48 protein-coding genes and 1 pseudogene (2 of these 49 cut by a window edge) are annotated in these 56,329 nt (G+C 63.5%); 25 read left to right on the top strand and 24 right to left on the bottom strand.

Features of this window, described 5'->3' with window-relative positions; genetic code table 11:
- The 3 genes from ACMGF8_RS23920 to ACMGF8_RS23910 form a co-directional block, all read right to left on the bottom strand.
- Window positions 1–1,564: the 5' portion of a hypothetical protein gene (locus ACMGF8_RS23920; protein ID WP_416757393.1), read on the bottom strand. 461 nt of this gene lie to the left of the window's left edge; 1,564 of the gene's 2,025 nt are visible here — the first part of the coding sequence; it begins with the start codon at window positions 1,562–1,564; the stop codon falls past the left edge of the window.
- 85 nt (window positions 1,565–1,649) lie between these two features.
- Window positions 1,650–3,386: a thiamine pyrophosphate-binding protein gene (locus ACMGF8_RS23915; protein WP_102864892.1), complete on the bottom strand. Its 1,737-nt coding sequence runs from the start codon at window positions 3,384–3,386 to the stop codon at window positions 1,650–1,652.
- Complete coding sequence (locus tag ACMGF8_RS23910) at window positions 3,373–5,130, bottom strand: flavin monoamine oxidase family protein (protein ID WP_102864893.1); 1,758 nt, start codon at window positions 5,128–5,130, stop codon at window positions 3,373–3,375. The genes ACMGF8_RS23915 and ACMGF8_RS23910 overlap by 14 nt, the downstream gene beginning before the upstream one ends.
- A gap of 250 nt (window positions 5,131–5,380) precedes the next feature.
- On the opposite strand from ACMGF8_RS23910, the gene ACMGF8_RS23905 reads away from it, so the two are divergent.
- The 7 genes from ACMGF8_RS23905 to ACMGF8_RS23875 all read left to right on the top strand — a co-directional run bounded on the left by ACMGF8_RS23905 (window position 5,381) and on the right by ACMGF8_RS23875 (window position 12,648).
- Window positions 5,381–6,283 (top strand): LysR family transcriptional regulator, encoded by a 903-nt coding sequence (locus ACMGF8_RS23905; protein ID WP_250330163.1) that lies wholly within the window; start codon window positions 5,381–5,383, stop codon window positions 6,281–6,283.
- 161 nt (window positions 6,284–6,444) lie between these two features.
- On the top strand, window positions 6,445–7,557 hold the full coding sequence (locus ACMGF8_RS23900; protein ID WP_060839957.1) for a tartrate dehydrogenase: 1,113 nt from the start codon (window positions 6,445–6,447) through the stop codon (window positions 7,555–7,557).
- A gap of 5 nt (window positions 7,558–7,562) precedes the next feature.
- Window positions 7,563–9,011 carry an aldehyde dehydrogenase family protein gene (locus tag ACMGF8_RS23895; RefSeq protein ID WP_416757390.1) on the top strand — a complete coding sequence of 483 codons (1,449 nt, stop codon included), beginning with the start codon at window positions 7,563–7,565 and terminating at the stop codon, window positions 9,009–9,011.
- A gap of 45 nt (window positions 9,012–9,056) precedes the next feature.
- Complete coding sequence (locus ACMGF8_RS23890; RefSeq protein ID WP_416757388.1) at window positions 9,057–9,815, top strand: SDR family oxidoreductase; 759 nt, start codon at window positions 9,057–9,059, stop codon at window positions 9,813–9,815.
- Between the two features lie 651 nt (window positions 9,816–10,466).
- The gene (locus tag ACMGF8_RS23885; RefSeq protein WP_102864897.1) at window positions 10,467–11,441 is read left to right on the top strand and encodes a cyclase family protein; all 975 of its coding nucleotides are present in this window, start codon (window positions 10,467–10,469) and stop codon (window positions 11,439–11,441) included.
- Window positions 11,442–11,522: 81 nt separating this feature from the next.
- Window positions 11,523–12,035, top strand: coding sequence for a hypothetical protein (locus ACMGF8_RS23880; RefSeq protein WP_102864898.1), 513 nt, complete (start codon window positions 11,523–11,525; stop codon window positions 12,033–12,035).
- Between the two features lie 82 nt (window positions 12,036–12,117).
- Window positions 12,118–12,648 carry a hypothetical protein gene (locus ACMGF8_RS23875; protein ID WP_305949891.1) on the top strand — a complete coding sequence of 177 codons (531 nt, stop codon included), beginning with the start codon at window positions 12,118–12,120 and terminating at the stop codon, window positions 12,646–12,648.
- Here the strand turns inward: ACMGF8_RS23875 and ACMGF8_RS23870 are convergent.
- On the bottom strand, window positions 12,641–13,213 hold the full coding sequence (locus tag ACMGF8_RS23870; RefSeq protein ID WP_016967597.1) for a LuxR C-terminal-related transcriptional regulator: 573 nt from the start codon (window positions 13,211–13,213) through the stop codon (window positions 12,641–12,643). The genes ACMGF8_RS23875 and ACMGF8_RS23870 overlap by 8 nt on opposite strands.
- 145 nt (window positions 13,214–13,358) lie before the next feature.
- Here ACMGF8_RS23870 and ACMGF8_RS23865 point away from each other — a divergent pair, with 145 nt between their 5' ends.
- From ACMGF8_RS23865 to ACMGF8_RS23855, 3 genes are read left to right on the top strand one after another with little or no spacing between them, the layout of a single operon-like run.
- A complete protein-coding gene (locus ACMGF8_RS23865; RefSeq protein ID WP_102864900.1) occupies window positions 13,359–14,537 on the top strand; it encodes an acetyl-CoA acetyltransferase in 1,179 nt (392 codons plus the stop codon).
- A 2-nt stretch (window positions 14,538–14,539) separates the two neighbouring features.
- Window positions 14,540–16,081 carry a class I adenylate-forming enzyme family protein gene (locus ACMGF8_RS23860; protein WP_207166127.1) on the top strand — a complete coding sequence of 514 codons (1,542 nt, stop codon included), beginning with the start codon at window positions 14,540–14,542 and terminating at the stop codon, window positions 16,079–16,081.
- Between the two features lie 43 nt (window positions 16,082–16,124).
- Window positions 16,125–17,465: an MFS transporter gene (locus ACMGF8_RS23855; protein WP_416757384.1), complete on the top strand. Its 1,341-nt coding sequence runs from the start codon at window positions 16,125–16,127 to the stop codon at window positions 17,463–17,465.
- Between the two features lie 58 nt (window positions 17,466–17,523).
- Here the strand turns inward: ACMGF8_RS23855 and ACMGF8_RS23850 are convergent, their stop codons facing one another.
- The 4 genes from ACMGF8_RS23850 to ACMGF8_RS23835 all read right to left on the bottom strand — a co-directional run bounded on the left by ACMGF8_RS23850 (window position 17,524) and on the right by ACMGF8_RS23835 (window position 22,541).
- Window positions 17,524–18,693, bottom strand: a complete 1,170-nt coding sequence (locus ACMGF8_RS23850; protein WP_115580375.1) for a hypothetical protein — start codon at window positions 18,691–18,693, stop codon at window positions 17,524–17,526.
- 129 nt (window positions 18,694–18,822) lie between these two features.
- Window positions 18,823–20,238, bottom strand: coding sequence for an amino acid permease (locus tag ACMGF8_RS23845; protein ID WP_416757381.1), 1,416 nt, complete (start codon window positions 20,236–20,238; stop codon window positions 18,823–18,825).
- A 155-nt stretch (window positions 20,239–20,393) separates the two neighbouring features.
- Window positions 20,394–21,455, bottom strand: a complete 1,062-nt coding sequence (locus tag ACMGF8_RS23840) for an ornithine cyclodeaminase (protein WP_416757379.1) — start codon at window positions 21,453–21,455, stop codon at window positions 20,394–20,396.
- Window positions 21,456–21,512: 57 nt separating this feature from the next.
- Window positions 21,513–22,541 (bottom strand): histone deacetylase family protein, encoded by a 1,029-nt coding sequence (locus ACMGF8_RS23835; RefSeq protein WP_180988620.1) that lies wholly within the window; start codon window positions 22,539–22,541, stop codon window positions 21,513–21,515.
- Between the two features lie 133 nt (window positions 22,542–22,674).
- On the opposite strand from ACMGF8_RS23835, the gene ACMGF8_RS23830 reads away from it, so the two are divergent.
- A complete protein-coding gene (locus ACMGF8_RS23830) occupies window positions 22,675–23,163 on the top strand; it encodes an Lrp/AsnC family transcriptional regulator (protein WP_170004083.1) in 489 nt (162 codons plus the stop codon).
- A 57-nt stretch (window positions 23,164–23,220) separates the two neighbouring features.
- Here the strand turns inward: ACMGF8_RS23830 and ACMGF8_RS23825 are convergent, their stop codons facing one another.
- On the bottom strand, window positions 23,221–23,547 hold the full coding sequence (locus tag ACMGF8_RS23825) for a hypothetical protein (RefSeq protein WP_416760415.1): 327 nt from the start codon (window positions 23,545–23,547) through the stop codon (window positions 23,221–23,223).
- Here ACMGF8_RS23825 and ACMGF8_RS23820 point away from each other — a divergent pair.
- Window positions 23,517–24,335 carry a serine hydrolase domain-containing protein gene (locus ACMGF8_RS23820; RefSeq protein WP_416757377.1) on the top strand — a complete coding sequence of 273 codons (819 nt, stop codon included), beginning with the start codon at window positions 23,517–23,519 and terminating at the stop codon, window positions 24,333–24,335. The genes ACMGF8_RS23825 and ACMGF8_RS23820 overlap by 31 nt on opposite strands.
- Window positions 24,227–25,336, top strand: a pseudogene (locus tag ACMGF8_RS23815) (serine hydrolase domain-containing protein); the annotation flags it as partial. The gene ACMGF8_RS23820 and the pseudogene ACMGF8_RS23815, both read left to right, overlap by 109 nt.
- Window positions 25,337–25,455: 119 nt before the next feature.
- Here ACMGF8_RS23815 and ACMGF8_RS23810 read toward each other — a convergent pair.
- The 8 genes from ACMGF8_RS23810 to ACMGF8_RS23775 form a co-directional block, all read right to left on the bottom strand.
- Window positions 25,456–26,676, bottom strand: a complete 1,221-nt coding sequence (locus ACMGF8_RS23810) for a PTS sugar transporter subunit IIA (RefSeq protein WP_416757375.1) — start codon at window positions 26,674–26,676, stop codon at window positions 25,456–25,458.
- Between the two features lie 98 nt (window positions 26,677–26,774).
- Window positions 26,775–27,488, bottom strand: a complete 714-nt coding sequence (locus tag ACMGF8_RS23805) for a hypothetical protein (RefSeq protein WP_146036433.1) — start codon at window positions 27,486–27,488, stop codon at window positions 26,775–26,777.
- Between the two features lies 1 nt (window position 27,489).
- Window positions 27,490–32,430: an RHS repeat-associated core domain-containing protein gene (locus ACMGF8_RS23800; protein ID WP_416757372.1), complete on the bottom strand. Its 4,941-nt coding sequence runs from the start codon at window positions 32,428–32,430 to the stop codon at window positions 27,490–27,492.
- A 2-nt stretch (window positions 32,431–32,432) separates the two neighbouring features.
- Entirely contained in the window at window positions 32,433–33,542 is a 1,110-nt protein-coding gene (locus ACMGF8_RS23795) for a DUF2169 family type VI secretion system accessory protein (RefSeq protein WP_207166122.1), read from the bottom strand.
- Window positions 33,542–35,737 carry a type VI secretion system tip protein VgrG gene (locus ACMGF8_RS23790; RefSeq protein WP_416757370.1) on the bottom strand — a complete coding sequence of 732 codons (2,196 nt, stop codon included), beginning with the start codon at window positions 35,735–35,737 and terminating at the stop codon, window positions 33,542–33,544. The genes ACMGF8_RS23795 and ACMGF8_RS23790 overlap by 1 nt, the downstream gene beginning before the upstream one ends.
- A 259-nt stretch (window positions 35,738–35,996) precedes the next feature.
- Window positions 35,997–37,061 carry an NAD(P)/FAD-dependent oxidoreductase gene (locus ACMGF8_RS23785; RefSeq protein WP_416757368.1) on the bottom strand — a complete coding sequence of 355 codons (1,065 nt, stop codon included), beginning with the start codon at window positions 37,059–37,061 and terminating at the stop codon, window positions 35,997–35,999.
- A gap of 139 nt (window positions 37,062–37,200) precedes the next feature.
- The gene (locus tag ACMGF8_RS23780) at window positions 37,201–38,742 is read right to left on the bottom strand and encodes an MFS transporter (protein WP_416757366.1); all 1,542 of its coding nucleotides are present in this window, start codon (window positions 38,740–38,742) and stop codon (window positions 37,201–37,203) included.
- A complete protein-coding gene (locus ACMGF8_RS23775) occupies window positions 38,739–38,999 on the bottom strand; it encodes a hypothetical protein (RefSeq protein WP_207166119.1) in 261 nt (86 codons plus the stop codon). The genes ACMGF8_RS23780 and ACMGF8_RS23775 overlap by 4 nt, the downstream gene beginning before the upstream one ends.
- A gap of 104 nt (window positions 39,000–39,103) precedes the next feature.
- On the opposite strand from ACMGF8_RS23775, the gene ACMGF8_RS23770 reads away from it, so the two are divergent.
- From ACMGF8_RS23770 to ACMGF8_RS23760, 3 genes are all read left to right on the top strand, one after another.
- Entirely contained in the window at window positions 39,104–39,985 is an 882-nt protein-coding gene (locus ACMGF8_RS23770) for a LysR family transcriptional regulator (RefSeq protein ID WP_416757364.1), read from the top strand.
- A 76-nt stretch (window positions 39,986–40,061) separates the two neighbouring features.
- Window positions 40,062–40,439, top strand: coding sequence for a VOC family protein (locus tag ACMGF8_RS23765; RefSeq protein ID WP_102864918.1), 378 nt, complete (start codon window positions 40,062–40,064; stop codon window positions 40,437–40,439).
- A 346-nt stretch (window positions 40,440–40,785) separates the two neighbouring features.
- Complete coding sequence (locus tag ACMGF8_RS23760) at window positions 40,786–42,348, top strand: TerC family protein (protein WP_102864919.1); 1,563 nt, start codon at window positions 40,786–40,788, stop codon at window positions 42,346–42,348.
- Between the two features lie 76 nt (window positions 42,349–42,424).
- On the opposite strand, the gene wecB is transcribed toward ACMGF8_RS23760, so the two are convergent.
- Entirely contained in the window at window positions 42,425–43,576 is a 1,152-nt protein-coding gene (wecB, locus tag ACMGF8_RS23755) for a non-hydrolyzing UDP-N-acetylglucosamine 2-epimerase (RefSeq protein ID WP_207166116.1), read from the bottom strand.
- A gap of 295 nt (window positions 43,577–43,871) precedes the next feature.
- On the opposite strand from wecB, the gene ACMGF8_RS23750 reads away from it, so the two are divergent.
- Window positions 43,872–44,339 (top strand): DUF6368 family protein, encoded by a 468-nt coding sequence (locus tag ACMGF8_RS23750; protein ID WP_102864921.1) that lies wholly within the window; start codon window positions 43,872–43,874, stop codon window positions 44,337–44,339.
- 109 nt (window positions 44,340–44,448) lie between these two features.
- On the opposite strand, the gene ACMGF8_RS23745 is transcribed toward ACMGF8_RS23750, so the two are convergent.
- On the bottom strand, window positions 44,449–45,021 hold the full coding sequence (locus tag ACMGF8_RS23745; RefSeq protein ID WP_207166115.1) for a type 1 glutamine amidotransferase family protein: 573 nt from the start codon (window positions 45,019–45,021) through the stop codon (window positions 44,449–44,451).
- A 354-nt stretch (window positions 45,022–45,375) separates the two neighbouring features.
- Between ACMGF8_RS23745 and ACMGF8_RS23740 the strand changes: the two genes are divergently transcribed.
- From ACMGF8_RS23740 to ACMGF8_RS23725, 4 genes are all read left to right on the top strand, one after another.
- A complete protein-coding gene (locus ACMGF8_RS23740; RefSeq protein WP_102864923.1) occupies window positions 45,376–46,200 on the top strand; it encodes a hypothetical protein in 825 nt (274 codons plus the stop codon).
- 136 nt (window positions 46,201–46,336) lie between these two features.
- Complete coding sequence (locus ACMGF8_RS23735; protein ID WP_146036434.1) at window positions 46,337–47,119, top strand: hypothetical protein; 783 nt, start codon at window positions 46,337–46,339, stop codon at window positions 47,117–47,119.
- A 177-nt stretch (window positions 47,120–47,296) separates the two neighbouring features.
- Window positions 47,297–48,730, top strand: coding sequence for an RtcB family protein (locus ACMGF8_RS23730; RefSeq protein WP_102864925.1), 1,434 nt, complete (start codon window positions 47,297–47,299; stop codon window positions 48,728–48,730).
- Window positions 48,731–48,920: 190 nt separating this feature from the next.
- A complete protein-coding gene (locus ACMGF8_RS23725; RefSeq protein ID WP_146036435.1) occupies window positions 48,921–49,466 on the top strand; it encodes a hypothetical protein in 546 nt (181 codons plus the stop codon).
- Window positions 49,467–49,537: 71 nt separating this feature from the next.
- Here the strand turns inward: ACMGF8_RS23725 and ACMGF8_RS23720 are convergent, their stop codons facing one another.
- The 3 genes from ACMGF8_RS23720 to ACMGF8_RS23710 form a co-directional block, all read right to left on the bottom strand.
- The gene (locus tag ACMGF8_RS23720) at window positions 49,538–49,963 is read right to left on the bottom strand and encodes a type II toxin-antitoxin system HicB family antitoxin (RefSeq protein ID WP_102864927.1); all 426 of its coding nucleotides are present in this window, start codon (window positions 49,961–49,963) and stop codon (window positions 49,538–49,540) included.
- Between the two features lie 50 nt (window positions 49,964–50,013).
- Window positions 50,014–50,193, bottom strand: coding sequence for a type II toxin-antitoxin system HicA family toxin (locus ACMGF8_RS23715; protein ID WP_102864928.1), 180 nt, complete (start codon window positions 50,191–50,193; stop codon window positions 50,014–50,016).
- Between the two features lie 89 nt (window positions 50,194–50,282).
- The gene (locus ACMGF8_RS23710; RefSeq protein ID WP_207166114.1) at window positions 50,283–50,549 is read right to left on the bottom strand and encodes a hypothetical protein; all 267 of its coding nucleotides are present in this window, start codon (window positions 50,547–50,549) and stop codon (window positions 50,283–50,285) included.
- A gap of 432 nt (window positions 50,550–50,981) precedes the next feature.
- Between ACMGF8_RS23710 and ACMGF8_RS23705 the strand changes: the two genes are divergently transcribed.
- The 4 genes from ACMGF8_RS23705 (at window position 50,982) to ACMGF8_RS23690 (ending at window position 54,601) form a co-directional block, all read left to right on the top strand.
- A complete protein-coding gene (locus ACMGF8_RS23705; RefSeq protein WP_102864930.1) occupies window positions 50,982–51,371 on the top strand; it encodes a RidA family protein in 390 nt (129 codons plus the stop codon).
- Between the two features lie 165 nt (window positions 51,372–51,536).
- Complete coding sequence (locus ACMGF8_RS23700; protein WP_102864931.1) at window positions 51,537–52,301, top strand: IclR family transcriptional regulator; 765 nt, start codon at window positions 51,537–51,539, stop codon at window positions 52,299–52,301.
- Between the two features lie 47 nt (window positions 52,302–52,348).
- On the top strand, window positions 52,349–53,566 hold the full coding sequence (locus ACMGF8_RS23695; RefSeq protein WP_102864932.1) for an amino acid deaminase: 1,218 nt from the start codon (window positions 52,349–52,351) through the stop codon (window positions 53,564–53,566).
- A 117-nt stretch (window positions 53,567–53,683) separates the two neighbouring features.
- Complete coding sequence (locus ACMGF8_RS23690) at window positions 53,684–54,601, top strand: sugar kinase (RefSeq protein ID WP_102864933.1); 918 nt, start codon at window positions 53,684–53,686, stop codon at window positions 54,599–54,601.
- An 85-nt stretch (window positions 54,602–54,686) separates the two neighbouring features.
- Here the strand turns inward: ACMGF8_RS23690 and ACMGF8_RS23685 are convergent, their stop codons facing one another.
- Window positions 54,687–54,962: a peptidylprolyl isomerase gene (locus ACMGF8_RS23685; RefSeq protein ID WP_011061856.1), complete on the bottom strand. Its 276-nt coding sequence runs from the start codon at window positions 54,960–54,962 to the stop codon at window positions 54,687–54,689.
- Window positions 54,963–55,013: 51 nt separating this feature from the next.
- A protein-coding gene (locus ACMGF8_RS23680; RefSeq protein WP_102864934.1) for a hybrid sensor histidine kinase/response regulator crosses the window boundary here: on the bottom strand, window positions 55,014–56,329 show its 3' portion. 1,225 nt of this gene lie beyond the right edge of the window; only the last 1,316 of its 2,541 coding nucleotides appear in the window; its start codon lies beyond the right edge, outside the window; its stop codon occupies window positions 55,014–55,016.

The raw sequence follows: 56,329 nt of genomic DNA, 5'->3' as shown, positions 1-56,329 counted from the left end.
GCAGCAGCTGCAGCGCGGAATTGTTGCCATATTGCAGGGCGTCCTTGCCGGTCAGGGGCAGGGGCGAGGCGGCGACCGCCTGCCAGAAACCCTTGAGGGCATCGCGGGCCTGGTCCTGGTTGAGGTTCTGGGCGCTCAGTTGCCGGTACGCCAGGGCATAGGCCTTCATCAGCTGGGTGTAGGGCTTGGTCAAGTCCTGCCAGGGCTTGTCCGTTCCCTGGTTGGCCTCGCGGCAGGTCTGGTTGAGGGTGGCCAGGCCGGCGTCGATCTTCGGCTCGATCCGTGCCAGGGCGTCCCAGTCCTCGAAGCGCACGGCGAAGTAGTAGGGCACCGCGTAGAAGTAGTCGCTCTTGGTCTTGAGCTCTTCGGGGTACTGCTGGCAAAGGAAGGGCACGGCCGCGTAGCGGGTGGTGTTCTCCACCAGTTCCTCGGCCATGTTCATGGATTCGTTCTGCCGGCCTTCGATGGACAGGGTCCAGGTCAGGAAGTGGATGTTGTGCCCCAGGTAGTGCAAGGCATAGGGGCTTTGCGGCTGGACCTGATGGGTGTAGGCGCGGTCCACCGAGACGGCGGTGTAGTTGGCCACGCTGGCCAGGTTGTTGTTGCCGGTGCGCTGGTAGATGTGCGAGGCCATGTGCACCAGATGGCCGATGGCCGGGTTCTGGTCGCGGAAGCGATTGGCCATGGGCAGGCCGCTGTCGGGGAAGGGTGATTCCTCGATGGCGTGGATGTAGAAGTGATTGGCCCCGGTGTGCTGCTGGTCCTGGACCAGCACCCGGTTGAGCACTTGCAGGGCCTCGTAGGCGGCGTCGGTCGGCTTGACCTGATTGGATACGGCCTCGGTGCCGTCCCACCATTTCCACGGGTCGCGGCTGAGCAGGGCGTCGGCGTACAGGGTCGCGGCATCGAGGTCGTCAAAGTAGTCTTCCGACAGTTTTTTCATGGAGTCGGCGTAGCGCTTGTTGCCCTCATCGCCGAGGCTGACCTGGCCGTCCTTTTCGCTATACAGGCTCAGCAGCGCCTTGGCGTAGTCCACCTCGCGCTGCAGCTGACGCTGGCTGAAGGCGGCTTGTGCGGCGCTGTCCTTGAGCCGGGCGCTGGCGTGCTCCAGGGCGATCTGAACCGAGCGGTAGGCCAACTGGTTGCAACCGGTGGTGGCGACACTGTTGATGTTGGAGTTGGCCGACAGCGCGATGCCCCAATAGGGCATGGCCGAGCCTTCGTCGAAGCGGCTGGCCTGATAGAAGGCGCGGATCGCTGCCGAGAAATTGAAACCGTATTGCAGGGCCATGCCCTGGCTGTAGAAGGCCTGGACCTGCTCCGGCTGCTTGAGGCTGACCAGGGGGTAACGGGTGCCGCCCAGGCCCGAGAGCAGTTGGTCGCCCTCGGTGTCCTGGGGGCTGACGCATTTGTGCAGCACTTGCAGGTAGGGCGTGTCCGGCGGCACCGGGGTGAAGCCGCCACTGTGTTCATCGCTGCCGTGGTTCATGGTGTGGGCCAGGGCGCTGGCGCTGGCCAGCAGCAGGCCGGCGGCCAGGGTCGAGCGCAGGAAGGGGACGTCCATGCTGTGTTGCTCCTTGCAGGAATCGCTGGGTGGAGCCGGCTTGCCGAGGCGTGGGCGGGCAAGCCGGCTCCTGCAGCGCGAGGGTTCAGTCGTTGTCGTTGTCGTGGCTGTGACGGGCGACGAACGACGGGCCGTCCGGCTTGGCCAGGCGCTTGATCTGCGGTGCCAGGTCCTGCCGGGGAATCACCACCTGGATCAGCGCCGGGCGGTCCTTGATCTGCAGCAGTTGCGGCAGCAACTGTTCCAGCCCGGCCCGGGTCGAGACCTTGAAACCCTCGGCGCCAAACCCCTTGGCCAGGGCCAGGTAGTCCCAGGTCGGCAGGGTGTCGAACGGGGCGAACTGGCCGCCGGGTTCGAAGGCGTCGATATCGACGAAAGCCTGTTCGATGGCGTAGACCTCGTTGCTCATGACGAACACCAGGGCGTTGATCCGGTTGCGTGCCAGGGTCGACAGCGACTGGCAGATCATCATGAAGCCGCCGTCGCCGGCCACCACGATCGGCCGCCGACCGCTGCCCATGGCCACCCCCAGGGCGCAGCCGGTTTCGTGGCCCAGGGAACCCCAGATGGCATCGGCGACAAAGCTGTCCCGAGGCAGGCCGTTGATGTTGCTGGCGGCATACAGGGCCGAGCTTTCACCGAGGATCAGGCTGCTGCCCGGCCACAGGTTCTGTTGCCGGGCAAAACCGTCGAGGATCTCCAGGAACAGGTCATAACCCAGTGCATCGTCGGGTGCGCCCTGTTGCAGTTGCGGCGGGCGCGCGGGTTCCGGAGCGTGGTTGCGCAGGGGGTAGTCGCTGTCCAGGCCCAGGGCCCCCAGCAGCCGTTGCACGTACTCCGGCAGCGGTACGTGGGGGTAGTACTGCAGGCCGGTGCGGGCCAGTTGGCTGTTGACCAGGATGATCCGGCTGAAGTCCTGGTTCAGCAGTTGCAGGTAGTCGTCGGTGAAGATCACCCCCAGGGCGAGGATGCAGTCCACGTCCTGCATGAAGGCCTGGGTCCACAGGCGCGAAGCGGTGCCGGCGTAGGTGCCGATGAACTGCGGGTGACTTTCGTCGACCACGGTCTTGGCTTCCAGGCTGGTGGTGAAGGGCAGGCCGCTGGCCTCGATCAGGCGCATTACCTGCTCCTGCAGGCCGTAGCGGGCCACCTCGATGCCGAGCATGATCAGCGGCGAGCGGGCGCTGCCCAGGCGCAGCAGGCTGGCCTCGATGGCGGCGCGCATCGAGTCCTCGTCGCAGCGGGCGGGCAGCGGTTGCAGTTCGCCCTGAGGGCGCGGGCAAGGTTCGCCCCAGACGTTCTGCCAGGCTTCCAGGTAGATCGGCCGGCGCTCGCTGATGGCCTTGACCAGCGCCTCGTCGATCAGCGCCGGGGCGCGCAGGCTGTCGTCAAGAATCAGGCTGGCCACGGTCACCGGCTCGAAGACCTTGCGGCCCACGTCCAGATCACCGGTGGAGTGGTGGAACAGCACGTCCTGGGACCAGATCAGGTCGCGGTTCTGCGCCGACGGGCTGGCGCTGATCAGCACCAGCGGATTGCGTTCGACATAGGCGCCGGCAATGGCATTCAGGGCACTGAAGGTGCCGACGCTGTATTGCAGCGATACCGCGCCGATCCCGGTGTAACGGGCATAGCCGTCGGCCGCGTAGGCGGCGGCCATCTCGTTGACTTCGCCCACCGCGTCGATGCCGTCGAAGTCGTCTAGGGCCGACATGAAGTGCGAGACGTAGTCCCCCGGCACCTGGAACACCTTGGTCAGGCCCAGTTGCTGCAGGCGGGTCAGCAGGTAGTCGGCGACGCTGAAGGGGTCATTGCTGGCCATGGGCGATCCCCTCGTAGGCGAACTGGGTGACGCCGTCCAGGGTCTTGGCGCAGTTCTGGCAGGGCAGCGGCTGGTCGCCGGGCAGGGTGCAGCCGTCCGGGGTCGGCACCGGCAGCAGGGCATAGTCCTTGGGCAGCCAGTTGGGGCGCTTGAGGCCAAAGAAATCCTGCAGGGTCGACTCGGCCACGGTCAGCGCGCCTTCCACCCAGCCCTGGCCCATGGAGTAGGCCTCGCCGACGATATGGATCTGCTGGTCGGCCACCGGCTTGCGCATGCGGCACAGGATCTGGTCGATCCGGTAGTTGGCCTTCCATTCGTGCCAGCCGCCGCCATAGGGATCGGCATCCCAGGCATGGTAGACCGCCGAGTAGGGGCGTGGCAGCTCCACCTGGTCATGCAGTTGAGTGACTTGCATCTGCGCCACCCGGACCATTTCGTCGCTGACCTGGAACTCGCTTTTGGGCACCACTGCTGCGGCTTGCAACTGCCCGGCGAGGCTGGCCGGCACATGGCCGACAAAGGGTGCACCGCCTTCGAGGCCTTTCCAGAAGGGCACGGTGCCGATGTCGTTGTAGGAGGCCATCAACAGCGAGTTGAGATTCGGCTGGCCGCCGGGCTGTTCGCACTCGGTACCCATGTAGTAGACCTGGCGCACCGGCAGGTCGGTGACCGAGCGCCCGGCCACCAGCCCGAGGCTGCGCCACCAGGGCTGTTCGTAGGCCAGAAACAGCTTGAACGCCGACTGCATCAGCACCGAGCCGAGGTTCTCCTTGAGCCAGGGATCGTCGAACAGCGGCGCATCGATCAGCTCCAGGGCACGACGGGGCATGGCCAGGATGATCTGCTTCGCCTTGACCACCTGGCTGCCGTCGATGTCCCGCGTGCTGCCCTGTTCGGTGACGGTGCTCTGGAAATGCAGGCGATAGGGGAAGTCGCGGTCCTTGGCGTAGCTGATCTGCACCAGGCGCTGGTTCATCTGCACCCGTTGCGCACCGGGCAAGATTCCCGGCAGCTTGCGGAACTTGGCCTCCAGGGTCAGGGGCAGGCTCTGGAAACCCTTGGTCAGGGTGAGGAACTCGGTGTCGTCGCTGTATTCGGTGGCGGGCAACTGGGTGACCGCGCTGGCGTTGGCGACGTTGGCGTCGTAGCCGCCGGCGTCCTTCATGAACTGGTAGCCCTCATTGCTCATGACCCGGTACAGCAGGTCCCAGAAGCCGTAGCGCCAGATTTCCTTGCCGAACACCTTGACCTGCATCTGCTGGCACAGGCTGAGCTGGTCGAAGCCCGGGTAGACGTAGTTCATCACCTTGACTTGCAGGTCCTCGGGGCCGAAGCCGCGCTCGGACCAGGCCAGGTCGTAGGGGATCTTGTGTGGCGCTTCCTTGAAGTCGCGATAACGAAAGCGCTTGCCCCGCAGGTAGAACAGGTTGTTCAGCGAGCCCACCGGGGGCGGCGCGCCCATGGGGAATTTCTGGCTTGGCAAGCGCAACTGCTTGACCAGGCTGTCCACCAGCACATGGCCGGTGGGGCCGGGGATATAGCGCATGCCGCCGACTTCCGCGACCACGTTGGGCAGCCCCGGCAGGTTGATGCTGAACAGCCGGCCGCCGATCCGGTCGCCGTATTCGAACAGGCCGATACGCAGTTTTTCACCTTGTTCATGCTGCAGGCGCCAGGCGCTGTAGGTGCCGGACACACCCCCACCGACCACCGCGACATCGAGTTCGAGTTCTTGAGGTTTCATGCTGAAGTCCTTTTCGCTGGGAGGCGGACAGGGAGGTCCGTCGCGACCAGTATTGTCCAGTTTTGGCGAAATGCCAGTTTGCCATTAGTGCATGTTTCGGCCCGTGTGTACGGGGCTTTTACGATGATTGTCGGACAATATGCGGGCCTGCTGGCGGGGCGCTCTGGGAGGGGCTTGAAGCGTCGCAGCAGCGTTGGACAGGGCGGCGCCAACTGCGTAGTTTTCACACACTGCGCACAAGGACTCCGCCATGTCTCCGGACCTGACTTCCATCGAGCTGTTTCTCAAGGCCCTGACCCTGGGCAACCTGTCCCGGGCCGCCGAGCAGTCGCACCTGTCGCTGTCGGCCGCCAGCCGGCGTCTGTCGCTGCTGGAGCAACACTTCAAGGTGGCGCTGCTGACCCGCACCTCCACCGGGGTGCAACCGACGGCGGCGGGGCAGGCGCTGGCCGAACATGCCCGCAGCCTCCTGCGGGCGGTGGATGTGATGCATGCTGACCTGGCCGACTTTGCCAAGGGCGCCACCGGCCGGGTCAGCCTGTACGCCAACAGCTCGGCGATGAGCCAGGAACTGCCCCGGCAATTGACCCAGTGGAGCGAGCTGCATCCGGGGATTCGCGTGGACATTCGCGAAGAGCGCAGCCGCGAGATTCTTCTGGCGGTGCGCGACGGCATCGCGGATGTGGGCATCGTCACCACCTTGCCCCAGGCCCGGGACCTGCACTTCAAGCCCTATTGCCGTGACCGCCTGTGCCTGATCGTGCCCCAGGCTCATCCGTTCAAGATGAGCCATGCGCGCTTCCAGGACTTACTGGGCTACGACTTCGTCGGCCTGGAAGACAACGCCGCCATCACCCCATTGATCACCGAGGCTGCGGCCGCGGTGAGCATGCCCTTGCGCCTGCGGGTGCAGGTGCGCAGCTTCGAGGCGGTGTGCCGGCTGATCGCCGCCGGTCAGGGCGTGGGGGTGCTGCCCCAGGGCGCGGTGCAGATCTTTCGCAAGGAGATGGCCTTGCGTTTTATCGAAATCGACGACCCCTGGGCCGATCGTCAGATGTTCCTCTGCCGACGCCGGGAGCAACCGTCCCTGGCCAGCCGCGAGCTGTTCGACTACCTGGCTGACTGCGATCGCAGCGCGGCGCCGCCGCCCTAGTCGCGGCCCCCTGGCTGCCTGGCGCCGCGAGCCTTCGAATTTTGCGAAGGTGGTTTCCACAATGAGCAATTCCCCTGGGCGCTTCCCCATGCCCAGAATGGGCTCGCCCGTACGCTTGACCTGCCTCGATAACAACAACACGTCAGACCAGGAGAGACGGCTTGTCCAGGATCAATCCCGCTGTAAAACCTCCCCATCGCATCGCGGTGATCGCCGGCGACGGCATCGGCCGCGAGGTGGTTCCCGAAGGCTTGCGCGTGCTGGAAGCCGTCAGCCGGCGCTTCGGCATCGCCTTGCAGTTCGATCATTTCAATTGGTGCAGCGAGCACTACCAGGCCCACGGCAGCATGATGCCCGAGGACTGGGCCGAGCAGATCGGCGACCACGAGGCGATCTTCTTCGGCGCCGTGGGCGCGCCGGATATCGTCCCTGACCATATTGCAGTCTGGGATTCGCTGCTGAAGATCCGCCGCCAGTTCGATCAATACGTGAATATCCGTCCGGTGCGGCTGATGCCCGGGGTGCCGTGCCCGCTGGCCGGGCGGGTGCCGGGGGATATTGATTTCATCGTGGTGCGGGAAAACACCGAAGGCGAATACTCCAGCGTCGGCGGGCGGATGTGGGAGGGCACCCCGCGGGAGATTGCCTTGCAGGAGTCGGTGTTCTCCCGTCACGGCGTGGACCGGGTGGTGAAGTACGCCTTCGAGCTGGCCAGCCGCCGGCCCCGGCGCAACCTGGTGGCGGCCACCAAGTCCAATGGCATCGCCATCACCATGCCGTTCTGGGACGAGCGGGTGGAGGCGCTGGCCAAGGCCTACCCCGAGGTCGACACGCGCAAGTTCCACATCGACATCCTCTGCGCGCATTTCGTCCAGCACCCGGACTGGTTCGATGTGGTGGTGGCTTCCAATCTGTTCGGCGACATCCTCTCCGACCTGGGCCCGGCCTGCACCGGCACCATCGGCATCGCGCCCTCGGCCAACCTCAACCCGGAGCGTCTGTACCCTTCGCTGTTCGAGCCGGTACATGGCTCGGCGCCGGATATCGCCGGGCTGGGGGTGGCCAACCCGATTGGTCAGATCTGGTCGGCGGCGCTGATGATCGAGCACCTGGGGCAGGGGGATGAGCTTTACCAGCGAGCCGCGGCGGCGATTGTCCAGAGCATCGAGACGGTGCTCGCCGAAGGCCCGCGCACCCGGGAAATGGGTGGCAACGCCAGCACCGTGGAAGTCGGGCGGGCGATTGCCGAGTGTCTGGCTGGCAACAGGAGCTGATGAAAATGAGCCTCGAACACTACATCGACAACCAATGGCAAGCCTCGTCCTGGGCCGAGGACATTCCGGTACTCGACCCCAGCACCGGCATCGCCTACGCGCGTATCGCCCGCGGCACCGCCGAGGACATCGACCTGGCGGTGCAGGCCGCGCAACGGGCCCTGGGTGACAACTTCGACGGGCCCTGGGGCAGCCTTTGCGCCCTGGAGCGTGGGCGCCTGCTGGCGCGCCTGGGCCAGGTGGTGCTGGAGCACCACGAAGAGCTGGCGCAGATCGAGGCCCGGGACACCGGCAAGGCGCTGAAGGTGGCCCGGGCCGACGCCACGGCCCTGGCGCGCTACTTCGAGTACTACGCCGGGGCCGCCGACAAGCTGCACGGCGACACCTTGCCCTACCAGGCCGGCTACACCGTGCTCACGGTGCGCGAGCCCCATGGCGTCACCGGGCACATCATTCCCTGGAACTACCCGATGCAGATCTTCGGCCGCAGCGTCGGCGCCGCCCTGGCGGCGGGCAACGCCTGCGTGGTCAAGCCTGCCGAGGACGCCAGCCTGTCGCTGCTGCGGCTGGCGGAACTGGCGGCCCAGGTGGGGTTTCCGGCGGGCACGATCAACGTGGTCAGCGGCTACGGCCACGAAGCCGGCGCGGCGCTGTGCGCTCATCCCGGCATTGCGCATATCTCCTTTACCGGTTCCACCGGCACCGGCGCCCGGGTGGCCAAGGCGGCGGCCGAACGGCATTGCCCGGTGACCCTGGAGTTGGGGGGCAAGTCGCCGCAGATCGTGTTTGCCGACGCCGATGTGGAGCGCGCGCTGCCGGTGCTGATCAACGCCATCGTGCAGAACTGCGGGCAGACCTGTTCCGCCGGCAGCCGCCTGCTGGTGCAGCGCAGCCTCTATGAACCGCTGCTGGAGCGCCTGGCCCAGTGCTTTGGCCAACTGCGCGCCGGGCCCTCGGAGCTGGACCTGGACATGGGCCCGCTGATCAATCAGAAGCAGCTGCGCCAGGTGCGCGAATTCGTCCGCGAAGCCGAGGCCGCCGGCATCCCGGTGGCGGCGCGCGGGCAGGTGGTGGCCGAGGCCGGCAGCGGCGGCTACTTCCACGAGGCGGTGCTGTTTCGCGATGTGCCGCCAGACAGCCGCCTGGCCCGGGAGGAGGTGTTCGGCCCGGTGCTGGCGGTGCTGCCCTTCGAAGACGAGGCCGAAGCCATTCGCCTGGCCAACGACAGCGCCTTCGGCCTGGTGGCCGGGGTCTGGACCCGGGACGGTGCGCGGCAGTTGCGCATGGCCCACAAGCTGCGCTGCGGTCAGGTGTTCATCAACAACTACGGCGCCGGTGGCGGTGTCGAACTGCCCTTCGGCGGGGTCAAGGCCAGTGGGTATGGCCGGGAGAAGGGCTTCGAGGCACTGCTGGGTTTCACCACCTTGAAGACCATCGCCATTCGCCACGACTGACGGCCGCCACGGCGGTCCATAACAACAAAAACAGGAGTCACTTCCATGCGTCTAGCCAACAAGACTGCCATCGTCACCGGCGCCGGTTCCGGCTTTGGTGAAGGCATCGCCAAGACCTTCGCCCAGCAGGGCGCCCGGGTCATCGTCGCCGACATGAACGCCACGGGCGGCCAGCGGGTGGTGGACGAGATCCGCGCCGCCGGCGGCCAGGCCCACTTCATCGAGGTCAACGTGGCCCAGGACGCCAGCGTTGGCGCCTTGCTGCGCAACACCCTGGAGCAATACGGCGGCCTGGACATCGTGGTCAACAACGCCGGCACCACCCACCGCAACCGGCCGATGCTGGAAGTCGATGAGGCCGAGTTCGACCGGGTGTTTGCGGTCAACGTGAAAAGCATCTTCCTCAGCGCCAAGCACTTCGTGCCGCATTTTCGCGGCCAGGGCGGCGGGGTGTTCATCAACATTGCCTCCACCGCGGCGATCCGGCCGCGCCCGGGGCTGGTCTGGTACAACGGCAGCAAGGGCGCGGTGGTAGTGATGAGCAAGACCATGGCCGCCGAGCTCGGGCCGGACAACATCCGTGTCAACTGCGTCAACCCGGTGGTCGGCGCCACGGCCCTGCTCAGTGAGTTCATGGGCGTGCCGGACACCCCGGAAAACCGCCAGAAATTCATGGCCACCATTCCCCTGGGGCGCTTCTCCACCCCCCAGGACGTGGCCAACGCCTGCCTGTACCTGGCCTCCGACGAAGCGGCGTTCATCACCGGCACCTGCCTGGAAGTGGATGGTGGACGTTGCGTCTGATGATCTGTAAAACCCTCCAGGCCCGCGGGTAATCCGTGCTTTGTGTAGCCGCTGCCGCAGGCTGCGAACGGCCCGCAGGGCCGCACAGTTCCAGCGGGCGCCTGGGCTTGACGGTTGATCGCCAGGCAAGGCCCTGCGGGCCTTTTCGCAGCCTCGCCGAGGCTCGGCAGCGGCTACAGCCAGTGCAAATCCGGGCTGGTGTAGCCGCTGCCGCAGGCTGCGAACGGCCCGCAGGGCCGCACAGTTCCAGCGGGCGCCTGGGCTTGACGGTTGATCGCCAGGCAAGGCCCTGCGGGCCTTTTCGCAGCCTCGCCGAGGCTCGGCAGCGGCTACAGCCAGTGTGAATCCGGGCTGGTGTAGCCGCTGCCGCAGGCTGCGAACGGCCCGCAGGGCCGCACAGTTCCAGCGGGCGCCTGGGGTTGACGGTTGATCGCCAGGCAAGGCCCTGCGGGCCTTTTCGCAGCCTCGCCGTGGCTCGGCAGCGGCTACAGCCAGTGTCAATCCGGGCTGGTGTAGCCGCTGCCGCAGGCTGCGAACGGCCCGCAGGGCCGCACAGTTCCAGAGGGCGCCTGGGCTTGACGGTTGATCACCCAAGCAAGGCCCCGCGGGCCTTTTCGCCCGCTTCAACCCAATCAATGGAGTGCATTCGACATGTGTGGGATCGATAACGACAAGAACCACCCCAATACCAAGCAGCTGCTTGAAGGCCTGCCAAAGAACTGGGGCAAGTGGGGCCCGGACGACGAGGTCGGCGCCCTCAACTACCTGCAACAGGCCGAGGTGCTGCGCGGCGTCGCCGCGGTGCGCCAGGGCAAGACCTTCACCCTGCAGGTGCAGATCGGCCACCCCGGCGGCGACCCGATGTGGCCGGCGCGCAACCCCTCGATGCGCTTCAACACCCTGGACCGCAGCCACTATCAGGCCGGCAAGCAGCCGTCCATGACCGGCGGTGCCGAGTACTGCGACGACGTGATCTTCATGCAACTGCAGGGCTCGACCCAGTACGACGCCCTGGGCCACGCCTGGTACGACAACCAGTTGTGGAACGGCTACGACGCCAGCAGCACCGTCGGCGGCATGGCCAAGGCCAGCGTGCTGCCGATTGCCGAGCGCGGCGTGGTGGGCCGCGCAGTGCTGATCGACATGGCCCGGCACCGCGGCAAGAAGTACCTGGGCCGCGGCGAGACCTTCAATCACCTGGACCTGCTGGCCGCCGCCAAGGCCCAGGGCGTGGCCATCGAGAAGCGCGACATCCTGATCATCCGCACCGGCTCCATGGGCGCCTTCTACGAGTACGGCAAGACCGAGTTCTTCAAGGACCTGGTGGAGCCCGGGCTGACCTACAGCCGCGAACTGGTGGACTGGTTCAACCAGATGGAGATCCCCAACCTGGTCACCGACACCATCGCCAACGAAGTGATCACCGACCCGGTGTCCGGGGTGCAGATCCCGCTGCACTGCGCGCTGATGCGCAACCTGGGGATCGCCTTCACCGAGATCGTGCTGCTCGAAGACCTGGCCGAGGATTGCGCCGCCGACGGCCAGTGGACCTTCCTCTACACCGCTGCGCCGTTGAAGATCGTCGGCGGCAGCGGGGCACCGGTGAACCCCATCGTCATCAAGTAGGCGGCGCTTGCTGGTGGAGAGGCGGGCGCAGGGTTTATCCTGCGCGCCCTCACCAAGACCGATAGGGATCATCGACCGATCATGCATGACGATTCGCACTCGCCGGACTGCAGCTGCTGCCTGGATCACGCCAATGCCCATCAGGGCGTACTCGATACCCTGGAGTTGATGGCCGACCACCCCGAGGCCAGCGAGGACGACATCGTCCAACTGCTTCAGGCGCGTGGCTACTCGGCCATCGCTGCGGAAAAACTCAACGCCTTCGTGCCATCGGCCCTGGCCTGGATCGTGCTCAAGCGCCTGGGGGTGAAACACCTGCCCAACCACTTCATCGCCCTGGATGAGGAGGGTGAGGAGGTCCGGGTTCCGGTGGCCGACCAGCACTACTTCACCGCCGCGCTGACCCTGGCCTACAACACCTTCGAAAACGGCTGGAGCGAGGTGCTGCCGCGCAAGACCTACGAAATGGTGGCTGGCCGCAGCGCCGAAATGGCCATGGCCAACGAGGCGCTGTATGCCGGGGAGTCCCTGCAGGGGTCCACCCTGGAGCCCGTGCAACTGCTGCGTCTGGATGCCCGGGCGGCGCTTGAGTAAGCGCCCGGACACTGGCGGGCCGCAGGTCATGGGGTTACCCTGCGGCTGTTTTTTTTGAGACCGATATGGACCTTCGCCTCCCGTGACCGATACCTGCCCGCCCAACGGCGCGCATTGCGCCGAATACCCCGACCACCAGACCGCCCACCAGGCCGTGGTCGAAGCCCTGCAAGTGATGGGCGCCCACCCCAAGGCCAGCGAAGACGAGATCGTGCAGATGCTCCAGGCCCGTGGCTACTCGGCCATCGTCGCCGAGAAGCTCAACGCCTTCGTGCCCTCGGCCCTGAGCTGGCCGCTGCTCAAGCGCCTGGGGGTGGAGACCTTCGTCGGTCACTTCGTCGCCTACGACGACAATGACCAGGAGGTGCAGATCCCGGTTTCCAGCCAGCACTATTTCACCGCCGCGCTGATGCTGGCCTACAACACGCTCGAAGCCGGCTGGAGCGAGGAGTTGCCCCACGGCACCTTTGTCAGCGTGACGCAACACAGCGCCGAGATGAACGCGGCGAACAAGGTGCTGAACCAGGGCGGCAGCCTGGAGGGCGGGACGATCGGGCCCTTGAAGTTGCTGCGGCTGAGCGCCAGCGAGGTGCTGGGGCAAGCCCCTAGCTGATGTAGATGATCTTCGACACCAGCTCGGCGCTGTTCTTGGCCTGCAGCTTCTTCATCAGGCGGGCGCGGTGCACCTCCACCGTGCGGTGGGAAATCGCCAGTTTGCGCGCCACTTCCTTACAGGTCAGGCCGTTGACGATGTGCAGCGATATCTCGCGCTCGCGTGGGGTCAGGCGCACGGTTGGCGCCAGTTGCCGGTCCAGGCGTTCGAAGTGCCAGATCATCAGCCCGAACGGATCGTCCGGGGTCAGGGAAAAGCCGTGGGCCCGGGCCCAGAACACCTCGCCATTGCGGTGCTGCATGAAGCGTTCGTCGGTATAGGACGCGCCCTGGCCGTTGCGCAGCCAGTGTTCGCTGCGTTCGCCAATGCTCTGGTAATCGGCCTGGGAGGGGTACAGCAACAGGGTCAGGTGATCCAGCAGCTGTTCGCGCTCATAGCCGAACAGGCGCAGGAAGGCCTGGTTGCAATCGAGCATGCGCCGATGCCCGGTGATCAACTGCGGTGCGGGGGAAACCTGGAAGGCCAGGCGCTCTAGGTCCTGGAGCTGCTGGGCATATACGGTCATGGGGCATCCTGCCTCGTGGAAGTCGGTGCGCCGCTCTGGCGAGCGGGGTACTACTTACTGCTGTACGTAGTTGCCCCAACTAGCGTCTGATTTCGGCGCTCGCCATTGTAGGGAATGCCCGCTTCAAGCACAGAAGAAAATCACCATGACCCATGCTTCCGTATCCATTGTTGCTGCTGCCCACACGTCTTTCGGCCGTCTGCAGGGCTCGACCCTCGAGGACCTGATTGTCCAGGTCACTCGTGAAGCCCTGGCGGATGCCGCGATTGACGCCGCCGAGATCGACGCCCTGTTCCTCGGACACTTCAACTCAGGCCTGGTGCCGGACGGTTTTCCGGCCTCGCTGATGCTGCAGGCCGATCCGCAATTGCGCTTCAAACCGGCCACCCGCTGCGAGAACGCCTGCGCCTCGGGCTCGGCGGCGATTCAGGCCGGGGTCAACGCGATCCGCAGCGGCGCCGCTGAACTGGTGCTGGTGGTGGGGGCGGAAAAGATGACCGGCAACTCCACCGCCGAGGTCACCCAAGCCCTGGCCGGAGCCGGTTACCAGAATGATCCGCAGGAGGCCGGCCTGAGCTTTGCGCAGCTGTTTGCCCGGGTCGCGCAGCAGTACACCGAGCGCTACCACAGCCCGCTGGCCTCGATGGCGGCGATTGCGGTGAAGAACCACAGCAATGCCATGGCCAACCCGCTGGCGCAGATGCATCGGCCGATGGACTTCGAGCATTGCAACAATGTGTCCCAGAGCAATCCGCTGATTGCGCCGTCGCTGCGCCTCACCGACTGCTCGCTGATCAGCGACGGCGCGGCGGCCATTGTCCTGGCGTCACCGCAGCGCGCCCGCTCGTTCCGGCGCGAGGTGGCGATCCGCTCCCTGAGCCAGGTCAATGACCTGCTGCCGATGGCCAGTCGCGACATCCTCGCCTTCGACGGCCCGCAGCGGGCCATCCACGGCGCCTTGCGCGAGGCCGGGGTAAGCCTGGGGGACATGAACTTCGCCGAGGTCCACGACTGCTTCACCATCGCCGAGCTGTTGATCTACGAGGCCATGGGCCTGGCGCCCAAGGGCGAAGGCCATCGGGCGCTGGACGAGGGCATCGTGCGCCAGGGCGGTCGTTTGCCGGTCAACCTGTCCGGTGGGCTCAAGGCCAAGGGCCACCCGGTGGGCGCCACCGGGGTCTCGATGCATGCCCTGGGCTTTCGCCAATTGATCGGCGAGCCCATTGGTCTGGGCGTGCCCCGTGCCGAGTTCGGCTTGCTGTTCAACATGGGCGGGATGGCGGTAGCCAACTACGCGTCGGTCCTGCAAGCGGTCAGGACCTGAGCATGAACATCGCTCATTGGCTGCTGGATGCGGCTCAACGCTGGCCCCAGCGTCCAGCGCTGTTCGCGGGCTGCCGCCAGGTGGCCGACTATCAGGACTTCGCAACCCGGGTCCGGGCTCGGGCCCTGCACCTGCGTCAAGGTCACGGCATCGCCCCGGGGGAGCGGGTGGCGTTGCTGATGAAGAACAGTTGCGACTACCTGGAACTGCTCTACGCCATCTGGTGGAGCGGGGCGGTGGCGGTGCCGGTCAACAGCAAGCTGCATCCGCGGGAGGCGGCCTGGATTGTCGGCAACGCCGGGGCTCGGGCGATCTATACCGACAGCGGGCGGACTTTCGAGCTTAAGGACTTGCCGGACAACTGCCGCGAGTTGCCCGGTTACGCCAGCCCCGCGCCGGCGCCAGCCCCGGGCCACGAGCTGCTGGAGCCCTGTCCGCGCAGGGACGATGATCTGGCCTGGCTGTTCTACACCTCGGGCACCACCGGCCGTTCCAAGGGGGTGATGCTGTCCCATGGCAACCTGATGGCCATGTCGCTGTGCTACCCGCTGGATGTGGACCCGGTGCAGGCCACTGATGCGGTGGTCTATGCCGCGCCGATGTCGCACGGGGCCGGGCTCTACAACTTCATTCACGTGCGCTGCGGGGCCCGGCATGTGGTGCCGGAGTCACGGGGGTTCGACGCGCAGGAGCTGTTCGGGTTGGCGCAGGAACTGGGGCAGGTCAGCCTGTTTGCCGCCCCGACCATGGTCAAGCGCATGGTCGAGCAGGCCCGGCAGCAAGGCTATGACGGCGCGGGGATCAAGACCCTTGTCTACGGTGGGGCCCCCATGTACCTGGCGGACCTGGGCCAGGCCCTGGAGACCTTCGGCCCGCGGTTGGTGCAGATCTACGGCCAGGGCGAGTGCCCGATGACCATCAGCGCCCTGTCCCGGGAGCTGATCGCCGACCGCGAGCATCCCGACTGGCCCGCAATCGCGGCCTCGGTGGGGCGGCCGCAGTCCTGTGTGGAGGTGCGGATAGTCGATGCCGATGGACAGCGCCTGGGCCCCGGCGAACCCGGGGAAATCGCTGTGCGCGGGGCCCCGGTGATGCACGGCTACTGGGACAACCCGTCAGCCACTCAGGCGGCCCTGGTGGACGGCTGGTTGCTCACCGGCGATATCGGCTTTCTCGACAGTCGCGGGATGCTGACCCTCACGGACCGCTCCAAGGATGTGATCATTTCCGGCGGCAGCAATATCTACCCACGGGAAGTGGAAGAGGTGCTGATGCAGCATCCCGGGGTGTTCGAGGTCTGCGTGGTGGGGCAGGCGGATGCCGAGTGGGGCGAATCGGTGGTGGCTTTCGTGGTGCTGCGCTGCCCTGGCGGCCTCGATGCTCAGGCACTCAACCAATGGTTCGTGACCCGCATGGCCTCGTTCAAGAAGCCCAGGAAATACCTGTTTTGCCGCGAGCTGCCCAAGAACAGCTACGGCAAGATTCTCAAGACCCGCTTGCGCCAGTGGTTGCAGGACCCCACAGGGTCCATCGCCGACCTCTGAAAGATTTTTTCCATGGACAGCAATACGACAGGAGTCTCCCAACATGGACATGACCTCTTGCAATCCCCAGCGCCAGCGGCGCCGGGCCTTTATCGGCGCGACCTCGGGCCACTTGATCGAGTGGTACGACTACGGCGTCTATGGGTTCCTGGCGCTGTACATCGGCAAGGCGTTCTTCGTCTCCGATGACCCCACCAGCAGCCTCTTGGCGAGCTTTGCGGCCTTTGCCCTGAGCTTTTTCATCCGTCCCCTGGGCGGGCTGTTCTTCGGCCCCCTGGCGGACAAGATCGGTCGGCGCAAGACCCTGATCACCGTACTGATGCTGATGGCCGGTTCCACCTGCCTGCTGGGCCTGCTGCCGACCTACGCCAGCATCGGCATCGCCGCGCCGATCCTCCTGGTGCTGATCCGCTGCGTGCAGGGGTTTTCCGCCGGAGGCGAGATCGGCACCATCACCAGCTTCATTTCCGAATACGCCGGGCCCGGGCGCCGGGGCTTTGCCACCTGCTGGCTGATGGTCACCGCGGTGCTAGGCCTGTTGCTGGGCGGCGCCGTGGCCAATGGCATGACCTGGGCCCTGGGGGCCGAGTTGATGCAGGACTGGGGCTGGCGAATTCCGTTCCTGATCGCCGGACCCCTGGGGTTCATCTCGCTGTACATCCGCCTGAAGCTCGAAGACAGCCCGGAGTTCCTGGCCCTGGTGCACGCCGGAGAGACCTCCAAGGCACCGCTGCGGGAGGTCTGGCAGTGGAAGCGCTCGATTGCCCTGGTGTTCTTCATCATCACCCTGCACAGCTCGATCTTTTACCTGGTGCTGACCTTCGCCTCGACCTATATGTCCAACACCCTCAAGTTCGACAGCGGCACTACCTTGCTTTACGTGTTCGTCGCCAGCCTCTCGGCGGCCCTGGTCATGCCCCTGGGCGGCGCCTTCACCGACCGCTACGGACGCAAGCCGTTCCTGATGGTGATCGGCACCCTGGCCACCCTGGCCATGTACTGGTTCTTCAAGACCGCGCCCAACGCCACCCCGGCCATGCTGTTCTGGCCGCTGATGGCGGTGGCGATCCTGTTCGGACTCTACGCCTCCTCGACCTACGCCCTGATGAGCGAACTGCTGCCGACCCGCATCCGCTCCACCGGGATTGCCGTGGCCTACAACATTCCCGTGGCAGTGTTCGGTGGCAGTGCACCGTTGATCTCCACCTGGCTGATCAAGCTCACCGGCGACATCACCTCGCCCTGGTATTTCTACGTGGCCACCGGGGTGGTGTCGTTGATTGCCCTGGTGGTGCTGCGCAAGGAGGACTTTGTCGCCTGCGCTCCCGGCTCGCACACCCCAGGCAGCCTGGCACCCCCGTTGCTGGTCAACCCGGCGCCCTGAGCCAGCAGGCCGTCTGCGGCCTGGGGGTTCAGCAGGTGGGGGGCAGCTGGTGCGGGATTCAGGAGCCCTGGGGTTTCCAGCATGCCGCCGGTGGCGCGGCACCGGCACAGGCGCGGTTTTGGCCATACAGCGGTTTTGCCGGCTTGCGGGTTACCGCGCTGTTGCGGGTCCTGATGCAGGTGCGGGTATAGCGGTGCATCTGGTTCAGCGCCAGGTTGCGCAGCCCCTTGGGGCAGATCAACAGGGCCTCGCCGAAAGAGAAGAGTTGAAAGCCCTGAACTTCCAGGCGCTGCTTCGAGGTCAGGCGGGTGTTCCACATCAGTGGGTCCAGGTCATGCAGTTCGAGGTCATCGTGCAGCACGAATCGTTCGACTCCGTCCTGACGCACATCCAGGCTGCCGGCGGCCTTGTAGGTGATCTGGCTCATGGCCCCGGGCAGCACCAGAAGAAAGGCTGCGGCCAGGAGCAGGGTGCACATCAGGGCATAGAAGACCCGTTTGTAGGGACTACCGGCCTTGCAGTAGAAGAACACGATGGGCAGCAAGGAGAAGAGCAGCCCCAGGAAGTTCAACAAGGCTGGTAAGTGTGGCGAGTCATTGGACACTTCGTTGCTGTAGGCATTGATGATCAGCAGGCTGGTGAAGATCCCCGAGATCACCGTGCCCAGCAGGCAGAGTGTCAGGGTCACGAACAGGCCACCCCAGGTGCCCCTGCCCGCAACGGGGTGTTTCTCCAGACTGCTGTGGATCACGCGTTTGAACGCGGGGCGTGACATCACCAGCCCTGTCACCAGTACCACCACCGCCACCAGTATCAGCGACGCCAGTGCCTCACCCAGATGCACGTAGTAGCTGAGCACGATCAGAGTCAGGAAGCCTGCCAGGACCGGCAAGGTCAGCCATACCACCACATCGTTCATGTGTTCTGGAGTGTTGCGAAACACATCGTTTGCCAGCCCGAACAGCAGGGTGGTGACCGTAAGCAGCAGCAAGTAGATCAGCATGAGAAACAGCACCATGACCAGCCAGACCACCAGCGCCGATCTGGCATCGATGGAGGCCATGAACAGGTCGGTGCGGCCGATGGCCCGGGTGTACATGTACAGGCTGAACAGCCCCAGCGCGGCGGCGCTCAGGCCGATGACGGTGCCGATCTGGCTCCAGTAGTTGAGGACGCGTTTGAGGTTTTTCCTGAACACCTCTTCAAAGGTGGGTCCTGCGACTTGCATGTGGGCACTCCCTGGCAACGGCGATGGCGGCGGGAGTAGAACAAGACGAGGGGGCTCTGTCGATGCTTTTGCACGCAGGACCGGGCTCCGACAGTGCCGCTCCCTGGCCCAGTCTTTCAGGCTCGCGCCTCAGCGATATTGCGCCGCCGCTTGCAGCGGTGTCCGCCCCTTGCGCCCGGCCGTCAGGCGATAGGCAATGGCCAGCCAGACGAACCACGCCGGCATCACGCACAGGGCCATGCGGGTATCCGGGCGCAGGGCCAGCAAGGCCAGGACGAACAGCAGGAACGCCAGGGCGAACCAGGCCATGGGCACGCCGCCGGGCATCTTGTACTGGGAACCGGCGTGCAGTTCAGGGTGCTTTTTGCGGTAGGCGATGTAGGACGCGAGGATGGTCGACCAGGTGAAGATCACCAGGATCGCCGACACCGTCGACACCAGGGTGAAGGCGGTCATCACCTCCGGAACCACGTACAGCAACAGCACCCCCAGCAGCATCAGCAGGTTGGTGAAGGCCAGGCTGATCACCGGAACGCTATGCCCTGACAGGCGTTTGAACAAGCGTGGTGCGTTGCCCTGGTCCGCCAGGCCGAAGAGCATGCGACTGGCGGAGAACACGCCGCTGTTGGCCGAGGAAGCCGCGGAGGTCAGCACCACGAAATTGACGATGCCCGCCGCAGCCGGAAAGCCGGCGATCAGGAACAACTCCACGAACGGGCTCTTGCTCGGCGACACCTGCTGCCAGGAGGTCACGGCGATGATGCATGCCAGGGCCAGCACATAGAACAGGATGATGCGCAGCGGAATCGCGTTGATGGCCCGGGGCAGGGTCCGGCGCGGGTCGCGGGTCTCCGCCGCTGCGGTGCCGATCAGCTCGGTGCCGGCAAAGGAGAAGATCGCCATCTGGAAACCGGCGAAGAAGCCCAGCAGGCCGTTGGGAAAGGCGGCCTGGCGGTCCAGCAGGTGGTTCAGGGAGGCGCTCACCCCGGACGGCGAGACAAAGGCGGTGGCGATCAGCACCAGGCTCACCGCGATCAGGGTGACCACGGCGATGATCTTGATGATGGCGAACCAGAACTCCACCTCGCCGAACAGTTTCACCGTCAGCACGTTGAGGGCGAACAGGGTCAGCATCATGGCGATGGCGGGAACCCAGGCCGGCACATCGGGGAACCAGTACTGGAAGAAGCCGCCCACCACCACGGCATCGCCCACCACCGCGACACTCCAGCTCAGCCAGTAGGACCAGCCGAGGAAGAACGCCGCCTGGGGCCCCAGGTAGGCACCGGCGAAATCGGCAAAGCTCTTGAAGTTCAGGTTCGACAGCAGCAGCTCGCCCATGGCGCGCATCACCAGGTACACGAACAGGCCGATGATCATGTAGATCAGGATGATCGAGGTGCCGGACATGGCGATGATCTTGCCCGAGCCCATGAACAGCCCGGTGCCGATGGCGCCGCCCATGGCCATGAGCTGGATATGACGGTTATGCAGGGTGCGTTGCAGCGTCGGGTGCTCGGAGGCCCCGAAGGTATCTGGATTCATCACAAAACCTCTTGATTTTATAGTTGTCGAGTTTTGGCAGTGGAAGGTCGTTGGGGGCTGCGGTCTGTGATTGTTGTGGTGCAGCCGGGTCAGGTATTGCCCGTGAACAGGGGCACGAGGCCGGTTCCCTGTTCATGGGCCACAGGAGCGCTCTTTCAGCCGGCGGTGATCCGTCGTGGTGCCGTCGCCAGGGAGGCGGGGCGCTGTTGCAGCAACTGGTACAGGTCCTTGATATTGGCCGGCGTGGGCACCAGCTGAATCTGCTCGCCGATGCCGTGCTGGCGTGCCAGGTCATGCAGGTAGCGCAGGGACGCGAAGTCTTCCAGGGCGAAACCCACCGAGTCGAACACCGTGACCTGGGCCTCATGCTCGCGGCCCGGCGCCAGGCCCTGGGCAATGCGGAAGTACTCGGTGACCGGGAACTGCGCCGGCATCTGCTGGATATCGCCCTCGATGCGGGTCTGGGGTTCGAACTCGACGATCACCCGGGCGTTGCGCAGGATGTCCGCGTGCAGCTCGGTCTTGCCCGGGCAATCGCCGCCCACGGCGTTGATGTGCATGCCTGGCTCGATCAGTTCGGGGGTGAGGATGGTGGCGTAGGCCTTGTCCGCGGTGACCGTGGTCACGATGTCCGCGCCCTTGACCGCATCGGCCACCGAGTCGGCGATGCGCACCTCGAGCCCTGGCCAGGCCTGCAGGTTGTGCTTGAGCTTGTGGGACGCTTCAACGTCGATGTCGAAGATCCGCAGCTCGCTGATGCCGAGCATTTCATGGAAGGCGATGGCCTGGAATTCACTCTGGGCGCCGTTGCCGATGAGTGCCATGCGGCGGGCGTCCTTGCGGGCCAGGGATTGCGCCACCAGCGCTGAAGTGGCGGCGGTGCGCACCGCGGTGGTCAGGGTCAGTTCGCTGAGCAGCACCGGGTAGCCGCTGTCGACCTGGGCCAGCACACCGAAAGCCATCACCGTCAGCAGGTGCCGGGCGGGATTGCCGGGGTGGCCATTGACGTACTTGAACGCGTACTGCTGGCCATCGTCGGCGGGCATCAGCTCGATGACGCCAGTGGCGGAGTGATTGGCGGTGCGCGGGGATTTCTCGAAGGCTTGCCAGCGCTGGTAGTCGGCCTGGATGTAGCCGGCCATTTCCCGGATCGCCCGGCCTATGCCCAGGCGCGAATACAGGTCCGCTGCGTGATCCACATCGATGAACAAGGTCATGTCTTTTCCCTCTCGGTCAGAACGTTGAAAACTGCTGGGCAGTGCGACGCTGGTGCATTAGCGGTTGGCATGGCCGTGGAGCACATTGACCGCGTTGATGCCGATCTCATCCACCATGTAGCCGCCCTCCATGACGAACAACGTGGGTACGCCCACGCCGGCGATGACCTGGCCCATGCCGAGGAAATCCTCGCTTTCCAGAAGGAAGTGGCTGATGGGATCGTCCTTGAAGGTGTCGACGCCCAGGGACACCACCAGCAGCTCCGGGGAGAACTCGCGAAGCCGGGCGCAGGCCTGGATCAGTGCTTCCCGGTAACGCTGCCAGGTGGTGCCTCGGGGCAGGGGGACGTTCAGGTTGCAGCCTTCGCCGGCGCCGGCCCCACGCTCCGCGGCGAACCCCGAGTAGTAGGGGTAGGAGACCGCCGGATCGCCGTGCAGCGAGACGAACAGGACGTCATCACGCTCGTAGAAAATGTTCTGGGTGCCGTTGCCGTGGTGGAAGTCCACGTCCAGCACCGCTACGCGTTTCGCGCCCCGGGTCACGGCGTGTTGCGCGGCAATGGCGGCGTTGTTCAGGTAGCAGTAGCCCCCCATGTATTCCCGTGCCGCGTGATGGCCCGGCGGACGGCACAGGGCAAAGGCACTGTCCTGGCCTTCGTCGATCAGCGCCAGGCCGGTGAGGGCAATATCGGCGCTGGTGCGCACGGCATTCCAGGTGGTGGCGGTGATGGGCGAGCCGGCATCCATGGCGAAGAAGCCCAGCTTGCCGTCGATGAACTCCGGCACCTGCTGGTTGGCCAGGTCGCGTACCGGCCACACCAGGGGCAGGGCGTCGTGGCTGCGGCCGGTGGCGCGCCATTCGCTCCAGGCGCTTTCCAGGAAGGTCACGTAGCGTTCGCTGTGGGCGGCGACGTAGCAGGAACGGTCGAAACGGCGGGGGACGATGATGTCGCCAAGCCCCACGTGCCTGACCCGGTCGCGGACCGTATCGGCCCGGCTGGGTTGCTCGAAGGAGGGCTTGAGCACCCCATCCTTCAACTCGGTGCCGTGGTGCAGGCGGTGGGATTCGCTGAAGACGGTAAGCATGCTGAACGCATCCATTGTTGTTGTCCGGTGCAAATAGTTTGTTCCGGCATGGCTGCGACTTCTTTGCTTTTTGTTCTGATGGAATTAGAGTTTTGGGTAATATTTTTCCATTGAGTGGCTACTTGTGAAAAAAATGACTCGAAGGGTGTCCCTGGACGAAACCGACCTGGCAATCCTCGCCCTGTTGCAGCAGGACGCGAGCATTTCCAACGCCGAACTCAGCGAGCGCCTGTCCCTGAGCCTCACCCCCTGCTGGCGCCGGCGCAAACGCATGGAAGAGGAGGGGGTGATCAAGGATTACCAGGCCAACCTCGATCGGCGCCTGCTGGGGCTGGACATCATGGCCTTCGTGCATGTGCGTTTTGCCACCCACTCTGACCAGACTCCGGATGACTTCGAGGCGGTGATCATGCGGTTGCCCGAGGTCCAGGCCTGCCACAAGATCACCGGTGACGCCGACTACCTGTTGCAGGTGCTGGCCCAGGACCTGGACAGCTACAGCGATTTTGTCGAGCAGGTGCTCAGGCGCCAGCCGGGCATCGCCTCGATCCAGTCGAGCCTGGCGCTGCGGGAGATCAAGGCCACCAGTCGCCTGGCAATTGCCCCGGCACCGGCCCGTTGAGTCGAACCCCGGTTACTGGAATTCTCCGCTGATCAGGTGGCCGTCTTCTAGGCGACTTCACGGCTGTCGGGCTTTGTGCGCCGCCTGCAAGGTCCGGCGCACGCCTTCGGCATAGGACGTCTTGGCGATGGGCCCGATCAAGCCTGGCAGGGCCGGGGAAACCTTGAAACGGCCGCTTTCGAAATCCTCGAAAGAGAACAGCGAGGCGTTCAGGCCAGCGGCCAGCACTGCCTCGTACTCGTCCAGGTAGTGCTCGTCCGGGCGTTTGGGGTCGAACGGGTCGCTGGGATACAGCAGGTGCTTGGCAGGTTCCATCAAGTGAAAGTGGGGCTGGGTCGAGGGACGCGGTGAGGATGGCGTTCGAACGGTGGATGATAACGGCATTTTTGCAGGCTTTGTTCCTGGGCCTGCAGCGCCTCACATCCCTGCACGTTTATTCACAGAAAATCACTGACTGCAGACAGATTCCAACGTTTGCCATGAGGATACTGGTGCGCCTTGCGAGGAGCCTCCCAAGGAGCCTGAAGGATCGACGTGACCAGAGGAAAACCCCCATGCGTTCCATGCTTGCAACCTTGCTGATCAGCACCTTGGGCGCGATGCCCCTGGCCCATGCCACCGAGCCTCTGGCGTTTCACGAGGTGTTCGACGACATCAAGCCTGACCAGCCCGGTTGCGCCGCCGGGGTGATGCGCGGCGCCAAAACGATCTGGAGCGCAGGGTACGGCGCTGCCGACCTGGCCACGGGCCGGGCGATCCAGGCCGATACCCTGTTCAACCTGGCCTCGGTGTCCAAGCAGTTCACCGGTTTTGCCATCCTTGAGCTCGAAGCCCAAGGTCGCCTGGATCTGAATGACTCGATCCGGCGCTTTGTGCCGGAGCTGCCGGCCTATGCCGAGGGCATCCAGATCCGTCATCTGCTGCACCACACCTCGGGCCTGCAGGACTACATGCTGCTGGCGGAGTTGGCGGGGATTCCCCTGACCCAGCGCTTCACCCAGCAACAGGCCCTGGATCTGCTGTTCAAGCAGAACGCCCTGATGTTTCCCCCGGCAGCGAATTCAGCTACAGCAACAGCGGTTATGTACTGCTGTCGAGCATCGCCGAGCGAGCCGCCGGCATGCCCCTCAAGGACTACAGTCGAGCCCATCTGTTCGAGCCCCTGGGCATGAGTCGCTCGAGCATTGTCGATCAGTACCCGGTGCAGTTGCCGAACCTGGCCCAGGGCTATGAACAGGGCGAGCCGTCCAAGGGCCCCGAAGCCGTGGACGCCCGCTGGGAACAGACCGGCGACGGTCAGGTGCACAGCACTGTGGCAGACCTGATGCTGTGGTTGCGCAACCTGTCCACGGGGCGGGTCGGGGGCACGGCGCTGGTGGAGAAGATGCGCCAGACCGAGCCCTTCAACGACGGTGACCCGGGCTATTACGGCATGGGCCTGGCCAACCGCAGTTATCGGGGCCTGCAAGAGGTGTCCCACAGCGGCAGTTGGGCCGGTTTCAGCACCGATGTGGCCTGGTACCCGAAGCTGGATGTGGCCACTGTGGTCCTGTGCAACAGCACGGAAGGGGAGGCGTCGGAGCGCGGGCATCGCTTGCTGGATGTCCTGCTGGGCCCGTCCTGGTTGCCCCGGGACACGGGCATTCCGGCGCCGCCGCCAAGCATCAAGGCGGTGCCCAAGGCGTTCTTGAATACGTTGGTGGCCGGCACCTACCTGGATGATCGCGGTCATCAGTTCCAGCTGCAACGCACCGGCAAGGGGTTTGTCCTGGACACCTTTCATGAGGTCCTGCCGTTGCTCCGCCAGAGCGATCAACTGATGGTGGCGGACAACGACGGCATCCCGATCTATCTCGCGGCGGCACCGGGGGCACGGATCGTCGGCAACAACCCGGCCTCGACCTACGTCCTGGCCCCGGCTTGGAAACCCGAGGATATTCGTCGTTATGTCGGCCTCTACGCGCTGCAAACCAGCCCCGGACAGCTCAAGGTCTACCCCCGGCAAGGCAAGCTCTACGTACGTATCGGCCAGCACAGCTATCCTTTGCAGCCGCTGACGACGGAGCGCTTTCGCGCCGGTGAACTGGGGGTGATCAGCTTTGCCGAGGAGGGTGCCGTGTTGACCAGCAGCGTGGCGCGCAATCTGCGCTTCAGGAAGGTGACGGGGCAATAGCCTCGGGCCGCATGTTGGTAACGGACAGTCGGGGCCTTCTTGCAGCCTTTTGAGGCGAGCATTTTAGACCTGGAAGCCCCACCACCTGCCCGGCACCTCGGACCAGGACCTTTGGGGGACTACCAGTGGTCAACCAGTTGCTTGACCTGCGACGCATCGTGGCACCGCAGCAGCGCTTGGCGAAAGCGTGGATTGGAGAACAACCGGGCAGTGTCCGCCAGCAGTTCCAGGTGTTGCTGATCGGCGGGGGCGGGCACCAGCAGCACGAGGATATCGCTCACCGGCTGCTGGTCGGGGGCGGCAAAGGCCATGGCGGTCTGCGGCCGCAGGTACAGCGCATGGATGCTGTCGAGCTCGGCGAGCCGCGCATGGGGCACGGCCACACCGTCGCCGATGGCGGTACTGGCGGCCAGTTCCCGGCGCCACAGACTGGCCGTGACCCAATCGCCGGGCAGTTGCCGAGTCTCTTGAAGATGCTGGCCAACCTGATCGAACAGGCGCTGTTTGTTCGAGATATTGACGTCGAGGAGGATGTCCTCGACCTGCAGATAGCGGGCAAGCTTGCTCATGGGCTTCTCCGGTCGTTTCAGGCTTGGCTCAAGGAGAATTGAAGCGCATTTGCCTGGCTGGGTCAGTGGCGGCCGGGCAGTCTTTACGAACTCTTTAGGTGGGGGCTGGCGGGTGGCAAGGGAGTGGCCGAGGAGGGTGGAGTTCTTGTGGGGGATCTGTTCAAAGACGATGGCGCCGTTGGTGTAGATGGGCGCGGCTTTGCGCGGTTGTTCACCGCTCCACAGGTATTCCTCGCCGATGATGTGTTGTTCGCTGTGGGCGTAGTGTGTGCCGCGTTTGTTGCTGCGGCTGAAGTTGAACTTGCGCGTGCGACGGCCGAAGGCGTCGTAGTTGTAGCGCCAGTGTTCGTTGTTGGGGGTGTAGAGGTCGGTGAGGCGATTGTCGCTGTTCCAGCGGTATTGCCAGCGCTGGGGGCGGAAGCCGTGGCGGTCGACGATTTTTTCGGCCAGGCGGCCGCAGGCGTCGTAGCGGTAGCGGTTGGCCCCGGACTTGACCACGCGCCCGCCTTTTTGCTCGGCCTTGACGCCCATGCCCTTTGCGCTGTGGATCTGCCCTTCGCTGAGCAGATTCAGGGCGTTGTCGTAGAGCCATTGCTGCGGCTGGCCCTGGCCCAGGTGGGCGGCGATCAGTTGCTGGTTGGCGTTGTAGCGGTACTGGCTCTGGCCCCAGCGGTTGTCGTCAATCTGGATCGGGTTGAAGGCTTTGTCGTAGCGGTAGTGGCGTTCGACAAAGGAGTTTGCGGCCGCGCCGGCCTTTTGCTCGGTCAGCAAGCTGAGGCGGTTGTAGTGCTGGTGCAGGTTGAAGCCAGCCGTGCTGCTGCACTGGGTGTCTCATACTTTTAAATTGATAATTATAAATTTATTTAGGCTCACAAATAAAAATCCAACAATTCGATTATTGATTTTTCAATAATCCTCCGCCTGCGATTGCACCTTATAGCTTTAAGGTGAGGTAATATTTCTTTGCTTAACTCCAAAACCAATGACTCCATGCTCTGATTCAGTTCGTCAAGTCTATTGTCTGACATGATTGCTAAATATTTTTCCATCAGGCAATACTCTGCATGATTCGGCTCTTTGATCAGATCTAAGTTTTCGTCAACTGACCCACAAAGGTAACGGATTGGGTTTTTTAATCGATATCCGCAATATTTATTTTCTGAAAAGATAAAGCTAAAGTCTTTTTTTATATGTATGTGAGTGACGCTTGAAGAGGGAGTGAAATTTAGACAGGTCAGTTCTTTTTTTTCTGCATTAAAGTTTCTTAGCTTTGTAGGTTCTAATAAAAAATGTTTTGGGTTTTTAAGTTTTATTTCACCCCAGCAAGATGAGTGTTCACTTAAATTATTTTTTGTATTTTTATTGGGGACGGAAAGTTCGGAATTTACGAGGTCGCCATAAATATTAAACAAAAAAAACTCTGAGTTTTCAGATATCCAATGTTCAGAGCCAATGCCTGGTTTTCCATTTGAGAGAGAGATGACTGATGAGTTTCCCCCGAAAGCATACTTTATTGTGAAATTCTCATAAATGGTATGAGGTAAGGGGTAAGTTTTAATCTGCATGCATGAAATATTAAGCATATTATATCTTCGTTGCTGGAGGTAGAAAGCCACCATTAGGTTTGGGGATGCTTCCTGATGCAATCATTTCAGACGTTATCGGTATTCCGGGATCAGAAGGCGCGCCTCCATAAATGGCTGCTCCGCTTTCACCACGCGGACCTCCTTGACCATAACTAGTAATTACGTTGCCCTGAGCCCCACCCTTACCATGAGTTACAACAATGTTCCCGTCTTTATGGAAGACTAAATTTCCATTTTTGGCTTGATATACGTTTTCTGGATTACTAAGAATATCCAACTCAGTATCATGTCCCAACCTCCCGTGATAGTCTTTTCCTCGTCGAATTTTCCCATTTGAGGCATTTTCTTTGATTTTCGCTGCGGCTTCTTTTGGGCATGTTGCCAGCCCCAGCGGATCAATCCAACTATTCGGATTATCCACATACCCCTGCGGCCGAGTCCCACCCCCCAGCCCCAGCGGGTCCGGACTCAAATACTGCGCAGTCTCCGGATCGTAGTACCGGTGCCGATTGTAGTGCAGGCCACTCTCTTCGTCGTAGTACTGACCCGGAAAGCGAATCGGGCAGGTGGTCTTGTTGATCGGCACCACATTGCTGCTGGCGAACTCGTCATTCGCGGCTTGCCACAGTCGCGCTTGCCCCCAGACGCTGGGGCTGTTGCTCCAGCCCAGTTGGCCGCTTTCGTCCAGTAGCTCTCTGGGCGTGCCGAGGTGGTCGGTGACGATGTACCAGAGTTTTTCGCCTTGCTGTTGCGCCAGCGGGGTGATGCCGCCCGGGGCGTAGCTCCAGCGGGTGGCGTGTTCGAAGGCGACGGTGCCGTCGGCGTAGATGGGCGCGGCTTCGAGCAGTTGTTCGCCGCTCCACAGGTATTCCTCGCCGATGATGTGTTGTTCGCTGTGGGCGTAGTGTGTGCCGCGTTTGTTGCTGCGGCTGAAGTTGAACTTGCGCGTGCGGCGACCAAAGGCGTCGTACTCGTAGCGCCAGTGTTCGTTGTTGGGGGTGTAGAGGTCGGTGAGGCGATTGTCGCTGTTCCAGCGGTATTGCCAGCGCTGGGGGCGGAAGCCGTGGCGGTCGACGATTTTTTCGGCCAGGCGGCCGCAGGCGTCGTAGCGGTAGCGGTTGGCCCCGGACTTGACCACGCGCCCGCCTTTTTGCTCGGCCTTGACGCCCATGCCCTTTGCGCTGTGGATCTGCCCTTCGCTGAGCAGATTCAGGGCGTTGTCGTAGAGCCATTGCTGCGGCTGGCCCTGGCCCAGGTGGGCGGCGATCAGTTGCTGGTTGGCGTTGTAGCGGTATTGGCTCTGGCCCCAGCGGTTGTCGTCGATCTGGATCGGGTTGAAGGCTTTGTCGTAGCGGTAGTGGCGTTCGACAAAGGAGGTCGCTGCTGCGCCGGCCTTTTGCTCGGTCAGCAGGCTGAGGCTGTTGTAGTGCTGGTGCAGGTTGAAGCCGACGGCGCTAGTGCGCTGGATGTCGCGGCCCAGGGCGTCGCGGCTGATCTGCAGCGGTGCATGGCCGGCGATCAGCAGTTGCGCCAGGCCGCCATTGCGGTCGTGCTGCCACTGCACCTGGGGCAGGGCAGCGAAGGCTTCCTGGGCGTTGGCCTGTTCGGCGATGGCACCGGCTTGCTGGCCGATGGGCAGGCCGCTGGCGGGGTCGTACTGGTGTTCGATCAGGCGGCCATTGATGCGTTCGCTGAGCAGGCGGCCCACGGCGTCGCGTTGGTATTCGATACGGGCGCCCGGGCTGTTGACGCCGATCAGGTGTCCGACGTCGTTGTAGTTGAACTCGGTCTGTTCGCTCAGTTCGCCGTTGGCCCGGTAGTGAGCGATGCTCAGCAGGCGCGCACTGGCGATGTCGTAGTGGTAGGCCACGCGGGCGCCGTCGGCGCAGTGTTTTTCGCTGAGCCAACCGACGGCGTTGTAGCAATAGCGGGTGAGGGTGCCGGCGAAGTCGCGTTCGGCGATCAAGCGCCCGGCCTTGTCGTAGGCGTATTGATACACGTCGCCGACGCCATTGGTCAGGCGGGTCAAGCGGGTGAGTCTGTCGTAGTCCAGGGTCAGGCTTTGCCCGCCGGGGTAGGTGAGCTTCTCCAGCAGGTCGAAGGCGCCGTAGGCGTAGCGGGTGCGATGGCCTTCGCCGTCGATGAAGCGGGCCAGTCGGTGTTCGCTGTCGTAATCCCAGTGTTGTTCGGTGCCATCAGCCAGGGTCACGGCGCTGAGGGAGCCACGGGGATGGGCGTGCTGGCTGTGGTAGGCATAACGGGTGATATGCCCCAATGCGTCTTGCTGTTGGAGAGGGCGGCCCAGGGTGTCCAGCTGTACGCGGCTGATCTGGCCGTCCGGTTGCTGGATTTCGCTCAGGCGCTGTTTGCGGTCGTAGCGGTAAAGGGTCTGGGTGCCCTCCGGCCAGGTCTGGCTCAGCAACTCGCCATGGGCCCCGTGTTGGTAAGTGGTGGTACGCCCGTCGGGGTCTTTGACGCTGCTGAGGTTGCCCTGGGCGTCGTACGCCATTTGCCAGGTGACACCGTCGGCGGCGACGTAGCGCGTCAGCAGGCCTTGGGCGTTGTAGTCAAAGGTGTGCCGGGTGCCGTCCGGGTTGATTTGGGTCAGCAGCTCGCCGAAGTCGCTGTAGCGGTAGGTGGTGGTGCGACCCAGAGGGTCGGTGGTGGCGACCTTGTTGGTGTATTCGTCCCACTCGGTGAGCCATTCATGGCCCAGCGCATCGATTTTGCGCACCACCAGGAAGTCGCTGTTGTAGTAGTGCCGGCTGCATCCGCCTTCAGCGTCGTGGTAGTCCGTGCAGCGGTTGGCCTCGTGGTACTCGAAGCGATCGGTGTAGTGCCCGCTGTCGGCATGGGTGCGAATGACTCGCCCTTTGGCGTCGTAGGCAATGTGGAAATGGGTTTTGTCGGTGTCGTGCCACTGGGTCATGTGCCCGGCGTTGTTGTAGGCGTGATAAAGGGTGCCGAATTGATGGCTGGCGCAGTCGGTCAGCATGTTGTGTTGCGCATAGCGGCAACTGAGCAAGCGGCGCGGGTGTTGTTCGCCGTCGTGCAGGGTGATGCCTGTCAGCAGGCCTGTGCTGCTGAGCTCGATGTGCAACTGATAGCCGTCGCTGTGCTCGATACGCTGCAACCGCTGCTGTGGATCGTAGATAAAGCGGATGCGGTTGCCGTTGCCGTCTTCGATAGCGGTCAGGGGGCGAGTGTGGTTCGGGCTGTGGGCAAAGCTCAGGGTCTGCTGGGTCGCGCGGTCATACAGGCGCAAGGTGCCGGAACGTTGGCCGCTGAGCAGGTAGCGACCGTTGCGCCGGTTGTGGGCCTGGACTTCGTCGTCCGGCGCCTCGTAGTCCAGGGTGCTGCCATCGACGGTGTGATAGGTAATGCGCAGGCGATCGAGCACCAGGTGCTGGGACCAGTCGTCGGCCCATTTAAACCCCAGTAACCCATGAAAACTGGCCCGCGAGCGATACAGGCGCGAGAGTTTCAGCGGGATGCTGCCGGGGATCTCCAGCACCGGCCAGGTTTGCAGGTAGTCACCGGTGGCGACATCCACCGGTTCGCCTTCCAGGCTGCATTTGCTGGTTTCGCAGTTCTTGCCGCTATCGGAGGTTCTTCCGGTTTTTACCTCTTCTGCGCTGCCGTGCGCGGCGCCCTGGGGGCGGACATGAACGCCGTCGCCGCCGTGGGCCACGGTTTCTGTGCGGTTGGCGTTCTTCAGTGCCTTGGCCGCCTTAGCCGCCTCTGCCGCTTTGCCTGCCTTGAACAGCGTCCAGGGCAAGGTCAGGATCTCCACGCCCGCCCGGGTCACGGCCTCGATGTGATTGCCCTTGGACCAGGCATCGGTGACCGGTTTGACCAAGGCAGAACCCACGGCTTTGGCACCGTTGCTGATGCTTGTTCCGACAGTCCCAGGGGTGATATTGCCCAGGCGCATGTTCTCCGCGAGGATCTGCGCATCCAAGGCACGGCCGCGCAGACCATCGGCGGTGTAGTTGCTCTGCAGGTTCTTGGCTTGCAGCTTGGCCCCGGTGTAGGCCAGTTCACCCAAGCCCATGACGGTGTCTTTGGCAAACCCGGTCACGCCACGGGTGACTTGCGCATCGGCGTCCGCCACCGCCGGAAAGTAATGGGCAATCAGCGGACCCATGGGCGTCGAGCCCAGCACCGCCCCTTGCTTGATGCTGGCGATGCCTTCATCGGCGCTTTTGTTCCAGCCGTCAAAATCGATGTACTTATCCAGCCCATCGATGTCGAGCTGCTGCTTCAGGGCTTCGCGCTCGGCCTCCAGTGCTTGCAGGCGTTCGCTGGTGCGTTCTCCGGGAGGGGCCAGGTCACTCGTCTCGCTGGCAACCGCAGTGGCCGACTGGGCCGTCGTCACAATCTTGCCCAGGGTGCCGCCTACACCGGCGGCGTTGCAGTTGACCAGGCAGGCGCTGTCATGCCGGGCCAGCGGCAGGCCATTGACCTTGACGTTGCCGTGGCCCTCCAGCAGCTTGACGTTGCCCGCGCCCAGCGAGGTACCGGCCACCACGTGGGCGCCGGCATCGGCCTGGACCTGATTGAAGAGGTCCCCCAGCCGATAGACCTTGGTGCCACGGGCCTTGACGTCGCTGGAAGCCAGCAGCGGTTTGTCCAATGTCGCGAACGAGTCGAAAGCCACCACCACCGGTCCGACCCAGCAGAAGTCCGGCACACTGCACACGGCTTGCCATTCACTGCTGTCATGGGCGACGTGGCGCTTGCTGCCCCCTTTGGCGGTGGCGGCCGCGTCCCTATCCACCGGCGCCGACTCGGCGGCTACCGCTTGAGTGGCGGCGGCTTTTTGCGCGTCCAGCTCAGCTTTCAGCTGCTGCAACTCACTGAGCCTGCGCTCATCCATCAAGCGTTGTTCCGCTGCCGCATCATCGGCGCTGTCGGAGATTGTCAATCTGTCCGTCATGTTCAAGCCTTCCCTGGCAACGCGGCGGTGCCTACCAGCGCCATGGTTATCTGGCTGATACCCGCCGTCACGGGCAGGCGCCAGAGCAGCACGGCCTGGCGCTGGTCCAGGTCAAGGCGCAGGGTGTCGAGCACCGGCACGCTGACGAAGGGCTCAGCGTCCGTGCTTTCACACACCACCAGTGGTGCAACTCCGGGCAACCGCATGAGGTAGTCGCCTTCGCTCAGGCAGCCCTTGAGCCGCACGCTCTCATCACCGGTCAGATAGGGCACGGCCACCTGATCGGCCGGGGCGCTCTGGTAAAAGCGTGGGTCGAAGTCGTCCGGCAACAGGGGATAGCGTTCAGCGAGCCATTGCGCGTCCAGCGTGCCTTGCAAGTCCACGCGCGGCTGCCACCAGCGCGCCAGCGCGGTCAGGCCCACGGGCTGCAAACGCTGCGAGGGGGCTTTGTAGGGATGTGCTGGGTCTTCAATCTGAGGGGCGGGCAGGCTGTCCAACTGCGCGATCTGTGCTTCGATGCGTTGGCGCACCGAAGCCTCCAGGGTGTTCAATTCAGCCGCGCTCGGCAGCCAGCCACAACCGGCGGTGTTGCTGGGGTAGCTGACGCTGGGAATCGGTGTCTGCCCGGGTGACGGCTCGGGGTCGTAGAAGCAGCCGCCAAACGCCAGGCGGTAATCCAGCGTGACCTTTTCCACCTTATCGGGGGCACCGAGCGTCCAGCCCATCAGCCCTTTGTGCACGGTGCGCGGACCATGGACCTGCAAGCTCTTGCGCACCGCTCCGACCTGCACCTCGACCGGCCAGTTCGTGCGCCACTGCCCCTCAGCGCTGTGCACGCTGCCTTGCAGCAGCACATCGGTGCCGGGCTTGCCCAACAGCAGATCGCCTTCTTCGGCGATCACCGCTTGCAAGGGAAAAGTGGCTATCGGTCCATCGAAGCGATCGCCGAGGACAATCGCGCTCTGATCTGCACTCAAGGGCATGGCCAAGCCCTGCGCAAAATCAAAGGTGCCGCGAATCACCAGGATGTCCGTGGGCACGCCCGCCGGGGTAGTTTTTTCATACAGCAGGTGTGGCAGCCCGGTGTGGTTCTCGATGTGGATGACGCCCATCACCAGCTACCGTCGATCAAGAGCGGCATGGCATCGGTCACATCCAGGCCTTTGAGCTGGGTGGTTTCGGCGTCCACCGGCAGGTTCGGCGCCGGTTGTGCGGTGCCGCTGTTGAGGTGCACGTCTGCGGGGGCATCGGCGTTGACCGTGTTGCCTGCCACCAGATGAATGTCCGGTCCGTCGAGGTAGATCCCGGCATCGGTGATCACCACTTTCGAGCGTCCGACCTGCAAGGTGATGCTTTCACCGTCCAGCTTGATGCTCGATCCTGGTCCGCTGGCCTCCGGCGCAGGCTCCTCACCCGCAGGCGGTGCGGCACTTTGCACGCTGCCATCGCCGACCTTGAGGCTGTAGGACGTGCCCACCACCGTGCTCTGGCTACGGCCCACCTGGGTGCTCTGGTTGATCCCCACCAGGGTGTTCATGTGCAGGCCGACGTTCTGGCTGTAGACCGTGCCGATGTTCATCATCTTGGCCAGCCCGACGTTTTGCAGAGAGGCCAGGTTGATGGTCTCGGTCTTGAAGCAGTCGACATTGATCGACCAGTTGCGCTTGATGCGATCACGTTCGTGGCGGTCGATGGTCTTGGTGCGATCACGTCCGACCCAGTGGGTTTCGTCGTGTTCGACTTCGATGTTCTGATCCCTCTCCGCGTGGACGTAGATCTCTTCGGCGCCCTTTTTGTCCTCGATGCGCAACTCGTTGGAGCCATTGCCGCCCAGGCTGCTGCGGGTCTTGAACACGCTGCGGGTCTTGTTCGCCGGCAACGGATAAGGCACGGGCGTGTGCTGGTTCGGTACGCAGCCGGTCACCAGGGGCTGTTCGGGATCACCGCCGATAAAGCTCACCAGCACTTCCATGCCGATCCGCGGGATGATCACGTGGCCAAAGCCTTCACCGGCCCAACTGGTGGCCACCCGCACCCAGCAGCTGGAGAACTCGTTGCGCTCGCCTTCGCGGTCCCAATGAAACTGAATCTTTATCCGTGAGAATTCGTCACACCAGATTTCCTCACCGGCAGGGCCGGTCACCAGCGCGGTCTGGCTGCTCAGGCGAGGCTTGGGGGCGGGTTCTTTTGGCCGAAAGAAGGTGTCCCAGGGGATGGCGCTGAAGCGGTTGCGGTAACCCTGGGTAAAGCCACCGTGGCGGTCGTCGCTGGTGACCGACTCTTCCAGCACCTGCGGTTGTCGACCCTCATGCTCAACGCTGACCAGCAGCCACATCTGGTTGTATTCACCGCGCGGATGCTCGCTAAGGGTGACCAGATGGCCGCAGCGAAAGCTCGACAGATCACTCTGCCCCTTGGCCAGCTGGTAATCGGCGCGATGGCCTTCAAGGGCGATCTGGCTCAGTTGCTGGCCCACCGCGCCTGCGCTGTAGCGGCCCGGATAGCGATAGTCCTCAAGGATTGGTAGCGCCTCGCTCTGTGCGCAGCTGTGCAGGGTGCTGGGCACCGGATCGAGCGGGGCGCCGCTTGAGGCGCTGCGCGGGTCGGGCTTTTTCAGGTTGTAGTCGCGGCGCACCACCTGGCTGGTGCGGGTGCTGAAACGCACCGCGAAATGGCTGACCACCGGGTCTTCGGCGGCCAGGCCACTGCCTTGCTGATAGCGCGCGGTGGCGAGGATCGGGTAGTCGGTCTGGTTGTCGGAAAATACCAGCAGGTGCTGGTCGAGGCTGTGTTCGTGGTGCCAATGAATGCCGTCTTCGAAGCACAGGCGTTGCACAAACTGGAAATCCGTCTCCCCGTATTGCACGCAATACACCCTGGGTACTGAAGGCTTGGGAGCAATGTTGAAGCGGTATTGGTCGGCGAGGATGCCGTGTTCCTTGAGCACCTTGGCAATGATCTGCGGCACCGTCAGGTTCTGGTAGACCCTTTGGTTGTGGCGGTGCTGCAACTGATAAAGGTGAGGACGCAGGATCAGGTGATAGCGGGTCATGCGCTTGCCGCTGTCGCCGATTTCGATGTCGTCGATCAGGCCGTGGATGCCTTCACCCTTGAGGCCGAACTGCAGGAACGCCGGTTGGTTGAGCAGGCTTTCCAGATCGACGTTGGGGTTGTCCGAAACCAGCTCGATATGGATCGCATACAGCTCGCTGATGGCTTCGCGACCCTTGAAGGCCAGTACCTTGAAATCGTGGCGAACGGCAGGGATGGACAGCACGAAATGCGCAGTGTCGGCCGGCGCGAACATAGGCTCATCCTTAAGCGTGAGAGAGGCCAGACCCGCGCCGTACCTGGCCCGGGTGCAAAGTGGCGCTCAACCTAGCAAAGGGTGCGCAAAAACTAATATGGGATGAGTCTGGAAAGTCGCTTGAAATTTCCGGACCTGACTTTGCTGTCCGCAACCAGGAGTCAGGGATGGTTGAGCCACTCAGGTCATGACCCGGCTCAAGCTCACGGGTGGCTTGATTCGAAGAACGGACACCCGATGACGAGCCCGCTGAACCCCGTCAGCCCAGACGTGCCGGGCGGCACGAGGCAAGCTCGGCAGAGCATTGGCCCAGCAGCAACTCCTGGCTGACCAGGCGGCCGACGGTGGGCGCCAGGGTCACCCCGGCATGCATCACCGCCAGGTACAGGCCCAGGTACTGCTGGCTCGGGCCAATGATCGGCAACTGATCACAGGGCATTGGGCGTTGACCGACCTCAACGCTGCGCAGGGTTATCTTCTCGGCGCCGCGGAACAGTCGGCGGATCGTGGCCATGGCTTGCTGCGCTATGGCCTCGGGCCCTTGAGGACCGCTGTCGTCGATGTAGTCTTCCGCCGCCAGCAGGCTGCCGTCCGCCGCTTCGCGAATCTCCAGCAGGCTGTTGGAAACCAGGGTCTTGACCAGGCCGCGCGGGGCATCGAAGCGGATCAGGATCGACGGCGAGGCCTGCACCGGCAGCTGGATTCCCAGGGGCGCCAACAGGGCAGGGGTGGCGCAGCCCGTTGCCAGGACGATGTGCTCGGCTAGGTAAGGCCCGGCCGCAGTGGTGATGCCGAGCACGCGCCGGCCCTCCACCAGCAACCCCTGTACCGGCGTCTGGGTCAGCACCCGGGCGCCGTGGGCCCGGGCCCCTGCGAGCAGCGTCTGGGTGGTGGCTACCGGGTCGAGGCTGCCTTCGCCGGGGGCGTATCGGGCTCGTTGCGGTAGTTCCTGCAGATTGGGTTCAAGCGCCCCGATCCGGTCACGGTCGATCCAATGGGCGGACGACATCGGCCCCTGGGTATCGGTGTCTGTCGAGTCCGGGCCGGTTTCGGCATAAGTCAGTGCTCCGGTCCATTGAATCTGTAACTGGGGCAACTCCTGCTGCAGGCGTCGATAGTCCGCCAGCGCCAGGGAGCGCAGCGGCCGAGCGGCTGCCGGGAACTCGCCGTGGGGGTTGATCCAGGCAAAGGAGTGGCGGGTGACCCCGGAGCCGGGACTGGCTTGCTCGACCACCGTGACCTGCGCGCCCTGTCTGGCCAGGTGGTAGGCGATGGATGCACCGACAATGCCGGCACCGACCACAATCACGTTTGTAGGCTTCACACTGACCTCGTCTGCTGAAGGCCGTACCTTAGCCGGCCATTTGTTGTTCAAGCCATGTGTTTATTGTTCTGAAATTGCAAGCAGCGGGCCGCTGCCCATCTGGGCGGCGGCCCAGAGAGCCGATCGGCATCCCCATGCCTCATTGGGTTTTCAGCACCAGGCCTTGGGCTTGGGGCAGGGGGTTGCGCATCAACCGGCCCACCACCAGGGCCCCAAGCAGGGCGAGAATGCCTGCCACCGTCAGTACCAGCCCGAAGCCGCCGACAAAGGCTTGCTGGGCCAGGGGTTCAATCAGGGCGCGGGTGCTTTCCGGCAGGCTCGCCAAGGCACCCTGCATATCCCCGGCCACCACCCGCGAGGCGATGTCCGGCGCCTGGACCAGCCAAGGCCCGGGCACCTGGCTGAGGCTGCCTTGCAGTCGTTGCAGGGTATGGCTGGCCAACAGCGCACCGAACACGCCGATGGCCAGCATGATGGCGCTGAAGCGCATGGTGGTGCTCATGCCCGAGGCCATGCCGGTGCGTTCCCGGGGCACGCAGGCCATGATGTTTTTCTGCGTGTCGCCGTTGAGCACGCCGGCCCCGGCACCAGTCACGGCAATCGCCGCCGCGAAGCTCAGGTAGCCCCCGGCATGCACCGCCCAGGCACTGAGCAGGTTGCCGCAGCCCACCAGGGTCAGCCCGGCGGCCATCAGGGCGGCAGGGCTGTAGCGCCCGGCGAGACGGGCACCGATGCGTGGGCAGATCAGCATGGTCAGGGCAAAGGGCAGCATGCCCAGGCCTGAGGCAATGGCGGAGAAGCCCAGACCGTTCTGCAGGTAGAAGGGCAGCAGGGTCATCATCACCTGGGCACAGCCGGCGTAGGCGAACATGCCCAGCAGGGCGCCGATGAACCGCGGATGGCGAAACAGTTGCAGGTCGACCATGGGCCGGCGTTGCAGGCGCTCGATCAGCACGAACAGCCCCAGCAGCGCCACTCCGGCCAACAGGCGGGTGGAGGTGGCTGGGTGGCTCCAGCCGATGCGGTTGGCTTCGATCAGGCCCCAGATCAGGCACAGCAGGCTGGCGCTGAAGGCCAGGCTGCCCCAGGGGTCCAGGCGCGCCGCCTGGGTATCCCGGGATTCCGGTACGTTGCGCAGCACGCTCCACAGCAGCAGGGCGCCTACCGGCAGGTTGAAGTAGAAGATCCAGCGCCAGCCGAAGTACTCGGTGATCAAGCCGCCGACCGTGGGCGCGGCGGTCATGGCCATGCCCATGCAGGCTCCCCAGAAGGCCCAGGCCTTGGCCCGTTCCGCTTCGTCATGGAAGGTATGGCCGATGGAGGCCAGGGCCGAGGTTAGAAGCAGCGCCGCGCCCACGCCCTTGAGGGCCCGAGCGAGGTCCAGCAGCAGGGCGTTGGGGGCGGCGCCGCAGCCCAGGGAGGCGAGGATGAACAGGCCCAGGCCGCAGAGCAGGGTCCTCTTGCGTCCGAAGCGGTCCGCCAGGCTGCCCGCCGGCAGCAGCAGGGCGGCGAAGGCCAGCATGTAGGCACTGACCACCCATTCGATATCGGCGAAGTTGGCCCCCAGGTCGCGGGCAATGCTCGGCAGGGCCACGGCGACGATGTTGGTGTCCAGGACGATCAGCGAGCAGACCCCGGAAGCAGTCAGCAGGGTCAGGCGGGGATTGATCAGGCGGCTCATGACGCTGTCCGCCGACTGAGGATGGACAGTGCTTTCAGTTCGATGCTCGCCACCACCGGTACCCCGTCATCGAGGATGACCACTGCACAGGAGCAGCCTCTGGCCTGGGTGGTTTGCTGGCCGGCCTTGAGGGGGATTGGGGGGCTGTTCAAAGGCAGGATTGCTTTGTGGGCAACGTTGGCTTGGATCTCTGCGGCCACGGCGCTCTGCAGGCAGCAGCAGGCGATCATTGCCAGAATCAGGGGTTTGACGCGCATGGCAAAGGCTCTCTACTGTGAAGGTCCGCTCAGCTTATCCCGGCCTTTGTGGGTCTTTGTTAGCTGCTGGCGGTCAGTTCGTTACCTTTGAGCTAATGCCCTTTATGGAAATTCGTCACTTTCGCTACTTCCTGGCGGTGGCCCGGCAGCGCAATTTTACCCGCGCGGCCGAGCAACTGGGGATTGCCCCGCCGACCTTGAGCCGACAGATCCAGGACATGGAGAAGACCCTCGGTACGCGGCTGTTTGTGCGACAGCAGCGCGAGGTCAGTCTGACCGAGGCCGGTGCCACTTTGCTCCTGGAGGCCGAAGCCACGGTGCGCCAGTTCGAGTTCGCCCAGCGCAACGCCCAGCGTGCCGGGCGCGGAGAGATCGGCCATATCGAGCTGGGCTATGTGGCCTCGGCGGTGTATTCCGGGTTGTTGCAGAAGCAGGTGCAGAGCTTCAGCCGCGACTGCCCGGACGTCAGCCTGAATGTGCGCGAGTGTCCGATGGCAACCCTGCCGGCGCGGATTGCCGACGGACGTCTGGACGTCGGCTACATTCGTTCGCCCATGACCCTGCCCGACGGCGTGGAGGCCATTCGCCTGGACGCCGAGGGGTTTGTCCTGGCGCTGTCCGCCGAGTCCTGGCTGTGCCGGCTGCCGCAGATCGCCTCCGAGCACCTGCTCAATGAAACCTTCATCCTTCCTGAGCAGATCAGCGGCACCTTGCAAGTGGCGGCCCAGGGGGCCTATGCCCCCAAGCTCGGTGCCCAGCCCGGCGGCCTGGTGGCGGTGCTGGCCCTGGTTTCCCTGGGGCAGGGCGTGGCGGTGGTGCCCGAATCGGTGGTGGGGCATTTGAGCCTGCCCCATGTGGTGTACCGGCCGATCGGCGGCAGTTCGGCGTCGTCCTGGCTGTCGCTGATTTACCGGCGTTTCGAGCAGGCGCCGGCGGTAGTGCGCTACATCGACCAGGTCAAGCGCGAGTACCGGCGTTCGGCCTGATACGGCATGTTCAGCACTGCGCCCGGCGAGCATAATCCGCCGGGCTATTTCTCTTCCTTCAGGAGCTGCGTCCTTGATGATCGACCACCTTGACCACCTGGTACTGACTACCATCGATCCTCTGGCCGCCGAGGACTTTTACGTTCGGGTGCTAGGTATGCAACTGCAAACCTTTGCCGGCGGGCGCAAGGCCTTCAAGTACGGCCAGCAGAAGATCAACCTGCATGTACGTGGCCAGGAGTTCGAACCCAAGGCCCACCTGCCGGTACCGGGAGCGCTGGACCTGTGCTTTATCGCCAGCGTGCCCCTGGAGCAGGTGATTGCCCATCTGCGCCGAGTCAACTGGCCGATCATCGAAGGCCCGGTGGCGCGCACCGGAGCCACGGGACCGATCCGCTCGGTGTACCTGCGGGACCCGGACTTGAACCTCATCGAGATTGCCGAGCGGGTGTAGGCGGTTTGAGGGGGTGTCCCGGCTAAACTTTTGTAATGATTTCCCGCTGGGGAAAAGTGCCGCTGCCCCTGTAACCTCCAAGTCCGTTTTTTCACTCAGGACTTGCATGAACACGCTCTCGGAGCCCCCCAGTCGGCGCTCTTTCTTCGCTTTGCCCCATGACTTCTCGCGCCATCCGGCCCCATTGAGACGCAGACGCTCAGGCAGTCATTCTCCCGGCCGTACATCCCCGGCCTTTGCCACTCCCCGTACTGACCAGCCCGTCACCCAGGTTGCACCTGTCCTGCACCTTGGTGCTTCGTCGCGCCTGGCCGTTTGAATTTTCTGGAGAACTTGAGTCGTCGTTATGGAATGGATCGCAGACCCCACGGCCTGGCTTGGCCTTTTGACCCTGATTGTCCTGGAGCTGGTGCTGGGCATCGACAACCTGGTGTTTATCGCCATCCTCGCGGACAAGCTGCCGCCGGAGCAGCGTGACCGCGCCCGCTTGATCGGCCTGTCCCTGGCACTGCTGATGCGTCTGGGCCTGCTGGCCAGCATTTCCTGGATGGTGACCCTGACCCAGCCGCTGTTCGAGGTGTTCGACAAGAGCTTTTCCGGCCGCGACCTGATCATGCTGTTCGGTGGTGTGTTCCTGTTGTTCAAGGCCACCATGGAGTTGCATGAGCGCCTGGAGGGGCATGTCAGCCAGCGGGCCGGCAGTGCAACCTACGCCTTGTTCTGGCCGATCGTGGCGCAGATTGTGGTGCTCGATGCGGTGTTCTCCCTGGACGCGGTAATTACCGCCGTGGGCATGGTGGAGCATCTGTCGGTGATGATGATCGCGGTGGTGGTTTCCATCGGTGTGATGATCGTCGCCAGCAAGCCGCTGACCCGTTTCGTCAACGAACACCCGACAGTGATCATGCTGTGCCTGGGCTTTTTGATGATGATCGGCTTCAGCCTGACCGCCGAAGGCCTGGGCTTCCATATTCCCAAGGGCTACCTGTACGCGGCCATCGGCTTCTCGATTCTGATCGAGGTGTTCAACCAGATCGCCCGGGCCCGCCGCAAGAAGTCCATGCAGGGCCTGCGCCCGATGCGTGAGCGCACGGCCTATGCGGTGATGCGCCTGCTGGGTGGCCGCAAGCTGGCAGCGGAAGAAGTGGGTGAGGAAATTGCCGATTTGCTGGAAGACGGTGATGCGCCGAGCAGCGAGCTGTTCGACCGCCGCGAACGGGTGATGATCAGCGGCGTACTGCAGTTGGCGGAGCGGCCGATCCGTACGCTGATGACGGTGCGCGCCGAGGTCGACTCCATCGACCTCACGGACAGCCCGGAGAGCATCCGGACCAAGTTGATGCACTCGTCCTATTCGCGCCTGCCGCTGATTCGCGACGGTGCGGTGGATGAGCCGCTGGGCTTCGTGCACAAGAAGGAATTGCTCAAGGAATACCTGGCCGGCAACGAGCCGAACCTTGAGCACCTGGCGCGCAAGACCATCAACCTGCTGGACAGTTTTTCGATCCTCAACGCCCTGGAACAGATGCGCAAGGCGTCGACCCACATCGCCTTCGTGATCAACGAGTTTGGCGACTTCATGGGCATCCTGACCATGACCGACATTCTCGAATCCATTGCCGGCGAGCTGCCGGATGCCAGCGAGGTCGAAGGGCCGGATGTGGTGGAAGACGAGGGTAGGTTCCTGGTCAATGGCGCCCTGAACCTGCCCCAGGTGCGCCAGCGTACCGGCTTTGGCGCCGAGCCTACCGAGGACTACCAGACCCTGGCCGGGCTGGTGATGAGCCTGCTGGACCGTCTGCCGGTCAAGGGCGACCGCCTGGAATGGGAGGGTTGGAATATTCAGGTGATGGCGGTGGAAGAGCGCCGCGTGACCCAGGTCCAGCTGTCTCGGCAGGTGCCTGCCTGACGGGAGAAGTCCTGGAGTTGGCGCTGCAAGGTGCTATGCCGTTGCGCGGCTTGAGCGCAGAGGTTCAGGCCCAGGTTCATGCCCTGTCACGCAGGGCTTTTGCCTCCAGCCAGGTGTATAGGTGGCGAGCGATGCGTTCACTGGCATGGCCGTCGCCATAGGGGCTGTGTACTCGGCTCATGCGGGCATAGAGCTCGGCATCGTCCAGCAGTTCGCTGGCATGGTGCACGATGCGTTCGCGGTCGGTGCCCACCAGCAACGCGGTACCGCCCTCCAGCACCGCCGGCCTTTCGGTGACGTCCCGCAGTACCAGTAGCGGCTTGCCGATGGCCGGTGCTTCTTCCTGGATGCCGCCGGAGTCGCTGAGGATGAGGTGCGAGCGCCCCATCAGCCAGACGAAATGCTGATAGTCCTGAGGCGCTATCAGGTAGATGTTGGGCGTGTCCGAGAGCACGCCATGGACCGCGCTCTGCACCTGTGGATTGAGGTGCACGGGGTACACGAACTGCACGTCCGGGTAGCGCCGGGCCAAGGTCGCCACGGCTTCGCAGATATTGCGCAAACCGTCGCCGAAGTTCTCCCGGCGATGGCCGGTTATCAGCACCATGCGCCGCTGGTGTTCCAGCACCGCCAGGGGCGAATCGGCGGCGGGGCGCCACTGGGTCTGTTGCTGGTGATGCCGCATCCACAGCAGCGCATCGACCACCGTGTTGCCGGTGACCTCGATGGTGTCGGCGGGCACGTTTTCCCGCAGCAGGTTGGTCCGGGCCTCGGCGGTCGGAGCGAAGTGCAGGTCGGCGATAATCCCGGTCAGGCGCCGGTTGGCTTCCTCGGGCCAGGGCGCCCTGAGGTTGCCGGTACGCAGCCCGGCTTCGACATGGCCGATGGGCAACTGGCGGTGGAAAGCGGCGAGGGCGGCGATAAAGCTGGTGGTGGTATCGCCATGCACCAGGACGATGTCCGGTTGCAGGCGTTCGAAGGCGGTATCCAGATGGATCAGCAGTTGCTGCGAGAGGCCGTTGAGGGACTGGCCCTGGGTCATCACTTCCAGGTCTTTGTCGACTTGCAGCTCGAAGGAGTCCAGTACCTGTTTGAGCATGTCCCGGTGCTGACCGGTGGAGCAAATGTGCAGTTGCAGACCTGGCCAGTGTTTTAGCACCCTGGCCAGTGGCGCCATCTTGATTGCTTCTGGGCGTGTACCGAAAACCATCACGACTTTAAAAGGCATGTTCCCCTCCTTGGGTGCGATGCGATCGGAACGAAGGTTGAATCAAAGCAGCGGGAACTGCGCTTGTCCAGCCAGGGCGTGTGGGACACATGCCTGGAGTTGGTGCTGGCGGCCAATGGCTCCAGGCGTTGAGTCGCATCAATGTGGCACAGGTTTTTGTACACGTCTGTTGCTGTCTGTATGCTCTCGGTCCGGCGAATGAAGTGATCTGCTCCGGGGCATCGGAGCGGATGCAATCCACCCTGTCTTGCCGCTCCCTATCATGCGGAGGCGGTCCGCTGGAGAAAATCAATCAATGTCCGGGCCGACTGTCAGGGTGCTGTTGCCGCGCAAGATCGATGGCTTGGTCGAAAGCCTGGTGCGCGCCTGCTTGGCCGAGGTTGCAGATCACCCCTGGGCGGGTAGGGGGGCGTTTTTTGTTGAAGGCAGTCCCATGCTCTGCGCGCTGGGGGCCGATTATCCAGAGGAGCTGGCGGAATATGCCGGGCTGGCCGGGGAGCTTGGATGGCTCCCTGAAGGCATCCTGAGCCTGGCGGCCATGGATAAAGATCAGTTGGATCACCAACGACTAGGACAGGCGGCGCTGGCGTTGGTCCGTCGTCTGGATGGCGTGGTGGCCTTCTGCGCCAGTATCCATACCTACACTCGGGATGCCGAATTTCTGGCGGGGCTGGCGATCATCGAGCATGAGGGTGAGAGCATTTTCAGCGCCGCGGACTTTGCGGCTTGGTTGGGCCACCGGGATTTTCGACTGGTGAAATAGTCCACGGCCCCACTGCCACTTCCCCACCACCCGTCCTGGGCGCTGGCTTGACAGCGAAGGCGGCCGTGAGATCGCTTTCGCCGGCAAGCCGGCTCCTGCAAGGGAGAGGTCAGATCTTCTGCTGGTGCTCGGCGGCATGCATGCCGAGGTAGGCGGTCAGGTTGTCGTCGCTGATGCCCAGGGTGCCGAGAATCTGCGCCATGAAGCTCACCGGGGCGCTGCCCGGGGCGGTGATCACGCGCTGGTCCGCCACGGCGTGTGGCACATCCTCATAGTGCGCGGCGCCGGCATAACCCACCGCCAGCAGGTTGGCCGCCGAATTGGAGGTGTGCTTCACCGCGTCCAGCACCCCGGCCCGAGCCAATTCGCGGGTGCCGTCGCAAATGCCGGCGATCACAAGGTGGCGTGCCTGGGCGGCGCGCAGCAGGTCGCCGATGTCCGGCGCCTTGTCGCTTTGCCAGACGCTCCCGCCGCAAACCATCAGCAGATCCACTTCATCCAGACGAATGTCTTCCAGCGCCAGGTCCGGGGTTACCCGCAGGCCGCCCATGGAGGTCACGATAGCGCCCTTGGGGGAAGCGTAACGGCAGTCGAAGCCATAGTAGCCACGGCCGGTGGCGTTGATCAGGGCGGTTTCCCAGTCGGCGAAGTTGTCGCAGATGATAGTGATGGCGCGGGTCATGGAGCTTCCTTGCTTGGGGCGATGAGCGGGTGGGGAGCGCCAGGGTAACCCGTTTTTGCCGGGTGCCTGGAGAAGCTTTTACAGCTCTGGCGACAATCGCCGGCAATTGTCGTTGGCCTTCAACCAGCGAGCTGCCTTAGGCTCTGTACGAAAAGTTTTGAGACGAAGGTCAGGCAAGGCGAAAACGGTCGAGGAAGCGGAGTTTACGGGGTGTAAATGAGCATTCCGAGACCGTTTTCAACGCAGCATCACCGAGTATCAAGGCTTTTCGTACAAAGCCTAGGATCCAGCACCTTGATTTCATTGAGCGCAGTGCAGGGCGGTTCGTCAGTGAACCCATCAAAGGAACTGAACATGTACAACTTTCTGAACGGAACCCCGGCTCAGTGCGGGTTGTTGACCGGCCTTCTTCTGGCGCTGTCCGGTTGCCAATCGGACTTGCCTGGTACCCCGCTGTCCAAGGACGAGCAGCAACGACAGCTGGAGACGCAGTTCTATGCCAACGCGGTGCAGCAGGTGCTGTACCGCGAAAGCCTCAGGGCCAATGCCGAACAACTGATGGGCAGCGTGGAGCTGGTCATGCAGTTCGATCGGCAGAATCAGGTCATCGGTTGTGCGGCGCAGAGCAGCCCCTTGCCTGAAGCGCGGGCCTATCCCTACAACCCGAAACTGGGCGAGATGCTCGAGGGCGTCTGCTGGAACACCGTGTTCCCTCTGGCGCCCGCCGCCGCCTTTGAGCCTGATGGCGTGCTGGAGGTCAAAGGGACGTTGATGTTCCCTCGCTTGACCCTGGAAGGCGAGCAATTGAAGGAGTTTGCCTTCGATACCGCTCAATACGCCAAAGGCCATTTCTTCTGGACGCACACCCTGGCCCAGTTGCCGGTGGACAGCGTCGGAGTGGCCAGTTTTGAGGTCAAGGCCGATCCCCGGGGCCGGGTGCAGGAATGCTGGGTGAACCTGCGGGCGGTGCGCTACCGACCCGAGTCATTCAAGCCCGACAATCAATTGCGCAATCGCGTCACCCAACTGTGTGAGCAGTTGGACCTGCGGCAGATGCCGGGTTTTGCGGCCGAGCAGGGCCAGGCGCGGCCGATCCATGCCAGCGTGTTTTACACGCCGTGGAAAGGCGGGCCGAACAAGGCCGCGCAGCGTGTGCAGGCAAGCGGCGCTGAACCTTGAGTCTGGCTGGTGCGCATTGGTGATGCAGATTTTACTAAAGCTTCGGCTATTGGTTCGTTCAGTGATTGAGCCGACCCTTTCCGGGGCGCGGGGCGTGGCCCTTGCGCCCGGTCATTGATCAATGAGTTCCCTATTCATGTCATTAGCATTCTTGCGCACCTCGACCCTGGCCTTGCTGACTCCGGCCGTGCTGACCCTGGGCGCCTGCCAGAGCAAGACTCCGGAGCAGAGCGCCGCCCAGGCCCTGGAAACCCAGAAAAGCCTGGAATTCTCTGTCGCCATCAGCGAAGTGCTGAGGCGCAACATCATGGCCGCCAACCTTCAGGGCCTGAGCGGCGCGGTGGAGTTGCGGATCAAGCTCAATCGGCAGAACGAAGTGCTCGACTGCACGGTACGCCCCGGCAGCGGTGATGTTTCCCAGGTCCTGGCCACCCCAACCCTGCTGCACCTGGCCCGACAGGTGTGCTGGAACACCCTGTTTCCTGCCGCCGCGCCTGAGGCCTTTGGCGATGGGAACGTCATCAAGGCGATTGCCAACCTGGAGTTTCCGCACCCCAGCCAATTGCCCAAGCGTGAGCGTCAGGCGTATCGGCTGAGTTCCAGCCTCTATCAGCAAAGCCGGTTCTTCTGGGAGCAGGCCGTCGTCGGGTCGGGCATCGACAGCATCGGCGTGGCCAGTTTCCACTACAGCGCCAATGCCCAGGGGCAGGTCCGGGAATGTCTGGTAAACCTGGAGCACAGCGCGTTCCGGCCGGAAGCGTTCAAGGCCGACGCCACCCTGCGCCAACGCTTGACCCAGCGCTGCCAGCAGCTGGATCTGCGGCAGATGCCGGGCTTTGTCAGTCAGCCCGACGGCCTGAGCCGCGGTGAGGTGCTGGTGGAATACATGCCGTGGCGCGGCGGCCCGGCACCGCACTGACGCCACGCCGTCCGGCAGGCACCTCCCCAGGTGCCTGGGCAAAGAATTTCCCCCGGGCTATTTACATCCACGCCGTCATTCCCCATTATCCGCGCCGTCTAAGTTTCGCTGCTGACCAGACAATTCCAGCCACCAAAAGGGTGGTTGTTTTGTTGCGTCCAAGAAAAGCAGTTGAAAATGACCAAGACTCCTCTGAAAAGAATTCAGCACAAGCTCGCCCGTTCCGGGGTGGCCATCGAACGCCTGAATTCCAATTCCCTCTCCATCTCTTCGATCAATGACGCCGGGCTCAAGGTGGATCTGTTGCTGCCCGAAAGCTTTGCCATCGAAGAAAAAGCCGTCCTGCAACTGATGGATTTCGCCAAGGTGGCTCACCCCCATGGCGGCGAAGTGAAGTGCGCCTGCGCCACGCCGGACTTCCACACCGGCAGCCCGATCCCGGTGGGCAGCGTGATTGTCACCAGTCACGACATGGTGGTGCCGCAGGCCATCGGCACCGACATCAATTGCGGCATGCGCCTGCACAAGCTGGGGCTGAACTACGAGCAGTTCATGGCGCAGAAAGCCAAGTGGACCGCCCTGGTACGCGGCGATCTGCTGGAGGGCACGCGCAACATTCCCACCAGTCCAATGGCCATGACCGCGCTGTTTCAGGCCGGGCTCGGGGATTTCTGGGCCCAGGTGCAGCAGCAGGACCCGATCGGGTTGTTTGCCGGGGCGGACTTCGCCCAGCTGCAACGTGAGCTGTCGGGTTTGCATGAGTCGTCGTTCGCTCGCGGCAGCGCCGACTACGCGCCAGAAGCCTTGCAGGATCGCTCGCGCAAAATCCTCCGCGACCCGGGCCTGGGTTCCCTGGGCGGCGGCAACCACTTTGTCGAGATCCAGGTGGTCACCGAACTGGTGGATCGTCAGGCCTGCTTTGCTCAGGGCCTGTCGGTGGGGCAGGTGGTGATGATGATCCACACCGGCTCGCGCGACGTGGGCTTCTATGTCGGGCGGCGCTGGATGGACAAGGCCAAGGCCCTGTGGCCGGCGGGGATCAAGCACCCTGATTCGAAGATCTTCGCCCTGTTTGGCGAGATGGCCGACGAGTACCTGCTGGCCATGCACAGCGCTGCCCACTACGCCGACGCCAACCGCGCGTTGATCGCCGAGATGGTGCGCCAGCGCACCCGGCAAGTGTTTGGTGCGGGCATCGAAGCGCCGCTGATTGTCGATGTGCCGCACAACATCGTGCTGCGCGAAGAGGGCGGCAATGTGCATCGCAAAGGCGCGACACCGGCCTATGCCGGGCAGCCGCTGCTGATTCCGGGGAGCATGGGGCATGACTCCTACCTGCTCACCGGGCTGGGCAATGAGCGCTGGCTGCGTTCGGCCAGCCACGGCGCCGGGCGCTCGATGTCGCGCAGCGAGATCGTGTTCAAGGCCAAGAAGGACAAGGCGTTCCTCGGCTTGCAGGGCGTGGAGTGCATCACCACCAAGGAGGAGCGGATGATCGAAGAGGCGCCAGGGGCCTACAAGGAAATCGGCCAGGTGATCCAGTCCCAGGTGGAAGAGGGCACGGTGTCGGTGATGGCGCGGTTTTCGCCGATTCTGACCTTCAAGGCGTAAGCGCGCTGGGCGGGTGCGGGCGGGGATGGTTTTCGGGTTTGCCGTGCAACGGTGCGGCCGATACATTGTCGCCCCTCCCGGCCTGTTCGCTCCGAGCGGTGCCGTTGCAGTTGTCTGCGGTCGCAAAAGCCCAGGATGCGGTAGCCGCTGGGGTGTTTGCCTGTTTGTGATCAACCTTCGGTGCTTAAGCATGAATCAAGATGAAAACCTGAAGCACGATGCGCTAGCGCCATTGACCGCTGCCAGCGAGTTTGTCGTCGACAAGCAGCCCCTTGCCGAACTGCTTGCCGTGCTTGCCCAGTGTGGCGAGGTGGTGTCCTGCTTCTTCAAGCCTGATCCCGCCATCAAGGTGTTGGGTGAGAGGCCGCGACTGGCCGAGTTTCTCGAGCGTTTCAGCGGCCTCGCCAGCTCGACGGCCATCGGGCAGATCGAGCCTGAATTCGGGCCCTGTTCCATGCTCAATCGATACGAGTTCGAGGGCTCGTTACTGGCGGCGCTGCTGCGGGGCGGGTGTCATTCGTCCAGCCGTGGAGGGTCCGTGGCCAATGCCCGCCAGGTGGTGTTCGAAGCGCTGGATGCTGTGTTTCCGGCGCCGTTTTCCGAGCTGGTGGTGTATCGGTTCGATAGTCCTGATTGGTGTGAGTTGACCAGGGGGGCGGCTATTTCTTCTGCCTATGTCGCCTGCCAGGGGGCGCGGAATCTGTGGTGGGTGTTGTGCGTGGCTGATGTTGATTGAGGCCCGGTGCGGCTAACCCGGCCTCCTGCCGGGTTGCCCACGGATCAATGCCTGCGTTCGGCCATTTTGGGCTATGCCGCCTCCACTGATACTGCAAGACGTTTACCTAGGGCTGCCAGGGCATTTTCCAGCTGTTCCATTTTGGAGCTGTGTAGAAAGTCCACTAGGCGATCTCCCTGGGCCTGGTGGATTCCGAGCAGTCGGCATAGATCGGCCTTGCGCATGTCCCGCTCCATCATCGTGTTCCACAGCGCTATCTTGGCCACGGTCACCATTGGCAAATGAATGACCTGTTCCCCTGGTAGCGGCGCGGAGGCCGGGGGAATGGCGCGGCGCTGGTCGACGTAAAGGGACAGAGTGGTTTCGAGCGCGTCGATGGCCTGGTTGATGGCGTGCTCAGGATCATCGCCAAAGCTATTGAGTTCGGGCAGATCGCGGCAGAAGACCGCCAGTCCCGGTGCACGGTCTTGCTCGAAGCGAAGGGCGTAGTCGTACATGGTCACTCCTCGGAGGCGATATTTCAGCATGCAGAGAATGGATGTGAGTCCTAGAGCCCCAATTGCCTGATGATTGCCTTGCGGGTGGGTTCGGGCATTTCCTTGCTGCCGTGATCCGCGAAGGTGGTCTGGTTGCCGTTTGGGGCCTTAACTTTGAAGTGGCTGCCTTTACCGGCCTCGAAGACCACGCCTTGAGCTTTCAACCATCGTCTGAATTCGCTGAATTTCATCACCTCGCCTCATGGCTTGGATTTCTGCACGGTACAACATTCATATTTTTGTACAACACTTGTGTGTTGTTTTTTGCGAAACCTGACCATTACTCCCGGGGCAGATCCATTGCCCGTTGCTCAACTGCATGCAACACATCGCAGCCGTCCTGTAACAACAGTGTCGCCTCGCTGGAGAAGCGCTTCAGGTCGAGGTGATCGGCATTGCGGCTGGTCATGTCGGTAACGCTGTCCAGCATGCCCCGGGCGGCGCGGATGCGCAGGCCGGCGTAGGTCAGCAGGTCGAGCAACGGCGCTTGTGGGTTGATCAAGGCGACGGGGTGGTCGGTGGTGCAAGTGAAAGGTTGGAGATCCATCGCAGTGACGCTCCATGAAGGAATACTGAAGTGTGCTCATGGAGATTCGGACGGCCAAATCCGGTCGCGGACTGCTGCGACGCAACGGAATGTAGAAGGTGGCGAGCAGCATCACCAGGCATTCGGGCGTGCCTTCAGCAAATACAGAAATGCCTGACATTGGCTGATGGCCGTTTCTCATTTCTCCATTCCTCGTTCCGGAAAGTTTTTCCATCCCCCCTGTTATCTCCTTTGTGCTCCATGGCACACTCTGGCGCCTGTTCCGCTATTTGATATTTTATTCTGTTATAGCGGAATTTATTTGTTCCACGCCTGTGCGTTTCCAGGCCATCGCGGGTTGCTGCGGCAGAGTTTGCGCAGAAGTCCGCGGCGAGTCGGGTGACGCTCGGGCAGGGCGGCCAGATGGTCAATCTTCAACCAGGAGAATCGCTCATGAGCATCACCCGTTACGGCACCGGCAGCACCGCAGGCGGTGGCCAGCCGCGTCCTTTCGCTCGCGCCGTCGAAGCCGATGGCTGGCTGCATGTGTCCGGCCAGGTGCCGGCGCTGGATGGCGAGATCATTCACGGTGGGATCGTCGAGCAGACGCATCAGACCATGCGCAATCTAGTGGCCATTCTCGAAGAGGCCGGGTACGGCCTGGAGGATGTGGTGCGGGTTGGCGTGTGGCTGGAAGATCCGCGGGATTTCTGGAGTTTCAACAAGGTGTTCGGCGAGTACTTCAAGCCCGAACACGCGCCGGCCCGGGCCTGTGTGCAGGCCAGCATGATGGTGGACTGCAAGGTCGAGATCGATTGTGTGGCCTATAAGAAGAAGCCTTGAGTGCGCTTCTGTAGCCGCTGTCGAGCCTGGGCGAGGCTGCGATCGACCGCAACGCGGGCGCAGGGTGGATGAGATCGCTGCGGCCCCGGCGACGGCGTGTCGCTCAGGGCGTTCGCAGCCTGCGGCAGCGGCTACAGGGATTGTGTTTTGCATAGGGGTGGGTAGATGAGTGAAGACAGCATCAAGCGCCGGGCCAAGGGCCTGGATCGGGCCTTCGATATTCTCGATTTCCTCAAGGAGATCGGCCAGCCGCTGCGACCCAACGATATCGCCAAGGGCATTGGCAGTCCCAAGTCCACGGTCTATGAGCTGGTGGCGTCCTTGCTGGAGCGGCGGGTGCTGGAGCCGGTAGGCAAGGACGGTCATGTGTACCTGGGCCGCCAGCTGTATTTTCTCGGGCAGGCTCATTTGCGCCATTTCGATCTGAGCCGCGAGGCTGATCAGGCGTTGCAGGAAATTGTCAGCCAGACCCGGGAAACCGCTCAGATGTGCCTGCTCAACGGGCGCAAATACACCGTGGCGCTGATGAAGGAGGGCGAGCGGAATTTCCGCATTACCTCGGACATTGGCGAGAACGCGCCGATCCCCTGGACCGCCTCCGGGCGGTTGCTGCTGGGGCATATGAGCGATGAGCAGATCGTCGAGATGATCGATGACCAGGACTTCATGCTGCCTAATGGTGAGCGGCTGCCGCTGGCGACCTTCCTCAAGGAAATCCGTCAGGCCACCGAGGAGGGGTTCTTTTCCTTCGACAGCGTCGCCGACACCTTCACCCATTGTTTTGCCGCGCCGGTGCGCGATGAGCGCGGGGTGTGCATCTGCACCCTGTGCATCGTCGCGCCGAGGGCCGATGCGCAGAGCCATTACCAGGAATACCGCCGGGTGCTGATCGACAGCGCCAACCGCCTGGCCCGGCGTATCAACGATTGATGACAGTGTCGCGGCTGTGCGCAGCCGCCTTGATAAGGAGTGCCAACATGTCTTCCGCTTTGAATCTGCCCCTAGTGGAAAAGGGCGCCGCTGCTATCGGCGCGAGTCTGCTGAGCGACGTCAGCCTGCCGGCCCTGGTGCTGCACCGCGAGGCGCTGGAACACAACATTCGCTGGATGCAGAAGTTTGTCAGTGACAGCGGCGCCGAGCTGGCGCCCCACGGCAAGACCAGCATGATGCCCGCGCTGTTTCAGCGGCAGTTGGACGCCGGCGCCTGGGGCATCACCCTGGCCACGGCAGTACAGACTCGCGCCGCCTACGTCCATGGCGCGCGCCGGGTGTTGATGGCCAACCAACTGGTGGGGGCGCCGAACATGGCGCTGATCGCCGAGCTGTTGGCGGATGCCGATTTCGATTTCTATTGCATGGTGGATCACCCGGACAACGTGGCCGATCTGGGGGCGTTTTTCGCCCAGCGCGGCGTCACCCTCAAGGTGATGATCGAGTACGGCGTGGTGGGCGGTCGTTGCGGTTGCCGCAGCGAGCAGGAAGTACTGGCCCTGGCCAAGGCGATCCAGGCGCAGCCAGCTTTGGCGTTGTGCGGTATCGAAGGTTACGAAGGGGTGATCCACGGCGACCAGGCCATCAGTGGCATTCGGCAGTTTGCCGATTCCCTGGTGCGTCTGGCGGTGGATCTGCACAACGATGGTTTGTTTGCCATCGAGCGGCCGATCATCACGGCTTCGGGTTCGGCCTGGTACGACCTGATCGCCGAGTCCTTCGAGACCCACAACGCCAAGGGGCGTTTCCTCAGCGTGCTGCGTCCGGGCAGTTATGTCGCCCATGACCACGGTATCTACAAAGAGGCTCAGTGCTGTGTGTTGGATCGACGCAGTGATCTGCACGAAGGCCTGCGTCCGGCAATGGAAGTCTGGGCCCATGTGCAGTCGCTGCCGGAGCCGGGCTTTGCGGTGGTGGCCCTGGGCAAGCGCGATGTCGCCTATGACGCTGGCTTGCCGGTGCCGCTGCGACGTTACCGCGCTGGAGCCGAGGCCGGTGCCAGTGATGATGTGGGGGCGTGCAAGGTGACGGCGGTGATGGATCAGCACGCGTTTCTCACCGTGGCGCCGGGAGTGGAGCTGCGTATTGGCGACATCATTTCCTTTGGTACATCGCACCCGTGCCTGACCTTCGACAAGTGGCGCACCGGTTTGCTGGTGGATGAGCGCCTGCAGGTGATCGAGAGTCTGGAAACCTGCTTCTGAACGTAGCAGCCGGCTCGCCGACGAACAGACCCCGGGTTAGGGCGCAACTCTGAGGACGCTTTCGTTGGCAAGCCAGGTTCTACTAGCTGGTGTGTGCTTTGAGGGGAGGTCAAGAACATGAACGGGAAGCAGCGCATTGCCGCCATTGGCGAATGCATGATCGAGCTGCAACAGCGTCACGACGGCAGTCTGCTACAGAGCTTTGGTGGCGATACCTTGAACACTGCGGTGTATCTGTGCCGGGAGCTCGGGCAGCAGGCGCAGGTGGATTACGTGACCGCCCTGGGCTACGACAGCTTCAGCGATGCCATGTGCCAGAGCTGGGCGCAGGAGGGTATCGGCCTGGGAAAGGTTCAGCGCCTGCCCGGGCGTTTGCCGGGGTTGTATTGCATTCAGACCGATGCCCGGGGGGAGCGGCGTTTTCTGTATTGGCGCAATGAGGCGGCGGTACGGGACTGCTTCAACACCGCGGCGGCGGGGCCGATCCTGGCGGACTTGTGCGATTACGATGTGTTGTATTTCAGCGGCATCACCCTGGCGGTGCTCGGGGAGGTGGGACGCAAAAAGCTGATTGACCTGCTGGTGGAAGCGCGCATCCGTCGGGCGCAGATCGTGTTTGACAACAACTATCGGCCAAGGCTCTGGGCCTCGGTGGAGCAGGCGCGAGTGGCCTATCTGCAGGTACTGGAGCATGTGGATCTGGCGTTGTTGACCCTGGAGGACGAGCAGGCGCTGTTTGGCCATGACTATGCCCATGGCGTGTTTGCGGCCTACCCGAACATTGCCGAGGTGGTGGTCAAGCGCGGGGCGGATTCGTGCCTGGTGCGTTGCGGCGGCGAGAGTCATGAGATACCGGCGCTGCCAGTGGCGCAGGTGGTGGACACCACGGCGGCGGGAGACTCCTTCAGCGCGGCTTATCTGGCCTGTCGTTTGCGCGGCGGCAGCCCGGTGCAGGCCGCAGAGGCCGGGCATCGATTGGCGAGTCGGGTGATTCAGCATCCCGGGGCGTTGCTTCCCCGGGAGCCCGCGTTGTAGGAGCCGGCTTGCCGACGAACAGGCCTTTGCCGGTTGCGGGCGCTTGGGCTGGCACGCCAGCTCCCACAGAACGGGGCTTGAGTGGTCAGTCGCGGAAGAACACCTGCACCAGGTGATAGCCGAATTTGCTCTTGATCGGGCCGTGCACGGTGCGCAGGGGCTTCTTGAAAATCACCTGATCAATGGCGCCGACCATCTGCCCCGGACGCACTTCCCCCAGGTCGCCGCCGCGCTTGCCCGACGGGCAGGTGGAGTATTTCTTGGCCAGCACGTCGAAGGCTTCGCCCTTGGCGATGCGCTGCTTGAGCTGCTCGGCTTCTTCGGCGGTTTTCACCAGGATGTGGCGGGCTTGGGCTTTCATGATGGCGTGACCTTGTAGCGGGAAATCGGCGGCCGCGGATTATGCCTGAATTCAGGACTCGCGGCCGATCATCTGGCGAATCTTCTGCGCCAGTTCTTCGATGGAAAACGGCTTGGCCATCAGGTCCATGCCCGGTTCCAGAAAGCCCTGGCGCTCGGCGGCCTTTTCCGCGTAGCCGGTCATGAACAGTACCTTGAGCCCCGGGCGCTGTTGGCGGGCGATCTCCGCCAATTGTCGGCCGTTCATGCCCGGCAGGCCGACGTCGGTCACCAGCAGGTCGACGCGCAGTGGCGAGTCCAGCAATGGCAGGGCGCTGCGTGCATCCTCGGCCTCGATGGCGCGGTAGCCCAGTTCGCTGAGGACGTTGAGCACCAGCATGCGCACCGCCGGGTCGTCCTCCACCACCATCACGCTTTCCCCGGCCATGGCCTGGGGCGCCGCGCTGCTGCCCGTGGGTTGCAGCGGTTCCAGGGGCGCGTTGTGCAGGCGCGGCAGGTACAGGCGCACACAGGTGCCCTGGCCTGGCTCGCTGCTGATGGTCACGTGTCCGCCGGACTGCTGAGCAAAACCATAGATCATCGACAGCCCGAGGCCCGTGCCCTGGCCGATGGGCTTGGTGGTGAAGAAGGGGTCGAAGGCCTTGGACAGAATCCGTGGGCTCATGCCGGCGCCGTTGTCGCTGACCCCCAGCATCACGTAGTCGCCGGCCTTGACCGGCTCCAGGGTGCTGATGTCGCTGCCGTCGAGGTAACTGTTGGCGGTCTCGATCAGCAGTCGGCCGCCGTCGGGCATGGCGTCGCGGGCGTTGATCACCAGATTGAGCAAGGCGTTTTCCAGCTGGCTGGCATCGGTGTTTACCGGCCACACCTCGTCCGCCAGTTGCATCTGCAGCTGGATGTGTTCGCCCTTGGTGTGGTTGAACAGCTCCTGCAGCGAGCGCACCAGCTGGTTCGGGTCCAGGGGCTGGCGGTCCAGGGACTGGCGTCGGGAGAAGGCCAGCAGGCGGTGGGTCAGGGACGCGGCACGTTTGGCCGAGGACATGGCGGCTTCGGTAAAACGACCGATCTCATCGCTGCGGCCGTTGTCGATGTAGCGCTGCATCAGGTCCAGGCTGCCGATGATGCCGGTGAGCATGTTGTTGAAGTCGTGAGCGATGCCGCCAGTGAGTTGGCCCACGGCCTCCATCTTCTGTGCGTGGCGCAGGGCGTCCTCGGCGCGCTCGCGTTCGAACATTTCGTTCTGCAGGCGCTGGTTGACGGCGGCCAGCGCCTCGGTGCGGCGGTTGACCCGTTCTTCCAGGGTTTCGTTGAGGTTGCGCAGAGCCTCCTCGGTCTGTCTGCGCTCGGTTTCATCGATGACGAAAATGT

It is taken from the genome of Pseudomonas sp. BNK-7 (assembly GCF_048072025.1).
In the GTDB taxonomy this organism is placed as follows: domain Bacteria; phylum Pseudomonadota; class Gammaproteobacteria; order Pseudomonadales; family Pseudomonadaceae; genus Aquipseudomonas; species Aquipseudomonas danubii.
This window is presented reverse-complemented; position numbering and strand designations above follow the sequence as displayed.

Excerpts from the sequence above, each read along its gene's own strand:
- ACMGF8_RS23740 (WP_102864923.1), top strand. The coding sequence starts at position 45,376 with ATGTACAACTTTCTGAACGGAACCCCGGCTCAGTGCGGGTTGTTGACC.
- ACMGF8_RS23860 (WP_207166127.1), top strand. The coding sequence starts at position 14,540 with ATGAACATCGCTCATTGGCTGCTGGATGCGGCTCAACGCTGGCCCCAG.
- ACMGF8_RS23735 (WP_146036434.1), top strand. The coding sequence starts at position 46,337 with ATGTCATTAGCATTCTTGCGCACCTCGACCCTGGCCTTGCTGACTCCG.
- ACMGF8_RS23780 (WP_416757366.1), bottom strand. The coding sequence starts at position 38,742 with ATGAGCCGCCTGATCAATCCCCGCCTGACCCTGCTGACTGCTTCCGGG.
- ACMGF8_RS23700 (WP_102864931.1), top strand. The coding sequence starts at position 51,537 with ATGAGTGAAGACAGCATCAAGCGCCGGGCCAAGGGCCTGGATCGGGCC.
- ACMGF8_RS23890 (WP_416757388.1), top strand. The coding sequence starts at position 9,057 with ATGCGTCTAGCCAACAAGACTGCCATCGTCACCGGCGCCGGTTCCGGC.
- ACMGF8_RS23895 (WP_416757390.1), top strand. The coding sequence starts at position 7,563 with ATGAGCCTCGAACACTACATCGACAACCAATGGCAAGCCTCGTCCTGG.
- ACMGF8_RS23840 (WP_416757379.1), bottom strand. The coding sequence starts at position 21,455 with ATGACCTTGTTCATCGATGTGGATCACGCAGCGGACCTGTATTCGCGC.
- ACMGF8_RS23790 (WP_416757370.1), bottom strand. The coding sequence starts at position 35,737 with ATGTTCGCGCCGGCCGACACTGCGCATTTCGTGCTGTCCATCCCTGCC.
- ACMGF8_RS23745 (WP_207166115.1), bottom strand. The coding sequence starts at position 45,021 with ATGACCCGCGCCATCACTATCATCTGCGACAACTTCGCCGACTGGGAA.
- ACMGF8_RS23760 (WP_102864919.1), top strand. The coding sequence starts at position 40,786 with ATGGAATGGATCGCAGACCCCACGGCCTGGCTTGGCCTTTTGACCCTG.
- ACMGF8_RS23775 (WP_207166119.1), bottom strand. The coding sequence starts at position 38,999 with ATGCGCGTCAAACCCCTGATTCTGGCAATGATCGCCTGCTGCTGCCTG.
- ACMGF8_RS23805 (WP_146036433.1), bottom strand. The coding sequence starts at position 27,488 with ATGCTTAATATTTCATGCATGCAGATTAAAACTTACCCCTTACCTCAT.
- ACMGF8_RS23765 (WP_102864918.1), top strand. The coding sequence starts at position 40,062 with ATGATCGACCACCTTGACCACCTGGTACTGACTACCATCGATCCTCTG.
- ACMGF8_RS23910 (WP_102864893.1), bottom strand. The coding sequence starts at position 5,130 with ATGAAACCTCAAGAACTCGAACTCGATGTCGCGGTGGTCGGTGGGGGT.
- ACMGF8_RS23770 (WP_416757364.1), top strand. The coding sequence starts at position 39,104 with ATGGAAATTCGTCACTTTCGCTACTTCCTGGCGGTGGCCCGGCAGCGC.
- ACMGF8_RS23750 (WP_102864921.1), top strand. The coding sequence starts at position 43,872 with ATGTCCGGGCCGACTGTCAGGGTGCTGTTGCCGCGCAAGATCGATGGC.
- ACMGF8_RS23715 (WP_102864928.1), bottom strand. The coding sequence starts at position 50,193 with ATGAAATTCAGCGAATTCAGACGATGGTTGAAAGCTCAAGGCGTGGTC.
- ACMGF8_RS23695 (WP_102864932.1), top strand. The coding sequence starts at position 52,349 with ATGTCTTCCGCTTTGAATCTGCCCCTAGTGGAAAAGGGCGCCGCTGCT.
- ACMGF8_RS23830 (WP_170004083.1), top strand. The coding sequence starts at position 22,675 with ATGACTCGAAGGGTGTCCCTGGACGAAACCGACCTGGCAATCCTCGCC.
- ACMGF8_RS23850 (WP_115580375.1), bottom strand. The coding sequence starts at position 18,693 with ATGCAAGTCGCAGGACCCACCTTTGAAGAGGTGTTCAGGAAAAACCTC.
- ACMGF8_RS23705 (WP_102864930.1), top strand. The coding sequence starts at position 50,982 with ATGAGCATCACCCGTTACGGCACCGGCAGCACCGCAGGCGGTGGCCAG.
- ACMGF8_RS23820 (WP_416757377.1), top strand. The coding sequence starts at position 23,517 with ATGGCGTTCGAACGGTGGATGATAACGGCATTTTTGCAGGCTTTGTTC.
- ACMGF8_RS23915 (WP_102864892.1), bottom strand. The coding sequence starts at position 3,386 with ATGGCCAGCAATGACCCCTTCAGCGTCGCCGACTACCTGCTGACCCGC.
- ACMGF8_RS23870 (WP_016967597.1), bottom strand. The coding sequence starts at position 13,213 with ATGACCGTATATGCCCAGCAGCTCCAGGACCTAGAGCGCCTGGCCTTC.
- ACMGF8_RS23710 (WP_207166114.1), bottom strand. The coding sequence starts at position 50,549 with ATGGATCTCCAACCTTTCACTTGCACCACCGACCACCCCGTCGCCTTG.
- ACMGF8_RS23690 (WP_102864933.1), top strand. The coding sequence starts at position 53,684 with ATGAACGGGAAGCAGCGCATTGCCGCCATTGGCGAATGCATGATCGAG.
- ACMGF8_RS23905 (WP_250330163.1), top strand. The coding sequence starts at position 5,381 with ATGTCTCCGGACCTGACTTCCATCGAGCTGTTTCTCAAGGCCCTGACC.
- ACMGF8_RS23730 (WP_102864925.1), top strand. The coding sequence starts at position 47,297 with ATGACCAAGACTCCTCTGAAAAGAATTCAGCACAAGCTCGCCCGTTCC.
- ACMGF8_RS23800 (WP_416757372.1), bottom strand. The coding sequence starts at position 32,430 with ATGACGGACAGATTGACAATCTCCGACAGCGCCGATGATGCGGCAGCG.
- ACMGF8_RS23885 (WP_102864897.1), top strand. The coding sequence starts at position 10,467 with ATGTGTGGGATCGATAACGACAAGAACCACCCCAATACCAAGCAGCTG.
- ACMGF8_RS23685 (WP_011061856.1), bottom strand. The coding sequence starts at position 54,962 with ATGAAAGCCCAAGCCCGCCACATCCTGGTGAAAACCGCCGAAGAAGCC.
- ACMGF8_RS23720 (WP_102864927.1), bottom strand. The coding sequence starts at position 49,963 with ATGTACGACTACGCCCTTCGCTTCGAGCAAGACCGTGCACCGGGACTG.
- ACMGF8_RS23880 (WP_102864898.1), top strand. The coding sequence starts at position 11,523 with ATGCATGACGATTCGCACTCGCCGGACTGCAGCTGCTGCCTGGATCAC.
- ACMGF8_RS23725 (WP_146036435.1), top strand. The coding sequence starts at position 48,921 with ATGAATCAAGATGAAAACCTGAAGCACGATGCGCTAGCGCCATTGACC.
- ACMGF8_RS23855 (WP_416757384.1), top strand. The coding sequence starts at position 16,125 with ATGGACATGACCTCTTGCAATCCCCAGCGCCAGCGGCGCCGGGCCTTT.
- ACMGF8_RS23835 (WP_180988620.1), bottom strand. The coding sequence starts at position 22,541 with ATGCTTACCGTCTTCAGCGAATCCCACCGCCTGCACCACGGCACCGAG.
- ACMGF8_RS23845 (WP_416757381.1), bottom strand. The coding sequence starts at position 20,238 with ATGAATCCAGATACCTTCGGGGCCTCCGAGCACCCGACGCTGCAACGC.
- ACMGF8_RS23865 (WP_102864900.1), top strand. The coding sequence starts at position 13,359 with ATGACCCATGCTTCCGTATCCATTGTTGCTGCTGCCCACACGTCTTTC.
- wecB (WP_207166116.1), bottom strand. The coding sequence starts at position 43,576 with ATGCCTTTTAAAGTCGTGATGGTTTTCGGTACACGCCCAGAAGCAATC.
- ACMGF8_RS23795 (WP_207166122.1), bottom strand. The coding sequence starts at position 33,542 with ATGGGCGTCATCCACATCGAGAACCACACCGGGCTGCCACACCTGCTG.
- ACMGF8_RS23825 (WP_416760415.1), bottom strand. The coding sequence starts at position 23,547 with ATGCCGTTATCATCCACCGTTCGAACGCCATCCTCACCGCGTCCCTCG.